The 50,334-nt window shown below is 72.3% G+C and carries 47 protein-coding genes and 2 pseudogenes; 38 read left to right on the forward strand and 11 right to left on the reverse strand.

The window, feature by feature from the left end; all coding sequences use genetic code 11:
• Window positions 1-57: 57 nt before the first annotated feature.
• Entirely contained in the window at window positions 58-1,398 is a 1,341-nt protein-coding gene (locus tag ACFUK0_RS21355; protein ID WP_380252481.1) for an ABC transporter substrate-binding protein, read from the reverse strand.
• A gap of 172 nt (window positions 1,399-1,570) precedes the next feature.
• Here ACFUK0_RS21355 and ACFUK0_RS21360 point away from each other — a divergent pair, with 172 nt between their 5' ends.
• Both ACFUK0_RS21360 and purU read left to right on the forward strand, forming a co-directional pair.
• Window positions 1,571-2,086, forward strand: a complete 516-nt coding sequence (locus ACFUK0_RS21360; protein ID WP_380252483.1) for a hypothetical protein — start codon at window positions 1,571-1,573, stop codon at window positions 2,084-2,086.
• A 117-nt stretch (window positions 2,087-2,203) separates the two neighbouring features.
• On the forward strand, window positions 2,204-3,070 hold the full coding sequence (gene purU, locus ACFUK0_RS21365; RefSeq protein ID WP_380252485.1) for a formyltetrahydrofolate deformylase: 867 nt from the start codon (window positions 2,204-2,206) through the stop codon (window positions 3,068-3,070).
• Between the two features lie 34 nt (window positions 3,071-3,104).
• Here purU and ACFUK0_RS21370 read toward each other — a convergent pair whose 3' ends face one another.
• Entirely contained in the window at window positions 3,105-4,343 is a 1,239-nt protein-coding gene (locus ACFUK0_RS21370) for a zf-HC2 domain-containing protein (RefSeq protein ID WP_380252487.1), read from the reverse strand.
• On the reverse strand, window positions 4,340-4,945 hold the full coding sequence (locus ACFUK0_RS21375) for a sigma-70 family RNA polymerase sigma factor (protein ID WP_380252489.1): 606 nt from the start codon (window positions 4,943-4,945) through the stop codon (window positions 4,340-4,342). The genes ACFUK0_RS21370 and ACFUK0_RS21375 overlap by 4 nt, the downstream gene beginning before the upstream one ends.
• Before the next feature lie 562 nt (window positions 4,946-5,507).
• On the opposite strand from ACFUK0_RS21375, the gene ACFUK0_RS21380 reads away from it, so the two are divergent.
• From ACFUK0_RS21380 to ACFUK0_RS21405, 6 genes are all read left to right on the forward strand, one after another.
• The gene (locus ACFUK0_RS21380; RefSeq protein ID WP_380252491.1) at window positions 5,508-6,032 is read left to right on the forward strand and encodes an ATP-binding protein; all 525 of its coding nucleotides are present in this window, start codon (window positions 5,508-5,510) and stop codon (window positions 6,030-6,032) included.
• A 612-nt stretch (window positions 6,033-6,644) separates the two neighbouring features.
• Window positions 6,645-7,952: an MFS transporter gene (locus ACFUK0_RS21385; protein ID WP_380252493.1), complete on the forward strand. Its 1,308-nt coding sequence runs from the start codon at window positions 6,645-6,647 to the stop codon at window positions 7,950-7,952.
• A gap of 148 nt (window positions 7,953-8,100) precedes the next feature.
• Window positions 8,101-9,453: an MFS transporter gene (locus tag ACFUK0_RS21390; protein WP_380252495.1), complete on the forward strand. Its 1,353-nt coding sequence runs from the start codon at window positions 8,101-8,103 to the stop codon at window positions 9,451-9,453.
• 44 nt (window positions 9,454-9,497) lie between these two features.
• Entirely contained in the window at window positions 9,498-10,025 is a 528-nt protein-coding gene (locus ACFUK0_RS21395; RefSeq protein ID WP_380252497.1) for a GNAT family N-acetyltransferase, read from the forward strand.
• A gap of 105 nt (window positions 10,026-10,130) precedes the next feature.
• Complete coding sequence (locus tag ACFUK0_RS21400; protein ID WP_380252499.1) at window positions 10,131-10,478, forward strand: DUF4229 domain-containing protein; 348 nt, start codon at window positions 10,131-10,133, stop codon at window positions 10,476-10,478.
• Window positions 10,479-10,559: 81 nt separating this feature from the next.
• A complete protein-coding gene (locus ACFUK0_RS21405; protein ID WP_380252566.1) occupies window positions 10,560-11,531 on the forward strand; it encodes a LacI family DNA-binding transcriptional regulator in 972 nt (323 codons plus the stop codon).
• A 16-nt stretch (window positions 11,532-11,547) separates the two neighbouring features.
• On the opposite strand, the gene ACFUK0_RS21410 is transcribed toward ACFUK0_RS21405, so the two are convergent.
• A complete protein-coding gene (locus tag ACFUK0_RS21410; protein ID WP_380252501.1) occupies window positions 11,548-12,753 on the reverse strand; it encodes an MFS transporter in 1,206 nt (401 codons plus the stop codon).
• A gap of 382 nt (window positions 12,754-13,135) precedes the next feature.
• Here ACFUK0_RS21410 and ACFUK0_RS21415 point away from each other — a divergent pair, with 382 nt between their 5' ends.
• Complete coding sequence (locus tag ACFUK0_RS21415; protein ID WP_380252503.1) at window positions 13,136-14,479, forward strand: dicarboxylate/amino acid:cation symporter; 1,344 nt, start codon at window positions 13,136-13,138, stop codon at window positions 14,477-14,479.
• A gap of 76 nt (window positions 14,480-14,555) precedes the next feature.
• Here the strand turns inward: ACFUK0_RS21415 and ACFUK0_RS21420 are convergent, their stop codons facing one another.
• The gene (locus ACFUK0_RS21420) at window positions 14,556-15,245 is read right to left on the reverse strand and encodes a hypothetical protein (protein WP_380252505.1); all 690 of its coding nucleotides are present in this window, start codon (window positions 15,243-15,245) and stop codon (window positions 14,556-14,558) included.
• Between the two features lie 269 nt (window positions 15,246-15,514).
• Here ACFUK0_RS21420 and ACFUK0_RS21425 point away from each other — a divergent pair, with 269 nt between their 5' ends.
• Together ACFUK0_RS21425 and ACFUK0_RS21430 are read left to right on the forward strand one after the other, a co-directional pair.
• Window positions 15,515-15,739, forward strand: coding sequence for a DUF2283 domain-containing protein (locus ACFUK0_RS21425; RefSeq protein WP_380252507.1), 225 nt, complete (start codon window positions 15,515-15,517; stop codon window positions 15,737-15,739).
• A 57-nt stretch (window positions 15,740-15,796) separates the two neighbouring features.
• Window positions 15,797-16,051, forward strand: a pseudogene (locus tag ACFUK0_RS21430) (Uma2 family endonuclease); the annotation flags it as partial.
• 135 nt (window positions 16,052-16,186) lie between these two features.
• Here ACFUK0_RS21430 and ACFUK0_RS21435 read toward each other — a convergent pair.
• A complete protein-coding gene (locus ACFUK0_RS21435; protein ID WP_380252509.1) occupies window positions 16,187-16,390 on the reverse strand; it encodes a cold-shock protein in 204 nt (67 codons plus the stop codon).
• A gap of 395 nt (window positions 16,391-16,785) precedes the next feature.
• On the opposite strand from ACFUK0_RS21435, the gene ACFUK0_RS21440 reads away from it, so the two are divergent.
• From ACFUK0_RS21440 to ACFUK0_RS21470, 7 genes are all read left to right on the forward strand, one after another.
• Entirely contained in the window at window positions 16,786-17,664 is an 879-nt protein-coding gene (locus tag ACFUK0_RS21440) for a menaquinone biosynthetic enzyme MqnA/MqnD family protein (protein WP_380252568.1), read from the forward strand.
• Window positions 17,665-17,732: 68 nt separating this feature from the next.
• Window positions 17,733-19,403 carry a serine/threonine-protein kinase gene (locus tag ACFUK0_RS21445; protein WP_380252511.1) on the forward strand — a complete coding sequence of 557 codons (1,671 nt, stop codon included), beginning with the start codon at window positions 17,733-17,735 and terminating at the stop codon, window positions 19,401-19,403.
• Between the two features lie 221 nt (window positions 19,404-19,624).
• A complete protein-coding gene (gene mqnC / locus ACFUK0_RS21450) occupies window positions 19,625-20,845 on the forward strand; it encodes a cyclic dehypoxanthinyl futalosine synthase (protein ID WP_380252513.1) in 1,221 nt (406 codons plus the stop codon).
• A gap of 35 nt (window positions 20,846-20,880) precedes the next feature.
• Window positions 20,881-21,525, forward strand: coding sequence for a hypothetical protein (locus ACFUK0_RS21455; protein WP_380252515.1), 645 nt, complete (start codon window positions 20,881-20,883; stop codon window positions 21,523-21,525).
• Window positions 21,526-21,875: 350 nt separating this feature from the next.
• Window positions 21,876-22,430, forward strand: a complete 555-nt coding sequence (locus ACFUK0_RS21460) for a hypothetical protein (RefSeq protein WP_380252517.1) — start codon at window positions 21,876-21,878, stop codon at window positions 22,428-22,430.
• Between the two features lie 65 nt (window positions 22,431-22,495).
• Window positions 22,496-23,290, forward strand: coding sequence for a demethylmenaquinone methyltransferase (locus tag ACFUK0_RS21465; RefSeq protein WP_380252518.1), 795 nt, complete (start codon window positions 22,496-22,498; stop codon window positions 23,288-23,290).
• A 73-nt stretch (window positions 23,291-23,363) separates the two neighbouring features.
• On the forward strand, window positions 23,364-24,674 hold the full coding sequence (locus ACFUK0_RS21470; RefSeq protein ID WP_380252519.1) for a geranylgeranyl reductase family protein: 1,311 nt from the start codon (window positions 23,364-23,366) through the stop codon (window positions 24,672-24,674).
• Between the two features lie 47 nt (window positions 24,675-24,721).
• Here the strand turns inward: ACFUK0_RS21470 and ACFUK0_RS21475 are convergent, their stop codons facing one another.
• The 3 genes from ACFUK0_RS21475 to ACFUK0_RS21485 all read right to left on the reverse strand — a co-directional run bounded on the left by ACFUK0_RS21475 (window position 24,722) and on the right by ACFUK0_RS21485 (window position 27,559).
• Complete coding sequence (locus ACFUK0_RS21475) at window positions 24,722-25,246, reverse strand: hypothetical protein (RefSeq protein WP_380252521.1); 525 nt, start codon at window positions 25,244-25,246, stop codon at window positions 24,722-24,724.
• Window positions 25,247-25,349: 103 nt separating this feature from the next.
• Window positions 25,350-25,889, reverse strand: coding sequence for a DUF6879 family protein (locus tag ACFUK0_RS21480; RefSeq protein ID WP_380252523.1), 540 nt, complete (start codon window positions 25,887-25,889; stop codon window positions 25,350-25,352).
• A gap of 140 nt (window positions 25,890-26,029) precedes the next feature.
• Window positions 26,030-27,559, reverse strand: a complete 1,530-nt coding sequence (locus tag ACFUK0_RS21485; RefSeq protein ID WP_380252525.1) for an MFS transporter — start codon at window positions 27,557-27,559, stop codon at window positions 26,030-26,032.
• Between the two features lie 139 nt (window positions 27,560-27,698).
• Here ACFUK0_RS21485 and ACFUK0_RS21490 point away from each other — a divergent pair, with 139 nt between their 5' ends.
• Window positions 27,699-28,703, forward strand: a complete 1,005-nt coding sequence (locus ACFUK0_RS21490) for an Lrp/AsnC family transcriptional regulator (RefSeq protein ID WP_380252527.1) — start codon at window positions 27,699-27,701, stop codon at window positions 28,701-28,703.
• 6 nt (window positions 28,704-28,709) lie between these two features.
• On the opposite strand, the gene ACFUK0_RS21495 is transcribed toward ACFUK0_RS21490, so the two are convergent.
• Complete coding sequence (locus tag ACFUK0_RS21495; RefSeq protein ID WP_380252529.1) at window positions 28,710-29,045, reverse strand: MazG-like family protein; 336 nt, start codon at window positions 29,043-29,045, stop codon at window positions 28,710-28,712.
• A 131-nt stretch (window positions 29,046-29,176) separates the two neighbouring features.
• On the opposite strand from ACFUK0_RS21495, the gene ACFUK0_RS21500 reads away from it, so the two are divergent.
• Window positions 29,177-29,488: a hypothetical protein gene (locus ACFUK0_RS21500; RefSeq protein ID WP_380252531.1), complete on the forward strand. Its 312-nt coding sequence runs from the start codon at window positions 29,177-29,179 to the stop codon at window positions 29,486-29,488.
• A 16-nt stretch (window positions 29,489-29,504) separates the two neighbouring features.
• Here ACFUK0_RS21500 and ACFUK0_RS21505 read toward each other — a convergent pair whose 3' ends face one another.
• The gene (locus ACFUK0_RS21505) at window positions 29,505-30,236 is read right to left on the reverse strand and encodes a DUF2278 family protein (RefSeq protein WP_380252533.1); all 732 of its coding nucleotides are present in this window, start codon (window positions 30,234-30,236) and stop codon (window positions 29,505-29,507) included.
• Window positions 30,237-30,504: 268 nt separating this feature from the next.
• On the opposite strand from ACFUK0_RS21505, the gene ACFUK0_RS21510 reads away from it, so the two are divergent.
• The 18 genes and pseudogenes from ACFUK0_RS21510 to ACFUK0_RS21595 all read left to right on the forward strand — a co-directional run.
• A complete protein-coding gene (locus ACFUK0_RS21510) occupies window positions 30,505-31,431 on the forward strand; it encodes a DMT family transporter (protein ID WP_380252535.1) in 927 nt (308 codons plus the stop codon).
• A 474-nt stretch (window positions 31,432-31,905) separates the two neighbouring features.
• Window positions 31,906-32,265, forward strand: a complete 360-nt coding sequence (locus tag ACFUK0_RS21515; RefSeq protein ID WP_014137597.1) for an NADH-quinone oxidoreductase subunit A — start codon at window positions 31,906-31,908, stop codon at window positions 32,263-32,265.
• Between the two features lie 57 nt (window positions 32,266-32,322).
• Window positions 32,323-32,877, forward strand: a complete 555-nt coding sequence (locus tag ACFUK0_RS21520; protein WP_380252537.1) for a NuoB/complex I 20 kDa subunit family protein — start codon at window positions 32,323-32,325, stop codon at window positions 32,875-32,877.
• On the forward strand, window positions 32,874-33,620 hold the full coding sequence (locus tag ACFUK0_RS21525) for an NADH-quinone oxidoreductase subunit C (RefSeq protein WP_380252539.1): 747 nt from the start codon (window positions 32,874-32,876) through the stop codon (window positions 33,618-33,620). Before ACFUK0_RS21520 ends, ACFUK0_RS21525 begins: the two co-directional genes overlap by 4 nt.
• Window positions 33,620-34,951, forward strand: coding sequence for an NADH-quinone oxidoreductase subunit D (locus ACFUK0_RS21530; protein ID WP_380252541.1), 1,332 nt, complete (start codon window positions 33,620-33,622; stop codon window positions 34,949-34,951). The genes ACFUK0_RS21525 and ACFUK0_RS21530 overlap by 1 nt, the downstream gene beginning before the upstream one ends.
• The gene (nuoE, locus tag ACFUK0_RS21535; RefSeq protein ID WP_380252543.1) at window positions 34,948-35,688 is read left to right on the forward strand and encodes an NADH-quinone oxidoreductase subunit NuoE; all 741 of its coding nucleotides are present in this window, start codon (window positions 34,948-34,950) and stop codon (window positions 35,686-35,688) included. The genes ACFUK0_RS21530 and nuoE overlap by 4 nt, the downstream gene beginning before the upstream one ends.
• Window positions 35,688-37,049, forward strand: a complete 1,362-nt coding sequence (nuoF, locus tag ACFUK0_RS21540) for an NADH-quinone oxidoreductase subunit NuoF (protein WP_380252545.1) — start codon at window positions 35,688-35,690, stop codon at window positions 37,047-37,049. Before nuoE ends, nuoF begins: the two co-directional genes overlap by 1 nt.
• Window positions 37,046-39,592, forward strand: coding sequence for an NADH-quinone oxidoreductase subunit G (locus ACFUK0_RS21545; protein ID WP_380252547.1), 2,547 nt, complete (start codon window positions 37,046-37,048; stop codon window positions 39,590-39,592). The genes nuoF and ACFUK0_RS21545 overlap by 4 nt, the downstream gene beginning before the upstream one ends.
• On the forward strand, window positions 39,589-40,917 hold the full coding sequence (gene nuoH, locus ACFUK0_RS21550; protein WP_380252549.1) for an NADH-quinone oxidoreductase subunit NuoH: 1,329 nt from the start codon (window positions 39,589-39,591) through the stop codon (window positions 40,915-40,917). Before ACFUK0_RS21545 ends, nuoH begins: the two co-directional genes overlap by 4 nt.
• 6 nt (window positions 40,918-40,923) lie before the next feature.
• Window positions 40,924-41,514: an NADH-quinone oxidoreductase subunit NuoI gene (gene nuoI / locus ACFUK0_RS21555; RefSeq protein ID WP_380252551.1), complete on the forward strand. Its 591-nt coding sequence runs from the start codon at window positions 40,924-40,926 to the stop codon at window positions 41,512-41,514.
• Entirely contained in the window at window positions 41,511-42,395 is an 885-nt protein-coding gene (locus ACFUK0_RS21560) for an NADH-quinone oxidoreductase subunit J (protein ID WP_380252553.1), read from the forward strand. Before nuoI ends, ACFUK0_RS21560 begins: the two co-directional genes overlap by 4 nt.
• Window positions 42,392-42,691, forward strand: coding sequence for an NADH-quinone oxidoreductase subunit NuoK (gene nuoK / locus ACFUK0_RS21565; protein ID WP_035798594.1), 300 nt, complete (start codon window positions 42,392-42,394; stop codon window positions 42,689-42,691). Before ACFUK0_RS21560 ends, nuoK begins: the two co-directional genes overlap by 4 nt.
• Window positions 42,692-42,706: 15 nt before the next feature.
• Window positions 42,707-44,602 (forward strand): NADH-quinone oxidoreductase subunit L, encoded by a 1,896-nt coding sequence (nuoL, locus tag ACFUK0_RS21570; protein ID WP_380252556.1) that lies wholly within the window; start codon window positions 42,707-42,709, stop codon window positions 44,600-44,602.
• A gap of 40 nt (window positions 44,603-44,642) precedes the next feature.
• The gene (locus tag ACFUK0_RS21575; RefSeq protein ID WP_380252558.1) at window positions 44,643-46,259 is read left to right on the forward strand and encodes an NADH-quinone oxidoreductase subunit M; all 1,617 of its coding nucleotides are present in this window, start codon (window positions 44,643-44,645) and stop codon (window positions 46,257-46,259) included.
• A complete protein-coding gene (nuoN, locus tag ACFUK0_RS21580) occupies window positions 46,259-47,890 on the forward strand; it encodes an NADH-quinone oxidoreductase subunit NuoN (protein WP_380252560.1) in 1,632 nt (543 codons plus the stop codon). Before ACFUK0_RS21575 ends, nuoN begins: the two co-directional genes overlap by 1 nt.
• 224 nt (window positions 47,891-48,114) lie before the next feature.
• Entirely contained in the window at window positions 48,115-49,125 is a 1,011-nt protein-coding gene (locus ACFUK0_RS21585; protein WP_380252562.1) for a polyprenyl synthetase family protein, read from the forward strand.
• Between the two features lie 78 nt (window positions 49,126-49,203).
• On the forward strand, window positions 49,204-49,866 hold the full coding sequence (locus tag ACFUK0_RS21590) for a LuxR C-terminal-related transcriptional regulator (RefSeq protein WP_380252564.1): 663 nt from the start codon (window positions 49,204-49,206) through the stop codon (window positions 49,864-49,866).
• A 235-nt stretch (window positions 49,867-50,101) separates the two neighbouring features.
• Window positions 50,102-50,334, forward strand: a pseudogene (locus ACFUK0_RS21595) (2-oxoglutarate ferredoxin oxidoreductase subunit alpha); the annotation flags it as partial.

The following is a 50,334-nucleotide window of genomic DNA, read 5'->3' on the forward strand; positions in this document are numbered from 1 at the left end:
GGCCCGGGACCATGCGGTCCCGGGCCCGCCCGCTTCGGATTTCCGTCCCGGTGCCGGTCAGGCGGGCTGGCGGCCGCCCGTGAGGACCCAGCGGACGTCCACGAAGCCGGGCTGCTGGAGCGCCAGGCGTCCGTTCTTGATCTGCTGGTACGTCACCCAGGTGTTGACCAGGCGGGGCGACTCGGCGCTGGCCAGCATGTTGGTGGTGCCCCAGGCCAGCGGCGGCGTCAGGCCGGAGCTGTCGATCGGGTCGCCGCTGTCCAGTACCGAGGACAGCGACTTCGCGGTGAGCGGCCGGCCGGCGGAGCCGAGCCGCTCGGCGGCCTGCCGCAGCACCTCGTAGGCGACCCAGGTGGTCTGGACGCCGGAGTCCGCCACGTCGATCTGCTTGCCGTCCGCGGCGTTCGCGTGGACGACGGCGCGCAGGGCGTCCCAGACCGGCGCGGACTCCGGCGGGTACCAGCCGGCCACGTAGGCGCCGGCCAGCGGGCCGTTGTCGCCGCCGGTGGAGTCGACCACCGACTGCTGGACGCTGCCGATGACCGAGGCGAGCCGGGTGTTCTTCGAGCCGAGCCGGCGGAACGAGTCGAGCAGGTTGCCGGTCGGCTCGGCGCCCAGGGCGACGGTGATGCAGTTGGCGGCCTCGTCCTTGCCGATGGCCTTGCGGGCGACGTCGGTGTAGTCCGTCGACTTCTCCGGCGCCTTGACGTCGAGCAGCTTGACCGCGGCCGGTTTCAGCGCGTTGGCGAGGTAGCCGAGCAGGGTGTCCCCGGAGGGCGTGTCGGGGCGGACGAGCGAGACGGTGCGGCAGCCGGAGTCGACCAGCTGCCGGCCGCTGCCCGCGATCAGCGCGGGCATGCCGCCGGCCACCGGGTAGGAGAGCGGGCTGGTGTACTCGGGGCCGGAGAGCCCGTAGCCGCCGAGGTACGGGATGCTGGCCCGCTCCAGGATGCTCATGAAGGCGTCGCCGTACTGGCTGTACGAGCCGACCACGGCGACCACCTTGGCGTCGACCGCCTGCTGGGCGCAGGCGGTCGCGGCGGCCGCGTCGTTGTGCTCGTTGCAGGTCAGCACCCGGACCTTGCGGCCGGCCAGGCCGCCCTTGGAGTTGATGTCGCGGCCGATCGCCTCGGCGAGCGTGGTCATGCCGGGCCGGTCGGTGGAGCCGGTGCCGGACGGCGCCCAGGTCATCACGGTGAGCTCGGCGCCGCCGGTGGAGGCGTCGGCCGGGCCGCCGCAGGCGGAGGCCGCGAACAGGGCGGGGAAGAGCGCGAGTGCGGCGGTGATGCCGGCGGCGGGCCGCCTGGTCCGGCTCCGGCGGCGGGGCCGTACGGCGGCGGAGTGCCGCTGCCCGGCGCTCGACGGGTGGTTCTCGGGCGTAGCTGTCTGCCTGAACATGGCCTTCCCTCCCTGGGCAACCGTGTTGCTCACCTGCCACAGCCAATCCGCCATGCCGCAAGCACAGAGGGCAGGTAGGCGAACGCCCGGCCAACGCGGAAGGAACTCCAGGTGGGATGCGTCGGGGACGCGTGTAGAACGCGAACGGTGGGGGAACGTACGATCTCTCCCCATGTCCGCCAGCACAGAATCTTCGTACCGGTCTGCCCGAAACCCTTCTCGTCCGGGCCACCGCTCCAGCACGATGGGCGGCATGCCGCTCAACGACCTGCCCTGGTGGCGCTGGCGAGCCCGACTCCGCTCGGCGCTGCACATGCTGTCCGACCCCCGCTTCCAGGAGGAGACCTGGCTGGCGGGCCGTGAAGGCTTCGGTGACGTGACCGACGCCGTCTACCGCCTGGTTGAGGACACCTGGCTGGACCGGTGGTCCGCCGAGAAGTACGTCGGCACGATCTTCCGCGACTCGGGGGAGGCCGCGCTGGTGGACGTGGCGGTGCTGCGGGTGGTCCGGATCCTGCACCAGGTCGGCGCCGACGCGCCCGTCTCCGAGTACCTGGCCCACCACGGCTGGCCGGAGGCCCTGCGGGCCTGCCGGGAGGCGCACGTACGGCTCGCGGCGAACGACGGGGACGACCCGGACGCCGCTCCGCGCTCGCTGGACGTGCTGCGCATCATGACCCAGGTCTGAACGGCCCGGCCTGCCCGGAGCGGGTGTTCCGCAGTTCGGGCACCGCCGCGGGCACTGTCCGGAATATGACAACCTTGACCGTCCACGCCGCACGACTTTTCAGGACAGGACTCCATCGTGGAAGAGCAGACCGCCAGCGCCCAGTACGTCCTCACGCTGTCCTGCCCGGACAAGCAGGGGATCGTGCACGCGGTCTCCAGTTACCTGTTCATGACCGGCTGCAACATCATCGACAGCCAGCAGTTCGGCGACGCGGACAGCGGGCTGTTCTTCATGCGGGTGCACTTCTCGGCCGAGGAGCCGGTCACGGTCGACAAGCTGCGGGCCAGCTTCGCCGCCATCGGGGCCTCGTTCCGGATGGACTGGCGCATCCACCCGAGCGCGGAGCGGATGCGGATCGTCCTGATGGTCAGCAAGTTCGGGCACTGCCTGAACGACCTGCTGTTCCGCACCAGCATCGGCGCCCTGCCGGTGGAGATCGCGGCCGTGGTCTCCAACCACACCGACTTCGAGGAGCTCACCGAGTCGTACGGCATCCCCTTCGTCCACATCCCGGTCACCCGGGACACCAAGGCCGAGGCCGAGCAGCAGCTGCTCGACCTGGTGGCGAAGGAGAACGTCGAACTGGTGGTGCTGGCCCGCTACATGCAGGTGCTCTCGGACGACCTGTGCAAGGCCCTCTCGGGACGGGTGATCAACATCCACCACTCGTTCCTGCCGAGCTTCAAGGGCGCCAAGCCGTACCACCAGGCGCACACCCGGGGCGTGAAGCTGATCGGCGCCACCGCGCACTACGTGACGGCGGACCTGGACGAGGGCCCGATCATCGAGCAGGAGGTGGCCCGGGTCACCCACGGCGTGACTCCGGACGAACTGGTCGCGCGCGGGCGGGACGTCGAGTGCCAGGCGCTGGCGCGGGCCGTCAAGTGGCACAGCGAGCACCGGGTGCTGCTGAACGGCACCCGCACCGTCGTCTTCACCTGAGCTGCTCGGCCCGCCCGGGACTGCTCTCCCCGGCTCAGGGCCGGGAGAGCAGCGGCGCGGCCCGCAGCACCTCGCGGATCGCGGCCCGGTCGCCGTGCTCGCCGACCGGCAGCCGGTCCGGGTCGCGGTGCGCGGCGGCGAGCTGGCAGAACTCCAGGCCGTCCAGCACCATCGCGGCCACCGGCTCGGCGCCGCCGTGCGCCGGGCCGCCGTCCAGCGGGATCAGCCACTCGCCGGCCGCCGGGCCGTCGATCACCAGCCTGAGCACCCGCCCCGGCCGCCCGCCGTCCGCGCCCGAGCCTGCGGCCGTACCGCCTGTCGCCGGGGCGCCCGGTTCGGCGCGGCGCAGTGCGGCCAGTGCCTCGGGAAGCATCCGGGCGGCCAGGTCGATCATCATCCGCAGGTGCTGCGGGGCCGGCGGGTTGTAGGGGTAGGCGACGGCGCGGGCCACGTCCTCGGCGTGCACGTAGCACTCGAAGGCGCGGTCCACGAAGGCGTCCCGCAGGGGCAGCGCCGCGAAGCCGTAGTCGACGGGGGTGTTGCCCCGGGGCGACAGCGCGGCCGTCCGGACCAGCGCGTGGGCCTGGCGCCGCCACACGGTGCGGACGGCGTCCGGCGGCTGGCCGTCCTGGGCGGCGGTGAGCCGCTCCGTGCGGTCGACGATGCCGGCCCACGGCGAGGGACCCTGCACCGGTACGCGCGGCGCCGGCCGCCCCGCCTGCACGGGTACCCGCGGCCCGCCGCCCGCACCGCCTCCCGCCGCGGTCGCCGGTGTGCTCCGCCCGGCGGCGGCCGGTACGAGGTCGGGGAGCCCGAGGGCCAGGGCCAGGTAGCCGTCCACCGCCGTCAGGTGGCTGAGCACCTCGGCCGGCCGGCGGTGGTCCGTCCCGCCGTACCAGGGGAGTTCGGCGACCTCCTGCCACTCCTCGGGGCCGAGGTCGCGCAGCAGGGCGTCGAGTTTGGCGGTCTCCGCCCCGTACGGCGCTCCCCAGGCGGGGACGGGCAGTTCGGCCGGCCGGCGGGCCAGGCACCAGTCGAGCACCTGCTGGCGCAGTGCGCCGGCCTGGTCGAGCGGCTCGTCGGCGGAGAGCCAGCCGGCCGCGTCCCGCAGGCGGGTGGCCTCCTCGGCGCACTCGGGACAGATCCGCAGGTGCCGTTCCAGCTCGGCCGCCTCGCGGCGCGGGCAGGCCCCGAGGGCCCAGGCGCCGAGGAGTGAGCGCAGGGCCTCGTGCTGCTGCTCGGTGAGCGTCCGGTGGCCGGCGTCCGGGTTCACGGTGCGCTCCTGTCGGCTGCCGCTCCCGGCGCGGCGGCCGGGCCGGGCAGCCCCGGGCCCTCGGCGAGTTCGGTGGCGAGCAGTTGCAGGCCGAGCCGCATCCGCTGTTTGGCGGCCTGTTCGCTGATGCCGAGCCGGCGGGCGGTCTCCTGGTACGTCCGGCCGTCGTAGTACGTCTCGGCGATGGTCTCGCGCAGCGGGTCGGGGAGGGTGGCGACCACGTACTGCACGTGGGCGGCGGTGGCCGCGGCGCGGATCGCCTCCTCCACGACGGCGGGTTGCGCGGCCCCCGGGGACGTTTCCTCGGGTGTGCCCCGGTCGAGTCGCAGCCGGTCGACCGCCCGGCGGTGGGTCAGTGCTCCCAGCCAGGAGCGCAGCGAGCCCTGGCCGGGGTCGAACGCCTCGGGGTGCGTCCAGAGATGGGCGAAGACCTCGCGGGTGAGCTGCTCGGCGGCGGCCTGGTCCGCGAGGATCCGGCCCGCCAGGCCGTGCACCAGCGGCGAGAGTTGGTCGTACAGCTCGCCGAGGGCGGTCTCCTCGCCCCGGGCCAGGCGTCGTTGCAGCTGGGCGTCCCAGTGCGGGGCTTGCCGGGGGGCGGTCATCGGCGCCACCCTTCCGTCCGGTCCGGCCGGTTGCGTCCGGTCTGTCGCCTCCACGCTATCCCGGCCGGTTTCCGGGCCGGGGGGAAATCGTTTGAATGGGGGAAAGGGAGTTTCCGATGGTCGGATGTATTGATCCGTCAGTGCCACGGGTGGATCACGGGTATGACTCCCGGAGATGTTGTTCGAGGGACTGTGGACATATGTAGGAAGGGTGGTTCCAGAGTGGCGCCCGTGGCGTCCGGGGCCCGGCCCGGTAGTTTCACTACCCTCGTTGAAGCAGGCCGCAGGGCCGTGGGCCGGGGCAGGCCGACCAGCGGTGCGAAGCTCGCCAGAGTGAGCGGGACAGTATGCACTGCCCTGTCCCCCGATCGCTGGAATATGCCTGAAGCGCTTGCTGCGGCCGGTCCGTCGGATCATCCTGAGGCGTATTCGTGCCGCAGCCGATGCGTGACGGACGAGGTTGCGAGACGGTCCGGTTCCAGGCGGACCGCCCGCACCGGTCGGCGAGACGAACCGGCCCGATCGAAACGATGGCCGAACTGCGAATGCGGGTGGTGGAGCGGTGCAGGTACTTCAGGTGCAGTTGGCGGTGCAGGCGGACCCTGCGGAGGTCGGCCGGGCCCGCAGGTGGGTCCGCTCACGGCTGCTGAACCAGGGGGTCGACCCTGACGCGCCGATCGCCGAGACGCTGGTGCTGGTCGTCTCCGAACTGGTCACCAACGCCGTGGTGCACACCGGCTGTCCGGCCGTCCTGAGACTGCTGATGCCGGTCGACGGACCGGAGGGCGAAGGGCCGGCCCGAAGCGCCGACGGTGTCCGCCCGCGCGCGGTGGCGATGGTCGGCCCGCTCCGGGTGGAGGTCGCCGACGCCAGCCAGGTGGCGCCCGCCCCCCGGCACGCGGGCGACGACGAGGATGCGACCAACGGCCGCGGCCTGGAACTCGTGGAACTGCTCTGCGACCGCTGGGGCTGGTACCCGGACGGCTCGGGCAAGCGGGTGTGGTGCGAGATCGACGCCGCCGCGGTGTGCGGTGGCGAGGCCGGCGGCCTGGACGAGTCCCGGGACCGGGTGACGGTGGCGCCCTGAGCACCACCGGCCGGCCGCGTGACCGGCCGGCCGCGCTGCCCGGGCAGGCGTGCTCACCGGGCAGCGGTGCTCACCGGGTGGCCGAAATGCCCCGGGGATCCGGCTTTCCCGCACCCGCTACGGCCGAAACACAGCGCAACCATTCCGAATTTCGGACAACCCATTGACGTGAAGTATCCAACTGATCACTCTTGGGTCCAGCTCTCCGTTGCGAGGGGACGCCGAGGAACCACCGAACGTCACCGCGGTACTGCTGTCCAGGGGGATACCCAGCAGGTGGTCCGCCCGGTGACGGTCGCGCGAAGGGGCCTCGGCGAGTGCGGAGAGCGTGGCGCGGGTCAGGGGCCGTGCGTCGCGGTGGGATGGCGGCCGGTCGTGCCGGGCTCGGGGTGGGCGCAGCCCGCCGCCATCCGAACCGCGAGCCCCTGAAGCCGTGCGCCGCGGGTCGTGGGCTTCGAGGCCGGTTGTCGCGGAGCCCTCGTCCGGTGCAGGCAGTCCGACGGAGGCTGTCCGGCGGGGGCCGTGTACCGGCCCCACCGGGCCCGCGATGCTGCCGGATCGTGATCGGCCGGCTCTGGCCCTGGCCAGTGGTCTACACCAAAACTGGCAACCGTGACCCATGCAGAGCAGGCCCCACCAGCACAGATCCGGCCACCCGAGCCCCCGTCCGACTCCTCGCCCCCGTCCCCGTCCCCGTCCCCGTCCCCGTCCCCGTCCGGACCGGACATCTGGTCCCGCAACTTCCGGCTGTACTTCACCGCCCGCAGCGGCGGACTGCTCGGCGACGCGATGCTCCCGGTCGCGGTCTCCGCCGGCCTGATCGGCTCCGGCCACGGCCTCGACACCGTCGGCTACGCGCTCGCCTGCTGGATGGGCGCCTTCGCGGCCCTGATCCTCTTCGGCGGCGTCCTCGCGGACCGGTTCACCGCCCGCCGGATGATGATCGGCGCGGACCTGGCCAACCTGGTCACCCGCGTCCTGATGGCCGTGCTGTTCTTCCGCGGCATCGACCAGGTCTGGCAGCTGTACGCGCTGCTGCTGGTGGCCGGCGCGGCCGGGGCGATGTTCCAGCCCGGCGCGGCCTCGACCATCCCGCTGGTGGCCCGGGACGTGCAGGGCGCCAACGGTGTGCTGCGGATCTCGGAGGCGCTCACCGCCCTGCTCGGCCCGGCCCTGGCCGGCACCCTGGTCGGGGCGGCCGAGACGGGCTGGGTGATGGTGATCGCCGCCTGCATGTTCGGCCTCAGCGCCGCCACCCTGCTCGCGCTGCGGCTGGGTCCGGTGCCCGCTCCGCCGGCCGGTGACAGCCTCTGGCGCAACCTGGTGGTGGGCTGGCACGAGTTCCGCTCCCGGAGCTGGATGTGGGGCGTCATCCTGATCTGGATGATCTTCAGCGTGCTGGCCTTCGGCCCGCTGACCCCGCTCGCGGCGGGACTGATCGTGCCCGAGCACGGCTCGCAGGTGTTCGGCCTGCTCAACGCCGTCTTCGGGGTGGGGACGGCCTGCGGCGGCCTGCTGGCGATCCGGATCAAGCCACGCCGTCCGCTCGCCGCCGGCGCCCTGGCGATGCTCGCGTTCCCGCTCTACCCGGTGGGTATCGCGGTGGGCCTGCCGGTGCCGCTGCTGGCGGTCGCGCTGCTGGTGGCGGGTGCCGGCTCGACCTTCTGGAGCGTCATGTGGGCGACCAGCGTGCAGACCCAGGTCCCCGGCGAGGTGCTGAACCGGATCCACGCGTACGAGGTGGCCGGATCGGTGTGCATGGCGCCGGTCGGGGCCGCCCTGGCCGGGCCGGCCGCCGAGGCGTTCGGGGCGCGGGCCGTGCTGCTCGCCGGGGGAGCGGTCGGGGTGCTGGTGGTGGCCGCGCTGCTGCTGGCCCGGCCGATCCGCGGGCTGGGCCGGGCGGCCGGGCCGGGCCACTGAACCGCGGGGAGCGCCTGCCGCCTGCCGTCTGCCGTCTGCCGCCTGATGTCGTGGGCGGTGCGAGTGGCGGATGCGGTGGCCAGATCTTGACGAAAGCTGACAGTCAGGCCACTCGTGGGCGGGGCGCCGGTTCGGGAGACTCGACTCCGTGAACGAACCGACCACCGCCGCCACTTCCGTCCCCACCGACTCTCCCGCTCCCGCTCCCGCCCCTGCCTCCGCCCCCGCCCCCGCCGCGCGCGCTTTCCGGCTGCACTACGCCTGGGTGGTCGCGGCGGTCGCGCTGCTCGTCCTGGTCGGCTCCGCCGGGTTCCGTTCCACCCCCGGCCTGATGATGGACGCCCTGAACAGCGAGTTCGGCTGGTCGCACGCGACGATCGCGAGCGCCGTCTCGGTCAACCTCACGCTGTACGGCCTGACGGCGCCGTTCGCCGCCGCCCTGATGGACCGTTTCGGCGTCCGGCTGGTGGTGGTCTGCGCACTGCTCACCATCTCGACCGGCGCGGGCCTGACCGTCCTGATGACGCAGAGCTGGCAGCTGATCCTGTGCTGGGGCGTCCTGGTCGGCCTCGGCAGCGGCTCGATGGCGGGGGCCTTCGCGACCACCGTCTCGGGCCGCTGGTTCAAGGCCCGGCAGGGCCTGGTCACCGGCGTGCTGACGGCCGGCGGCGCCGCGGGCAACCTGGTCTTCATGCCGCTGCTCGCCCGGCTGGTGGAGCAGCACGGCTGGCGTACGGCGGTGGTGGTGGTCTCGCTGGCGTCCACCGTCGTGGCCGTGCCCGTGCTGCTGCTGATGCGCGAGCGCCCCGCCGACCTCGGCCTGTTCCCGTACGGCGCCACCGAGGCGCCGCCCGCCCCGGTGACGGACGGCAGCGCGCTGGCCCGGTCGCTGCGGGTGCTGCGCGACGCCGCCCGGAGCCGGGCGTTCTGGCTGCTGGCGGGCTCGTTCGCGATCTGCGGCGCGACCACCGCCGGCCTGGTCGGCACGCACTTCATCCCGGCCGCGCACGACCACGGCATGCCGGTGACCACGGCGGCGAGCCTGCTCGCCCTGGTCGGCGTCTTCGACGTGGCGGGCACGATCGCCAGCGGCTGGTTCACCGACCGGTTCGACTCGCGGATGCTGCTGGTCGCCTACTACGCGCTGCGCGGGATCTCGCTGCTGTTCCTGCCGCAGCTGTTCGCGGGTTCGCTGAAGCCGCCGATCCTGGCCTTCGTGATCTTCTACGGCCTGGACTGGGTGGCCACCGTCCCGCCGACGGTGGCGCTCTGCCGCCAGCACTTCGGGGCGGACGCGCCGATCGTCTTCGGCTGGGTGCTGGCCGCCCACCAGATCGGTGCGGCGGTGGTGGCCGGGCTGGCCGGCCTGTCCCGCGACACCTTCGGCAACTACGACCTGGCCTGGTACGCGGCGGGCGGGCTGTGCGCGGTGGCGGTGCTGCTCTGCCTGGCCCTGCGGCGGCGCCCCACCGGGACGGCACCGGCGGCGGCCCTGGCGTGACCCGCGGGGCCGGGGGCCGGTGCGGGCTCCTAGGATGAACGATCATGACGCTGAGCTTCACCCTCGACCCCGTACTCACCCCCGACCTGCGTGCGGAGATCATCCAGCTCTGGGCGGACGTCACCAACGCGGGCGGCGCCGTCGGGTTCGTCCCCCCGGTGACCGTCGACGACATCCGGGGCACTGCCGACAAGCAGTACGCCGGGGCCGGGCCGGACGGGCCGGACCGGCTGCTGGTCGCCCGCGAGGCCGGGACCGGCCGGCTGGCCGGGGTGCTGTTCTTCGAGTCCATGCGCTTCGCGCTGATGGAGCACTGGCGGATGCTCAAGCGCGTCATGATCCACCCCGACTTCCAGGGCCGGGGCTACGGCGTCGGCCTGATGGCCGAGGCCGCCCGGATCGGGCGCGCGCAGGGCCTGGAGGGCCTGAAGCTGACGGCCCGCGGCGGGCTCGGCCTGGAGTCCTTCTACCGGCGCTGCGGCTACGTCGAGGTCGGGCGCGTCCCCGGCGCGATCCGGGTCGCCCCGGGCGACGACCGCGACGACATCTCGATGTGGCTCGACCTGCGCTGACCGGGCCCCGGCGGCCCAGGGCGGGCCCGTACCCGGTGCGGTCCGTGCGGCATGCTTCACTGGGATACCGGACCGGACCGAGACCGTGCAGTAAGGATGTCCCTCGTGAGCAGCCAGTCGCCGAGCAGCAAGTCGCACGCCACGCTCCGCTACACCTCCATGCGGGCCACCATCTTCCTCGCCTGCCTGCTGGTCGCCCTGCTGCTGGGGCACTTCGGCGTCATCCCGGTGGCCGGCACGACGGGCTACATCTTCCTGGTCGGGCTGGCGGCCCTGGTCTCCGCGCCGCTCAGCTACGTGCTGCTGAGCAAGCAGCGCGACGAGATGTCCGCGCAGATCGCCGACAGGGTGACCGGCCTGCGCAGCCGCACCGCCGACCGCATCTCCGCCCAGAACGCCGAGGAGGACGCCGCCGACGACGCGATGCGCGCGGCGTCCGCCCCGCAGAACTGACCCCCCGTGCCCCCTGCCGAGACCCCCGCGGGCGGGCGGCCCGCGCCGTCCGGGCCCGTCCGGCGGCCGACCGGGCGGGACGTGGCCAGGGTGGCCGGAGTGTCCCAGGCGACGGTGTCCCTGGTCTTCTCCGACCGGGAGGCCGGCCACCGGGTGTCCGAGGCGACCCGGGAGCGGGTACGGGAGGCCGCCCGGGGCCTCGGCTACCGGCCGCAGGCGGCGGGGCGTCAACTGAGGCTCGGCCGCAGCGGGATGATCCTGCTGGCCGTCCCCAACATCCTCGGCCCGTTCTTCGGCCGGGTGCTGGTCGGCGTCCACGAGGAGGCGGGCAGGCACGGCCTCGCCGTCGTGGTCAGCTCCGGCTGGGGCAGCGCGACCCTCGCCGAGGCCGCCACCACCAGCCGCTTCGACGGCCTGCTGATCTGCTCGCCGGACGACCGCCAGCTCGGCGACCTGCCGGCCGACACCCCGGCCGTCTTCCTGGACGCCGACCCGGCCACCGACCGCACCCGCCCGACCATCGAACTCGACGTCTCCGGCGGCATGCGCGAGGCCGTCGGCCACCTCGCCGCCCTCGGCCACCGGCGGATCGGCCACCTGCGCTCCACCGACTCCGCGTACACCTTCCGGGTCCGCCAGGCCGCCTTCGAGCAGGCCGTCCGCGAGCTGGGCCTGGACGTCACCGAACTCGGCGTCAGCATCAACGAGGGCCGGCCCGCCGCCCGCACCGCCGCGTACGAGCTGCTCAGCCGGCCCGGCCGGCCGCACGCGGTGATCTGCGACGACGACGTGGTGGCCTCCGGCGTCTACCAGGCCGCCGCCGAACTCGGCCTGCGGATCCCGGCGGACGTCTCCGTCGTCGGCATCGACAACATCCCGGTGGCCGGCCTGCTCGCCCCGCCCCTGACCACGGTCGACCTCCCCGGCGAGGCCCTCGGCCGGGTGGGCCTGGCCGCCCTGGCCGGCCTCCTGCAAGGCGAACCGGTCACCCCCACCACCCCGCTCGCCACCACCCTGGTCCACCGCGCCTCGACGGCACCCGCCGGGGCCTGACCGGCGGCCGAAGTGCTCAGCCCACCGGGACGGGCTCGGTGGCTTGCGGGGCCGGGGCCGGGTGGAAGGAGCTGCGGGCGGCGAGGAGCAGGAGGCCGCCGAGGCCGATGCCGGCCACCGCGCAGAGGGCGACGGCGGGCAGTGAGGTGTCGACCAGGGAGCCGGAGACGGCGTAGCCGAGGGCGTTGCCGGTGGCGAAGAGGGTGATCAGCCAGGCGAAGGCCTCGGTGACGGTGCCGGTCGGGGCGAGTTCGGCGATCAGGACGAAGGCGGCGGCCAGCAGCGGGGCGAGGCCGATGCCGGAGAGCAGGGCCAGCGCGCACATGGCGGCCGGGCCGGGGAGCAGCAGCAGCGGCAGGTAGGAGGCGGCCATGCCGAGGGCCATCACCCAGGTGCGGGTGGCGGTGCTGCTGCGCCATTTCACCGCGCCGTAGGCGAGGGCGCCGAGGAGGCCGCCGACGGCGGCGAGGGCGAGCAGGGTGCCGGCGCCGCCGGGGACGCCGTGGTGCTGTTCGGCGTAGGCGATGAAGAGGACGTTCTGCGCGCCGACCGTCCAGCCGGCGCCGGCCAGGCCGATCAGCAGCAGGACGAGGCCGGGGGAGCGGAGCGGGCCGAGCAGGCCGGCGGAGTGCTCGCGGGGCGGGGCCTGCCAGGCGCGGGCGGGTGCGGCGGTGGCGACGACGAGGGTGCCGGCGAGGCCGAGCCCGGCGGCCGTCCAGAGGGCGGTGACGGGGCTGAAGGCGGCGGCGATGCCGGCGACGGCGAGTGGTCCGGCGACGTAGAGGACCTGCTGGGCGGCGGAGTCGAAGGCGTACGCGGTGTCGAGCTGGTCCTCGTCGACGACGGCGGGCCACAGGGCGCGCAGGCAGGGTTCGAGCGGGGGCATCGCGAGTCCGGCGACGGCGGCGCCGACGGGGGCGGCGAGCGCGGAGCCGGGGGCGAGGGCGAGCAGGGCGTAGCCGAACCCGGCGACGGTGGCGGCGGCGAGCAGGACGCGGGGCTGGCCGGTGCGGTCGACGATGCGTCCGAGGACGGGCCCGCCGACGGCGGCGGCGATCGCGTAGGCGGCGGTGGCCAGGCCGATCCGGCTGTAGGGGGCGCCGGCGTCGCGCAGGGCGAGGGCGATGACCAGGGCGGTCATACCGGCGGGGAGGCGCCCGAGCAGGGTGCCGAGCAGGAGTCGGGTGACGTGCGGGGCACGGAGCAGGGCGAGGTAGCCCATGTGGGCGGTCTCCGATGGGCAGGGGGCGGTATGACAGTACTCAAAGTTATACGTATAACCGATGCCGGTCAATCCATTGGTGCAGGTGGGGGTGATGGGGCGTCAGATTTGTTCGTGCCCGCAACTCAAACAAGTACTTTGAACATCTCAAATCTTTACTGCTAACGTGTCGGTCATGAGCACCACAGGCGCACCCCGAATGCAGGGCCAGGGCACGATGCCCCCGGCCGGCATGCGCCTGTGCGGTGCTGCGGACAGCCCGCGCGCCTGTCGCGCCATCAGCTGTATCTAGGCGGCACCCCCGAGGTGTCAGGCCCCGCGCCGTGCCGCCTTCCTCGCCTCCCCCACCGTTCAGCCATTCCTCCCCCGGAGCCGCACAGCCATGTCCGCAGCGCCCGAGGCGACCCCGTCGCCCACCCTGCTCTCCCGCGTTCGGAAGACCCCGTTCTGGGTCCAGATCGTCGCCGGCCTCGTCCTCGGCGTCGTCCTGGGCTTCATCGCCCGGACCGCCGACATCTCCTGGCTCGCCACCACCCTGGAGACCATCGGCAAGACCTTCGTCCAGCTGCTCAAGCTGGCCGTGCCGCCGCTCGTCTTCACCGCGATCGTCGTGTCGGTCGCCAACCTCCGCAACGTCACCAACGCCGCCCGGCTGGCCGGCCGCACGCTGCTCTGGTTCCTCATCACCTCGCTGATCGCCGTCGCGATCGGCCTGGGCCTCGGTCTGCTGACCAACCCCGGTGAGGGCACCCACCTCTCCACCGAGGGCCTCAAGGCGCCGAAGTCCGCCGGCACCTGGGTCGACTTCCTGACCGGGATCATCCCGACCAACATCGTCACCTCCTTCACCGAGGTGAACGTCCTCCAGATCGTCTTCCTGGCGGTCGTGGTCGGCGCCGCGATCATCAAGCTCGGCGAGAAGGCCGCCCCGGTCCTCAAGCTCAACGAGACCGTCCTGGAGCTGACCCAGACCGCCCTGTGGTGGGTCATCCGGCTCTCGCCGCTCGGCACCCTCGGCCTGATCGGCAAGTCCGTCGCCAAGTACGGCTGGGACCTGCTGAAGCCGTTCGCCACCCTGACCGCCGACGTGTACATCGGCTGCGCCCTGGTGCTGTTCGTCGTCTACTCCCTGCTCCTGAAGTTCGTCGGCGGCCTCAACCCGCTCAACTTCTTCAAGGGCGCCTGGCCCGCCATCCAGCTGGCCTTCGTCTCCCGCTCCTCCGTCGGCACCCTGCCGGTCACCCGCCGCGTCACCGAGCGCCTCGGCGTCCCGAGCGACTACGCCAGCTTCGCCGTCCCGTTCGGGGCGACCACGAAGATGGACGGCTGCGCCGCGATCTACCCCTCGCTGGCCGCGATCTTCGTCGCCCAGGTGTACGGGATCGACCTCGGCATCGGTGACTACCTGCTGATCGCCTTCGTCTCGGTCATCGGCTCGGCCGCCACGGCGGGCCTCACCGGCGCCATCGTGATGCTGACCCTGACCCTCTCCACCCTGGGCCTGCCCCTGGAGGGCGTCGGCCTGCTGCTCGCCATCGACCCGATCCTCGACATGATCCGCACCGCCACCAACGTGGCCGGCCAGGCGGTCGTGCCGATCCTGGTCGCGGCCCGCGAGAAGACCCTCGACCTGGTCGCCTACAACAACCCGACCGGCGACCTGTACGACGAGACCCCGGTGAGCATCCCGGCCCAGTCCGCCGAGAAGGTCCCGGCCGCCGCCTGACCCCCGCCGCTCCGCGTCACGAGCCCCCTGCCGGTCGACCGGCAGGGGGCTCCGGCGTGTGCCGGGGCCCGGGGGCTCACAGACGGACGTTGCCTTGCCGGGCCGCTCGCGGGTGCGTGCGCGCGCGGGGGGCGGTCACTGTTTCTCCTGGCTCAGCCATCTCCGGTAGTTCCAGAACTACCGGACAGGAGGAACCCTGTCCGGGGACAGGGAGGGCTCCCGGTCCGTGGGGGGAGGGGCCCCGCTGTCCGGGGAGGGGGAGGTGCGGCCCGGCCTGTCGCCGGCCCTCCCTGTCCGGGGACGCCGGGGGCGGGATATCCGTGGCGGGCCCGTCGAGGCCGGCGAGGTCGGCGAGCAGGGCCTGGCGGGCGCGGTGGGCGCGCTGGCGGTCGCCGGTGCAGGCGGCGGAGAGCAGGAGGGCGATCTCGCAGCGCGGGGCCCCGGACGGCCAGGTGAGGACGTAGGTCGCGGGCGTGGACGTCCACGGGTCGTGGGCGGCGGTGCGGCGGAGGAGTCCGGCGGTCTCGAAGGCGTGGACGACCCTGGTGACGGTCTGCGGGGTGGAGTGGCAGGCGGCCGCGAGTGCGGTCATCGACCGGGTGAACCTGCCGTGCTCGTCGGAGAGCCTGCTGAGCATCTGTCCGACGTACCCGACGACGGAGGTCACGCCCGGGAGCCGGGACGCCGGGTCGAGGAAGAGTTCGGCCAGCCGGAGGCCGAACACGTGCGGCTTCACCCGCTCCGGGGTGGTCCCCTCGGGTGGCACGGGGGTGGGGTGCTCGGTGAGCAAACTGCGGCCTTCCCCGTCAACTCACCGCTATCGGATGTCCCGAGGGCCCCTGGGGGACGTAGACTCGGGAGATCGGAGCAGTCAGCAATGACCTTCGGTGTAGGCCGTCCGGGGGATATCGGCCAAGATAAAAGACCCGGACGGTCGTGGTGATCTGGTCCCCCCGAGCATACGCCCGGGGGGATCAACCATTTCACTTTCCGTGCATGATGACTGACTGATAGTCATGGAAACGGAGCCCCTGCATGCGCGTCACCTTCGACGCCGAGAACGACCTGGCGTACGTGTGCCTCGTCGATTCGATCGGCCCCGGCGAGGCGGTGCGGCAGGTCACCACCGACGACGGCGGCGCGGTGCTCGACTACGACTCCCACGGGCGGCTGCTCGGGATCGAACTGTTCGGAGCCCGCCGCCGGTTGCACCCCGACCTGCGCGAGCTCGCCGAGCGGCCTGAGGACGGCGCGCGGTAGTGCGCCCGGCCCGGGTGACGCGACGTCGGGGCCCGCTCCCCGCTCCGCTCCTGCTCGCCCGACCGGACGCTGCTCATCGTCGAGGTGACCTCCGAGTCGAACGGTGACACCGACCGCGTGGTCAGGCGCCGCCGCTACGCGGAGTACGGAGCACCGCTGTACCTGGTGGTGGACCGTCAGGGTCGCACCTGCACGCTGTTCTCCGAGCCGGGGTCGCTGGCTTACACGAAGGCCGAGGGCCCCTATCCGTTCGGTACGGCGGTGCACCTGCCGGAGCCCTTCGGTGTGGCACTGGACACCGGGAACTTCTGAGCAGAGGCAGGGGGCCCGCCGCGTCCAGGACGTGGCGAGCCCCCTTGGGTGCTGCTCTTGTGCTCATGGTGGCGGCAGTAAAGGCCACCGGTGGACCCAACGGGGGTCCCGAGCGATCAGATCATCAGAGGATGGTCAGATTGCGGTGACGTTCTCCGCCTGCGGGCCCTTCGGGCCCTGGGTGACGTCGAAGCTGACCGGCTGGTTCTCCTCCAGCGAGCGGAAACCGTTCGCGTTGATGGCGGAGTAGTGGACGAAGACGTCGGGGCCGCCGCCCTCCTGGGCGATGAAGCCGAAGCCCTTCTCAGCGTTGAACCACTTGACGGTTCCCTGAGCCATGCCGTTCTCCTTGCGAGGGACGTATAAGCGCCACACTGCGTGGCGCCCGGGTCCGCTGCGCTGATCGCCCCGCCTCCGGAGTGGGTCCGGAGTTTTTCGATATTGCTGAAAAACTACAAAAAGCCTGCGGTTACATGCTCCGCAGGCTTCAAGTACTGCAAGGGGAATCAAACTGCAACTGAGGGCAACGCTAGCACGCAGTCGCGGTCGCGACCAGGGGTGACTTACACCCCGGACGGGGTGTGTCGGGGCATGTGAACGGGGTGTGTCGGCGGGTGTCGTGAACCGCCGGAGCCCGGGCGCCGGGGGCGTGTCGGGCGGTCGGTGACGGCTCCCCGGAGCAGCGGGCATACCCTGCGGAGAGAGTACGAACAACAGAGGAGCCCGCAGTGGCAGTGCAGGACGGTAGTGCCCCGGCGACGCCGGTCAGGCCCCGGGTCGGACACATTCAGTTCCTGAACTGCGTGCCCCTCTACTGGGGCCTCGCCAGGACGGGCGCCCTGCTCGACCTCGACCTCACCAAGGACACCCCGGAGAAGCTCAGCGACCGGCTGGTGGACGGTTCGCTCGACATCGGCCCGATCACCTGCGTCGAGTACCTGCGGCACGCGGACGAGCTGGTCGTCCTCCCCGACATCGCGGTGGGCAGCGACGGGCCGGTGATGTCCTGCGTGATCGTGAGCAAGCTCCCGCTCTCCGAGCTGGACGGCCGCCGGGTCGCGCTCGGCTCCACCAGCCGCACCTCGGTCCGGCTCGCCCAGCTGCTGCTGGAGGAGCGCGAGGGCGTCCGGCCGGAGTACTTCAGCTGCCCGCCCGACCTGGACGCGATGCTCGCGCAGGCCGACGCTGCCGTACTGATCGGCGACCCGGCGCTGCGGGCCACGCTGGAGCAGGCCCCCTCCCGGGAGCTGGCGGTGCACGACCTCGGCGAGATGTGGAAGGACTGGACGGGCCTGCCCTTCGTCTTCGCCGTCTGGGCGGCCCGCCGCGAGTTCGTCGAGCGCCGGCCGGAGGCGGTCGCGGCCGTGCACCGGGCGTTCCTGGAGTCCCGCGACCTCTCGATCGCCTCGGCCGCCCAGGTCGCCGAGCAGGCCGCCCGCTGGGAGGCCTTCGACGCGGCGGTGCTGGAGAAGTACTTCAGCGAGGCCCTGGACTTCTCGCTCGGTGAGCGCCAGCTCGCGGGCATCGCCGAGTTCGCCCGCCGGGTCGGCCACGACAGCGGCTTCGCCCCGGACGTCGCCGTCCGGCTGCTGGAGCCCGTGGCGACGGGCTGAGACGCCCGCCCGCCGCTTCCCACCGGTAGCGTCGTGCCGCACAGGCGTCGGCGAGGGGAGCGCGGGGGATGGAACCACTGGGGTCCGACGATCCGGTACGGATCGGCGAGTACCGGCTGCTGCGGCGGCTCGGCGCCGGCGGCATGGGACGGGTCTACCTCGGGCGGACGGCCGGCGGCCGGACCGTCGCCGTCAAGGTGGTGCGCGGCGAGCTGGCGGAGGACCCGGAGTTCCGCGCCCGGTTCCGCCAGGAGGTCGAGGCGGCCCGGCTCGTCGGCGGTGACTGGACGGCGCCCGTGCTGGACGCCGACACCGAGAGCGCCCACCCCTGGGTCGCCACCGGCTACGTCGCGGGCCCGGCGCTCACCGCCGCCGTCCGGGACTTCGGCCCGCTGCCCGGGGCCGCCGTCCGCGCGATGGGCGCGGGCCTGGCCGGGGCGCTCGCGCACGTGCACGGCCTGGGGCTGGTGCACCGGGACGTCAAACCGTCGAACGTCCTGCTCACCCTGGACGGCCCGCGCCTGATCGACTTCGGCATCGCCCGGGCGCTGGACGCCGCGACCGCCCTGACCCGGTCCGGCTACGTGGTCGGCTCGCCCGGCTACATGTCGCCCGAGCAGGCGCAGGGCGTGACGGCCGGGCCGGCCAGCGACGTCTTCTCGCTCGGCGCGGTGCTCGCGTACGCGGCCACCGGCACGGCGCCCTTCGGCGACGGCGTGAGTGCGGCCGTCCTGCTCTACCGGGTGCTGCACGAGGAGCCGGACCTCTCCGGGCTCGACGGCGGCCTGCTCGCGGTCGTCCGCGACTGCCTGGCCAAGGACCCGGCCGCCCGGCCGCGCCCGGACGCGCTGCGCGGGCGGCTGCTCGCCGACGACGGCGCCGGCACCGTACGGCTGGGACAGGGCGGCTGGCTGCCGCCCGCGCTGGCGGCGGCCGTCGGGCGCAGCGCCGTGGAGCTGCTGGGCCTGGACCACGTACCGGCCCCCGAACGGCCGGCCCCGGTCGTGGTCTCGGACTACGTACCGACCTGGGCGCAGCCTGCCGCCCCCGCAGCTCCGGCCGCTGCGATGCCGTCGTCGCCGCCCGGGCCGCCGCCCGTCGCGCGGCGCCCGCGCAGCGTGGCGCTCACGGTGGCGCTCGTGCTGCTGGGTGTGTCGGCGGCCTCGCTCGTCGGCCTGAAGCTCTACCAGGCGCAGGCCGGCGGGGCGCCGACCGACGACCGCAGCACCTCTTCCAGCACCGTCTCGTTCACCGCCTCCGCCACCAGGTCCACGTCCACGTCCACGTCCACGTCGACGTCGTCGACGACGGTCGTGGCGCCGCCGCCCACGACGGGAGCGCCGAGCAGCGGGGCGGGCGGCCCGGCCGGGCCGAGCGTCGTGCCGGCGGCCTTCGTCGGGGCCTGGCGCGGCGACATGACGTCCACCCACACCGGCCTGCCGGCCGGCACCACCACCGTCACCGTCCGGGCCGCCGCGCTCGGGGCGGAGACCACCACCAGCGTCAACGGCCTCGACGGCCTGATCACGGTCAGCTGCGAGGGGGCCTGGACGCTCACCTCGGCCTCCGACAAGGAGCTCGTCTTCACCTCGCGCCTCGTCCGCTCCAACCCGCCGGGGCTCTGCACCGGCGGCTCGTCGAAGGAGACGCTCACGCTCCAGGCGGACGGCAGCATCCGGTTCACCTCGCTCGACCCGGGCGCCGGGAGCCCCAGCGGCGTCCTGCGGAAGGTGGGCTGAGACCGGCCCGGCGGGCTTCCCGGCCGGTTCCCGTCCTGAGCCCGTCCTGTTCCCGGTGCGCTCCCGGCGCGAGCGGATCGGGGACGAAGCGGGGACGAAGCGGGGCGACGCGGGCGCGCCGAAGCGCTGGCGTAGGCTGTTTCTGCCGCGTGGCCCCGACCCCGAGAGCCGCGCCGGGCAGCGTTCCACCGCAGTTCCACCGAGAGAGAGAAGGCCGCCAGGTGTCCGAGCTCGCAGCGATCCTCGATGCGCCCAGCACCGACCTGCAGGCCGTCCTCGACCGGGCGGCCGCCGGCGGCAGGATCAGCCCCGAGGAGGCCCTGGAGCTGTACCGCTCCGCTCCGCTGCACGCGCTCGGTTCGGCCGCCGACGCCGTCCGCCGCCGCCGCTACGCGGGTACCGAGCACATCGCGACGTACATCATCGAGCGGAACATCAACTACACCAACGTCTGTGTGACGGCCTGCAAGTTCTGCGCGTTCTACGTGGCGCCGAAGAGCGACAAGGGCTGGTCCCGCGACCTCGACGAGATCCTGCGCCGCTGCGCGGAGACGGTCGAGCTGGGCGGCACCCAGATCATGTTCCAGGGCGGCCACCACCCGGACTACGGCGTCGAGTACTACGAGCGCGCGTTCTCCGCGATCAAGGCGGACTTCCCGCAGCTGGTGATCCACTCGCTCGGTGCCTCCGAGGTCGAGCACATGGCCCGGCTCTCGAAGGTCTCCGTGGAGGAGGCCATCACCCGCATCCACAAGGCCGGCCTGGACTCCTTCGCCGGCGCCGGCGCCGAGCTGCTGCCCGAGCGGCCGCGCAAGGCGATCGCCCCGCTCAAGGAGTCGGGCGAGCGCTGGCTGGAGATCATGGAGACCTCGCACGGCCTGGGCGTCGAGTCGACCTCCACCATGCTGATGGGCACCGGCGAGACCAACGCCGAGCGGATCGAGCACCTGCGCATGATCCGCGACGTTCAGGACCGTACGGGCGGCTTCCGCGCCTTCATCCCGTACACCTACCAGCCGCAGAACAACCACCTCAAGGGCTCCACCCAGGCGACCGTCTTCGAGTACCTGCGGATCATCGCCATCGCCCGGCTCTTCCTCGACAACGTCGCCCACATCCAGGGTTCCTGGCTGACCACCGGGAAGGAGGCCGGCCAGCTGTCGCTGCACTACGGCGCCGACGACCTGGGCTCGGTCATGCTGGAGGAGAACGTCGTCTCGGCGGCCGGTGCCAAGCACCGCTCCAACCTCACCGAGCTGATCCACCTGATCCGGGCCGCCGACCGCACCCCGGCGCAGCGCTCCACCACCTACGAGCACCTGCGGGTGCTGGACGACCCGGCGAACGACCCGGTCGACCCGCGCGTCGCCTCGCACATCGCGTCCACCGCGATCGAGGGCGGCACCGCGCACCCCGAGCTGAAGATCCTCTCCACCAACTAGAGCGACCGGAGCCGCGAGCCGACGGGCACCGACCGATGCTGACCCTGCACCGGGCCGCCGTGCTGCTGCCCGCCCCCGCCGATCCCACCGCGCCGTCGATCACCGACGGTGCGGTGGTGGTGCAGGGCGACCGGATCGCCGGGCTCGGGCCGTACGGGGAGCTGGCGGCGGCGTTCCCCGGCGCCCGGACCAGGGAGTGGGACGGGCTGCTGACGCCCGGTCTGCTCAACCGGCACGGCCACTGGCTGCTGGAGTGCGCCTACCACCCAGACCCGCGCGAGGAGATCGGCGCCGAGCCGCTGCACGGCCCGGCGCTGGACGCCCTGGGCCCCGGTCCGGACGAGGCACGCTGGGGCGGCAGCGCCCGGCGCGGTCTCCAGCGGATGCTCGCCCAGGGTGTGACCGCCGTGGCCGGCCCGTTCGAGCGCCCGTCGGTCCGGACGGCGGTGGTCCGCTCCGGCCTGCTCGCCGTCCCCGGCGACGGCTCCCCGGGCCCGCTCGACCCGCTGGCCGGCGGGTCCCTCGCCCGGGCCGCCCACGGCGCCCTGACGGTCGGCGGCCGGGCCGACTTCGCGGTCTTCGCCGTCACCGTCACCGACATCGCCGACGGCAGCTCCGGAGCGCCCGGCGACTGCCTCGCCACCGCCCTGGCCGGCCGGCTGCTGTACCGCCGCCGCTGAGCGGGGCACCCTGCGGGACCGGCAGTGCACGGCCCGCCCCGAATGCACACAAGAACCCTGCGCGAACCTCCGAGAACCTCCGCATCCGGGGCCGGATCGCAGGACGTGTCCGAACTACCCTGGCAGTGAATCTCCCTGATTGCCCCTTCGCCGTGACCTGAGGGCCCGCCAGCGGATACGATCCCGGACAGCTCAACCCGTACGCTCCGTACCCTCACCACTTCGCCCGCCCGCGGGCGGCAGGGGCCCGTCCCAGGCCCCGTCAGCAAGCCAGGACAGGAACCATGCGATCCGCGACCGTCCCTCCGCCGCGATCCCCGCGGTTGGGCCGTGGTTGGTACCTCGCCGCCGTGCTCAGCGCTGTGCTGGCCGTCGGCATGTGCCTGCTCGGCTGGCGCCAGGCCGAACAGGCCGACCGGATCGGAGCGCACCCCGTCCAGGTCCAGGGCACCGTCACCCAGCTCTCCACCGGCAGCGGCTCCTACAGCTCCGTCACGTACCGCGTCGACGGCCAGCAGCACACCGCCGCCGCCCTGCCGCTCGCGGACAGCGCCCAGGTCGGCGAATCGGTCTGCCTGGAGCACGCCGCCGACGAACCCTCCGCCGTCCGCCTCTGCGGCGACGTCTACCCGCAGCCCGCCGGCATCGGGCTGGCCCGCACCAGCGTGCCCATCGCGGTGGTGCTCTTCCTGCTCTGCGTGCTGCGCATCGTCCGCCACCGCCGGGCCCAGGCGGCCGAGGCCGACCGGGCGGCGCAGGAGGAGCGGGAGGCCCGGACCGGCCGCGGCAAGGTCCGGACCACCGTCGTGTTCGCGACCGAGGCGCTCGCCGACGGCATGCCCGCGATAACGAGCGGCAAGCGCTCCCGGCGCCGCCGCAAGGGCGGCCGGCGGGCCCTGCACTGAACCGGCGCGCCGCCGCACGGTGCCCCGTGGACCGGCCTGTCCGTAGGAGGGTGAAGAATGGGTCCGTGACCCGAGCCTCCCTGGACAAGCAGCCGCACGAAGTCGCCGCCATGTTCGACGACGTCGCGGCCAAGTACGACCGTACGAACGACGTGCTCTCCCTCGGCCAGGCCCGCGCCTGGCGGCGCGCGGTGGCCGAGGCGGTCGACGCCCGGCCCGGCGAACTCGTCCTCGACCTCGGGGCCGGCACCGGCACCTCCTCCCTGCCGTTCCAGGAGGCCGGGGCCCGGGTCGTCCCCTGCGACTTCTCCGTGGGCATGCTGGGCGAGGGCAAGCGCCGCCACCCCGAGCTGGCGCTCACCGCCGGCGACGCGACCCGGCTGCCGTTCGCGGACGACTCCTTCGACGCGGTGACGATCTCCTTCGCGCTGCGCAACGTGCACGACACCGTCGCCGCACTGCGCGAGATGCAGCGGGTCGCCAAGCCCGGCGGCAAGATCGTCATCTGCGAGTTCTCCACCCCGACCTGGACGCCCTTCCGGACGGTCTACACCGAGTACCTGATGCGCGCCCTCCCGCCGGTCGCCACCGCCGTCAGCAGCAACCCGGACGCGTACGTCTACCTCGCCGAGTCCATCCGCGCCTGGCCCGACCAGCCGGGCCTGGCCGCCCTGCTCCAGGAGGCCGGCTGGTCCAAGGTCGCCTGGCGCAACCTCACCGGCGGCATCGTCGCCCTGCACCGCGCGTTCAAGGACCTGCCGGCCGCACCGGCCGTACCGGCCGTGCCCGGGGCACCGGCCGCGCCGGAGGCACCTGACGCACCGGCCGCTCCCGACGCTGCCGTGGCTCCGGAGAGCTGAGCCGCACAGCTCGTAGACTCGTCCGCACCCGAAGACCAGACCAGCCGACCCGTAGTGCAGGAGTGTGCCCACCGTGTCCGAGACCGCAGTTGACCTGAGCGCCATCGGCGAGAGCGTGGAGAGCACGGCTGACGTCATCGTGGTCGGCGCCGGCCCGGCAGGCTCCACCACCGCCTACTACCTCGCCCAGGCGGGGCTCGACGTCCTGCTGCTGGAGAAGACCGAGTTCCCGCGCGAGAAGGTCTGCGGGGACGGCCTCACCCCCCGCGCCACCAAGCAGCTCGTCGACATGGGCATCGACGTCTCCACCGACAACGGCTGGCTGCACAACAGGGGCCTGCGGATCATCGGCGGCGGCGTCCGGCTGGAGCTGGACTGGCCCGAGCTGTCCGCCTTCCCCGACTACGGACTCGTCCGCAAGCGCGCCGACTTCGACGAACTGCTGGCCCGTCAGGCCCAGAAGGCCGGCGCCCGGCTGTACGAGCGCTGCAACGTCAGCGGCCCCGTCCTGGACGACCGCACCGGCCGGATCGTCGGCGTCACCGCCAAGCTCGGCGAGGAGAAGCGGGCCGTCACCTTCCGCGCCCCGCTCGTCGTCGCCGCCGACGGCAACTCCACCCGGCTCTCCCTCGCGATGGGCCTGCACCGCCGCGAGGACCGCCCGATGGGCGTCGCCTACCGGACGTACTTCACCTCGCCGCGCTCCGACGACGACTACCTGGAGTCCTGGCTCGAACTCTGGGACACCCGCAACGGCGGCAAGCAGCAACTCCCCGGCTACGGCTGGGTCTTCGGCATGGGCGACGGCACCTCCAACGTCGGCCTCGGCATCCTCAACTCCTCCCCGGCCTTCGGTGAGCTCGACTGGCGCGAGGTCCTCAAGGCCTGGTGCGCCGGCATGCCCGAGGAGTGGGGCTACACCCCCGAGAACATGACCGACCCGATCCGCGGCGCCGCCCTCCCGATGGCCTTCAACCGCCAGCCGCACTACACCCGCGGCCTGCTGCTGGTCGGCGACGCCGGCGGCATGGTCAACCCGTTCAACGGCGAGGGAATCGCCTACGCGATGGAGTCCGGCCAGCTCGCGGCCGGCGTCATCGTCCAGGCCAACGCCCGGATCACCGACGCCGGTCGCGAACGCGCCCTGGAGGGCTACCCGCGCGTCCTCAAGGACGTCTACGGCGGCTACTACACACTCGGCCGCGCCTTCGTGAAGCTGATCGGCAACCCCAAGGTCATGCAGCTCGCCACCCAGCGCGGCCTGACCCACCCGATGCTGATGAAGTTCACCCTCAAGATGCTCGCCAACCTGACGGACCCCCAGGGCGGCGACGCCATGGACCGCATCATCAACGGCCTCACCAAGGTGGCCCCGAACGCCTGACCACGGGACGCCTTGACGAGTCCGCGGCCCGGCGGGCGGCCCGGCTGCTACGGATGCAGGGCCGTGCGCGCGGTGGTGGCGAAGGCGGTGACGGCGTCCCAGAACGTGATGATGGCGCGGTGGAGTTCGTCCGCCCGTGCGGGGGCGTGGAGGGCGCCGTCCAGCAGCTTGAACACCTCCGTGGACGTGTGCTGGACCCGTGAGGCGGCGGCCGCCACGGCCTCGGGACCCTCCAGGCCGACGGTGTGCAGGGCCGGCAGGAGCTGGCGGTGGTAGTTGTCGCGGATCTGTATCCGCAGCCCCCGCAGTTCGGCTGCCTGCTCCTCGGACGGCTGCGCGACCGCCGCCGTGTGCCACTGGCGGTAGAAGCCGCCGGCCGTGTGCATGTGCTCGACCAGTGCCAGGTAGGCCGAGCGGCGCGCGTCCCGCTGCCGCTCGGCCTGCTGGGCGGCCGCCGTCGCCTGCGCCTGCTGGAGCGCGGCGCGAGAACTCCCCCGGCCGGTGACCCAGCTGGCGAGGATCGCCGTCGCCCCGGTGACGGCGGCGATCCAGAGTGTGTTGGTGTCCCCCATGCACCGGATTCTGGCCGGGCCCGGGCCGGACGGCAATGCCGCAGCCGGCGGCCCGCTCCGCCCGCCCCGCCCCGCCCGGGCCGGTGGGACCGGGTGCCCGGGGTCAGACGCGGGACGGCACCTGCTGCGCGAACTCCGCGAGGGGCACGGCGTGGTGCCAGGCGGCGTCGCGGACCTGGACGACCTCCAGGATGACCTCCGGGTCCTCGACCAGCTGGGCACCGAGGTAGACGTCGTCCTCGTCGAAGTGCAGCAGCAGGACGACCCGGGAGTCGAACAGCCAGAAGTCCCGGGGCGGGAGCTGGAGCCCGTCCGCGACGGCGCGCGGGAGGTGGCGGACGTCCTCGCCGGCGGCCACGTTCGTCCGCCCGACGTCGACGAGGTAGGCCTGCCCGGGGGTGATCGGCTCGTCCGCGACGCGTACCCGCTCGATCCGCTTGCCCTGGGCGACCTGGGCGCGGACGTTCTCGCACCAGGGGCGGGTCGGGTCCGCCTGCGGGTCCTCGCCGCGCAGGAAGCGCTGGTAGCTCTCGCCGCGGCGGTCGGAGGCGTAGGCGCGGCGCGTCTCCAGCCGCCAGGCGGTGTGCAGGAATCCGTCGGAGAAGAAGTGGTCGAACTGCTCGTCCGTGATGAACTGCGGCACTGCGGCTGCTCCTCGGGTGCGAAAGGCGTGGGCAACCAGGATGCGCGCAGACGTGCGGGCCCGGAGGCCGTTTTCGCAAAGATGATCGTGCGGGAGGGGCGCGGGCCGCAGCCCGCGCCCCTCCGGTGTGCCTACGGGGCTCAGACCTGCGCGCGGTCCCGCGCCTGCGCCGGGACGCCGGCCGGTGCGCCGGCCTCCGCCGCGGCCGGCGCCGCTGCGGGCCGCACCAGCAGCAGGACGGCCAGGCCGCCCAGCAGGCCCAGCACGCCCGACACCAGGAAGGTGTCCCGCAGGCCCGAGGCGAACGCTTGGTGCACCACGTGCGCGGCCTCCGGGGCGCGGGCGATCACCGCGCCGGCCGCGCCGCCGGTCAGGGCGTCGGCGGTCTGCTGCGGGTCGGCCACGGCGGAGGAGGAGCGGAGCGAGTCCAGCACCCCGGCCTGGAAGACGGCGCCGAGCACCGCGATGCCCAGCGCGTTGCCCAGCTGACGGGCGGTGTTCAGCGCCCCGCCGGCCATTCCGGCCCGGGCCTGCGGCACGGCCGCCATCACGGTCGAGGCCATCGCGGGCGTGGCCAGCCCGACGCCCGCGCCGGTCACCGCGAGACCGGCCGCCAGTGTGGCCCAGTCCGAGTCGGCGCCGATCACGGTCTGCAGCAGTGCTCCGACGCCGATCAGCAGCAGCCCGCCGCCGACGGTGAGCCGGGGCGGCGCCCCGTGCAGCTTCTTGCCCGCGACGGCGGCGGCCACGAAGGCCACGATGCTCATCGGCAGCATCGCCAGGCCGGCCGTCACCGGGCCCATCCCGCGCACCGACTGCAGCCAGAGCGAGGAGTACACCAGGTACGAGAAGGCGGCGACGGAGAGCAGCAGGCCGCCGATCATGATGCCGACGAAGGCCGGGCTGCGGAACAGTCCGAGGTCCAGCATCGGGCGGCTGCTGCGCCGTTCGATCAGGACGAAGGCAAGCAGCGACAGCGCGCTCAGCGCGAACAGGCCGAGCGTGGTGGTGGACGTCCAGCCGTTCTCGCCGACCCGGATCAGCGCGTACGTGAGGGCGCCGGCGAAGAGCGTGAAGGTCAGCATGCCGGGCACGTCCACCCCGCTCGCCTGCGGGTTGCGGGACTCCTTGACCACCCGCAGGGTGACCACCACCGCGAGCACGCTGACCGGCAGGTTGACGAAGAAGATCCAGCGCCAGTCGAGGTGCTCGGTCAGCAGGCCGCCGAGGACCGGCCCGGCCGCCGCCGCGGCGCCGTTCACCGCGCCCCAGACGCCGAACGCGATGCCCCGGTCCCGGCCCTGGTAGGCGCCGCTGAGCAGCGCCATCGTGGTGGCGAACATCGCCGCGCCGCCGACGCCCTGGAGGCCGCGGAAGGCGATCAGCATGCCCGGCCCGGTGGCGAGGCCGCAGGCGAGCGAGGCGAGGGCGAACAGGCCGAGCCCGGCGACGTACAGCCTGCGCCGCCCGATCCGGTCGGCGAGCGACCCCGCTCCCAGCAGCAGCGCCGCCAGCGCGAGGGCGTAGATGTCCATCACCCACTGCAGGTCGGCGAAGGTGGTGTGCAGGCTGGTGGCCATGTCGGGCAGCGCGACGGTCACGATGGTGACGTCCACCAGCAGCATGAACGCGCCCAGGCACACCGCGGTCAGCGGTAGCCACTTACGCATGGGAGTCTCTCCTCGGTCGGACACGCCGGGCAGCCCCTGCCCGGCCTGCACCGACGATGGCAGGGGCTGACCGGATCGATCCATCCAGCCCCGTCCCGGTGGCGGAAACCGATGTTTCCGGTCCTGCGATGATGGAATCATGGCCACCGAACCGCAGACGGAACTGGACGAGCTGGACCGTGCGCTCGTACAGGCCCTGATGATCGACGGCCGGGCCGCGTTCAGCCGCCTGGCGGACGTCCTCGACGTCTCCGACCAGACGGTGATCCGCCGCTACCGGCGGCTGCGCACCGCCGGCCTGGCCCGGGTGGTCGGCCTGCCGCTCGGCCACCGGGTCGGCCTGTTCGAGTCCTGGCTGCGCGTGCAGTGCACCCCGGACGCGGCGGTGGCCGTGGCGGGTGCGCTGGCCCGGCGGCCCGACATCGCCTGGGTCTCGCTGAACTCCGGCGGCACCGAGATCCACTGCGTCACCCGGGCCCGCAACAAACAGGACCAGGACGTCCTGCTGCTCCAGCAACTGCCGGGCACCCGCCGGGTCACCGGCGTCTCCGCGCACAGCATCCTGCGGGTCTACCGGGGCGGGCCCAGGCGCTGGCGCGGACTGGACGTGCTGACCGCCGGGCAGGTCACGGCGCTGGAGCGGCCGGTCACGGCCGTGCCCGGCGAACGGGTCCGGCTGGACGACCCCGAACTCGCCATGCTCGCCGTGCTGGCCCGCGACGGCCGGGCCGGCTACCCCGAACTCGCCCGCGCCACCGGCCTCTCCGAGTCGACCGTCCGCCGCCGCCTGGACCAGCTCCGGGACAGCGGCGCCGTCTACCTGGACGTCGAGGTCGATCCGCTGCTGCTCGGCTTCGAGACCCAGGCGGTCCTGCTCGCGACCGTCGCCCCCGGTGAGCTCGCCGCCGTCGGCGCCGCGCTCGGCGCTCACCCCGAGGTGCCGTTCGCCGCCGCCATCACCGGCTCGGCGAACCTCCTCGCGGTGGTGATCTGCCGCGACACCGACGCCCTGTACGAGTACCTCACCGAACGGATCGGCGCGCTGAAGGCGGTGCGGCACGTCGAGGTCGTCCCGCTGATCCGCACGGTGAAGCGGGCCGGGCTGCTCACCGACGGCACCAGGCTGGTCGACCCGCCCGGCTGAGCCCGGTCAGCGGCCGTCGCCCTCCCGGGAGTCCAGGGAGCGCCGCTCCACGTGGGCCAGCCGCTCCGCGAACACGTCGCGGGCGTCCGGGGTCAGCGTGCGGAGCGCGACCAGCGCGGTGAACACCACGTCGCAGAGCTCGTGCTGGACGTCCTCCCAGCTGTGCGTGACGCCCTTGCGCGGGTTCTGGCCGGTGGCGCCGATCACGGCCTCGCCGACCTCGCCGACCTCCTCCGACAGCTTGATGATCCGCAGCAGGCGCTCCGCGTCGGCGCCCAGCCTGCTCTCCCCGTCCAGCCAGGCCACCAGCCGGTCGACGCTGTCCCAGATGGTGCTGTCCATGCGCGTGGTGCTCCCGGGTGTCCGTCGTGGGTCGGACGGCCACCGTACCCGGCCCGGGGAGCGGCCCGCCGTGCCGGAGGCCGGGTCGAACTCCTTGGACAGGAACGGGCCTGGCCTGGTCGGATGGTCCGATGAGCTCCTGCTGGACCGGGAGCCTGGTCCGCCTGCGCGGCGTGGAACCCGGGGCCTGGCAGACCTTCAAGCAGTTCGACGAGCACACCGAGCACCAGCGGTCGGTGGATGTCCTCCGTCCGCCGCGATCGGCCGAGGGCTACCGGGTCCGGGCCGCCGGCCGCGCCACGGCCGAGCCGGTCGGCGACCGCTTCACCGAGGAGGGGCGGCTGCGCGACCACGAGTTCTTCTCCGGCCGCCACCACGATCTGGTGGTGATGGGGATGACCGCCCTGGAGTTCAGCGGGCGGCACCCCTTCGAGGAGCTCTGACTGCCGCGTCGGCCCGTCAGGGCAGCCGGGGGTTCCCGTGGTCGTCGGTCGAGAGCGTCTGGGTGTTGAACTTGAGCTGCCAGACGATGAACCGGCCGTCCGGGTGCTCGCAGATCACCGCGCCGTCCTGCCAGATCCCGTTGCCGGCGTAGTGGTCGCCGGGCGGGTCGCCCTGGTTCTGGTGGACGTCGTGGACGCCGAGCCCGGTGTCGAAGGCCTGGCCGAACACGTAGATCCGGCTCGCCGAGCGCAGGTGCGGCTCCAGGACGTCCAGCGCGTTGTCGCCGTTGCTGGCCGTCCACGGGAAGAACCGGATGCCGAGACGGCCCAGCCACCCGCCGACCAGGTCGACCAGGTCCGGCCCGAAGGCCGGTGCGCCGATCGGGGGCCGCTGGAGCGTGCGGGAGAGGGCCCGCCCGGCCGTCCGTGCCCGGTCCACCCAGATCCGGTTGCGCAGCAGCGGACTTCGGGCGTAGTCCAGCGCCCCGGACACCGGCGTGGACGCCAGCTCGTGGAACCCGTCCGGCAGCGCCCGGACCGTCGCCAGGTCGGCGGCGGTGAGGTCGTCCACCACCCGGTAGCTCACCCCGGTGACGGCCGGGGCGTCCACGTCGAGTGCCGCCTCGTACACCCCTTGAGGGGTGTCGAGCCGGACGTGGCCGTGGTACCAGTGCCCGTACTGGTGCGTCGGGTCCCGGTGGAACTCGTTGAACGTCCCGATGGCCACGCCGTAGTGGGCAAGCGGCATGTCTCTCCTCCTCGGCAGCCGAGATGATCACAGCAGCCCCAGGCTTCCGCTCCCCGGCCCGCACCGCCAGCCACCGAACGGGTGCTGTGCCGCCGGTCTACCCGGCGACCCGGCGACCCGGCGGCCGGGCGGACCGGCTGCGGAAAGCTGTTGATCGTACGCGTCGAGGTGCGCGAGGATGGCACGCTCCACTCCTCGCGCACGAGATCCGTCCGACGCCGCACGGGACCATCCTGCCGATCCGTACGTCCCGGAGGGAAACCCACCCATGCGCGCGTCCGCACCGATCGTCCGAGACCTGCCCGTCCTGCTCGTGGCCGTGGTCTGGGGGTCCAGCTTCCTCGCGGTGAACCGGATCACGACGGGTGACACCGTGCTCGCCATGCTGGTGCTCCGCTTCGGGCTGGTGCTGCCGCTGCTCGGGTTCGCCGCCCGGCGGGCGCTGCGCGGGCTCGGGTGGCGGGAGTGGCTGGGCGGGTCGCTGCTCGGGCTGATCCTCGGCGGGATCTTCCTGCTGGAGACGTACGGCGCGGTGTTCACCTCGGTCACCAACGCCGGGCTGATCATCAGCCTCACCATGGTCCTCACCCCGCTCGCCGAGAGCGCCGTGAGCCGCACCCGGCTGCCGCGCGCCTTCGCGCTCGCGGCCGTCCTCTCGGTGCTCGGCGTCGCCCTGCTCACCGGCGAGGGGGGCTTCAAGGCGCCGAACGGGGGCGACCTGCTGATCTTCGGCGCCGCCATGACGCGGACCGTCCACGTCCTGGTGATGTCCCGTACGCGGGCCACCCGCACGACCGACTCGCTCGCGCTCACCTGGGTGCAACTGGCCTCCGCCGCCGTGGTGTTCGCCGTGGGCGCGGCCGTCACCGGCTCCTCGCCGCTGGCCCTGGCGGCCACCTACGGGCCGGCCGAGTGGGCGTGGCTGCTGCATCTCGCGCTGCTCTGCACGCTGTTCGCGTTCTTCGTCCAGATGTGGGCGGTGCGGGCCACCTCGCCGTCCCGGGTCAGCCTGCTGCTCGGCACCGAGCCGGTCTGGGCGGCCGCCTCGGGGATCGCGGTCGCCGGTGAGCGGCCGGGCGCGCTCGGACTGTTCGGCGTGCTGCTGATCCTGGCCGGCACCGAGTGGGGCCGCCGTACGGTCGCACCGGCCGCGCTGCCCGCCGCAGTGCCGGAGCGCGAGCCCGCCGCGGTCTGAACGTCGTCCCGTCGCCGCTCCGCCGCCGTCCCGTTCCGTGCCGTTCGCGCGCTTGTGAACGAAAGGTCAATCGGGTGTTCGGGGCCTGCCACCCGAGAGGGTGAGTTCATATAACACGTCAACATGAGGCCTCGAAATTTGCGGTGAGCGGCGCATAGTTGATATAGGTCCGCAGCTCTGACCAGCCAGTTCATAGACGAATGCGACTGGTTGTGACCATTTGACTGCTTTGGGTCGATGAATAGCGACTTGGTGCCATTCGACAGCATTCGACAGGTGGCGCAGATCACAAAGATCGTCCCGAACTGCGTGTCGCAGATCACAAGCCGACGGGCATAGGATGCGCTCGATCCTGGCTTTGTGAACTGCCTCACATGAGGTGGATCTCAGGAGTTGGATCACGGGTCCACCTCAGAGTGACCCGTTGGTTCCGATCTGCAGTCAACGACGACTGGACGGAGGGAGCGGGGGCTTATGAATGCCTACGCGCCGATCCTCGTACTCGGTGCCATCGCGGCGGCGTTCGCGGTCGGCTCCGTCGTGATGGCCTCACTGACCGGCCCGAAGCGCTACAACCGGGCCAAGTTGGAGGCGTACGAGTGCGGCATCGAACCGACCCCGCAGCCCGTGGGCGGCGGCCGGTTCCCGATCAAGTACTACCTGACGGCGATGCTCTTCATCGTCTTCGACATCGAGATCGTCTTCCTCTACCCCTGGGCGGTCAGCTTCGACGCCCTGGGGATCTTCGGGCTGGTCGAGATGCTCCTGTTCATCGCCACCGTCTTCGTCGCGTACGCCTACGTATGGCGCCGCGGCGGTCTGGAGTGGGACTGACCTCTGCTTGTGAACGCGGGGACAAACCACCGGACTTGAGAGGCTGAGAGGGATCTGATGGGAATCGAGGAGAAGCTGCCGAGCGGCTTTCTGCTCACCAGCGTGGAGACCGCCGCGGGGTGGGTGCGCAAGTCGTCGCTCTTCCCGGCCACCTTCGGGCTCGCCTGCTGCGCGATCGAGATGATGACCACCGGTGCCGGCCGCTACGACCTGGCCCGGTTCGGCATGGAGGTCTTCCGGGGCTCGCCCCGGCAGGCCGATCTGATGATCGTGGCGGGGCGGGTGAGCCAGAAGATGGCACCGGTGCTGCGCCAGGTGTACGACCAGATGGCCAACCCGAAGTGGGTCATCTCGATGGGCGTCTGCGCCTCGTCGGGCGGCATGTTCAACAACTACGCGATCGTGCAGGGCGTGGACCACATCGTGCCGGTCGACATCTACCTGCCGGGCTGTCCGCCCCGCCCGGAGATGCTGATGGACGCGATCCTGAAGCTCCACGACAAGATCCAGCACGAGCCGCTCGGAGTGAACAAGCGCCGCGCCGAGGAGCTGGGCGAGGCCCTCGCCCTGCAGGCCACCCCGGTCAGCGAGATCCGGGGGCTGCTGCGATGACGGACAGCAACGGCGCCCCGAACGGGTCGCAGAACGGGGCCGCGAACGGTGCGGCCGTCCCGGCCACCCGCCGGGAGATCCCGGTCGAGGTGGTCGGCAAGCGGCAGGGGATGTTCGGCGCCAAGGGCACCGGCGACACCTCCGGCTTCGGCGGCCTGGCCGCCCCGATCGCCCTGCCGCCCGCGAGCGTCCGCCCCTACGGCGGCTGGTTCGACGAGGTCGCGGACGAACTGGAGGGCGCCCTGGAGGAGCAGGGCCTCGACCCGTTCGACGTGGTCGAGAAGACCGTCGTCGACCGCGGCGAGCTGACCTTCCACATCGCCCGCGAGCACCTGCTGCGTACGGCCCGCACGCTGCGCGACGACCCGGCGCTGCGCTTCGAGCTCTGTCTCGGCGTGAGCGGCGTGCACTACCCCGGCGACACCGGCCGGGAGCTGCACGCGGTCTACCACCTGCGGTCGGTCACCCACGGCCGGCTGATCCGGGTGGAGGTCACCGCACCGGACGCCGACCCGCACGTGCCGTCCGTGGTCAGCGTCTACCCGACCAACGACTGGCACGAGCGCGAGGCGTACGACTTCTTCGGGCTCGTCTTCGACGGGCACCCGGGGCTCACCCGGATCATGATGCCCGACGACTGGCTGGGGCACCCGCAGCGCAAGGACTACCCGCTCGGCGGCATCCCCGTCGAGTACAAGGGCGCCCAGATCCCGGCGCCCGACCAGCGGAGGTCGTACTCCTGATGACCACTCATCACTATGAAGAAGCAGGGGCCCGCGAGACCACCGAAGGGCGGGTCTTCACCGTCACCGGCGGCGACTGGGGCGAGGTGGTGGAAGCCGTCGGCCGGGCCGACGACGAACGCATCATCGTCAACATGGGCCCCCAGCACCCGTCCACCCACGGAGTGCTGCGGCTGATCCTGGAGATCGACGGCGAGACGGTCACCGAGGCCCGCTGCGGCATCGGCTACCTGCACACCGGCATCGAGAAGAACATGGAGTTCAGGAACTGGGTCCAGGGCACCACCTTCGTGACCCGGATGGACTACCTGACCCCGCTGTTCAACGAGACCGCCTACTGCCTGGCCGTCGAGAAGCTGCTCGGCGTCACCGAGCAGATCCCCGACCGGGCCAGCGTCGTCCGGGTCCTGATGATGGAGCTCAACCGGATCTCCTCGCACCTGGTGTGCCTCGCCACCGGCGGCATGGAGATCGGCTCCACCACCCTGATGATCTACGGCTTCCGGGACCGCGAGATCATCCTGGACATCTTCGAGCTGGTCACCGGCCTGCGGATGAACCACGCGTACGTCCGCCCCGGCGGCCTGGCCCAGGACCTCCCGCCCGGCGCCGTCGACCAGGTCCGCGAAGGCGTCAAGCTGCTCCGCTCCCGGATGCACGAGTACGACAAGCTGGCGACCGGCAACCCGGTGTTCAAGGCCCGGCTGGTCGACGTCGGCCACCTCGACCTGGCCGGCTGCCTGGCACTCGGCGCCACCGGCCCGATCCTGCGCGCCACCGGCCTGCCGAACGACCTGCGCAAGTCCGACCCGTACTGCGGGTACGAGGACTACGACTTCGAGGTCGCGGTGGCGGACACCAGCGACTCCTTCGGCCGGTTCCTGATCCGGCTGGAGGAGATGAAGCAGTCGCTGCGCATCGTCGAGCAGTGCCTGGACCGGCTGAAGCCCGGCCCGGTCATGGTCGCCGACAAGAAGATCGCCTGGCCGGCCCAACTGGCCGTCGGCCCGGACGGGATGGGCAACTCGCTCGACCACATCCGGAAGATCATGGGCACCTCGATGGAGGCCCTGATCCACCACTTCAAGCTGGTCACCGAGGGCTTCCGGGTCCCGGCGGGGCAGGCGTACGCGGCGGTCGAGTCGCCCAAGGGCGAACTAGGGGTGCACGTGGTCAGCGACGGCGGCACGCGGCCCTACCGCGTCCACTTCCGCGACCCCTCGTTCACCAACCTGCAGTCGATGGCGGCGATGTGCGAGGGCGGCCAGGTCGCCGACGTGATCGTCGCGGTGGCCGGGATCGACCCGGTGATGGGAGGCGTGGACCGTTGAGCAACGTCGAACTGGGCCTGCCGGCACTGCCGGCCAAGCCGTACCCGGCGGACGTCCGGGCCAGGCTGGACGCGGACGCGCGCGAGCTGATCGGCCGCTACCCCGTGGCCCGCTCCGCCCTGCTGCCCCTGCTGCACCTGGTGCAGGCCGAGGAGGGCTGCGTCACGCCCACCGGAATCCGTTTCTGCGCCGAGCAGTTGGAGCTGACCACCGCCGAGGTCACCGCGGTCGCCACCTTCTACACCATGTACCGGCGCAGGCCCGCCGGTACGTACCACGTGGGCGTCTGCACCAACACGCTCTGCGCGGTGCTCGGCGGCGACCAGATCTTCGACGAGCTCCAGCAGCACCTCGGGATCAAGAACAACGAGACCACCGCCGACGGTGAGATCTCGATCGAGCACATCGAGTGCAACGCGGCCTGCGACTACGCGCCCGTGGTGATGGTCAACTGGGAGTTCTTCGACAACCAGACGCCCGAGAGCGCCAGGCAGCTGGTCGACGACCTGCGCGCGGGCGTTCCGGCGGTACCCACCCGTGGCGCCAAGCTGTGCTCCTTCAAGGAGAGTTCGCGGATCCTGGCCGGCTTCCCCGACGAGCGCCCCGGCGCCGTCGACGAGTCCGGTGCGGGTGGCGCACCCTCCCTGGCGGGCCTGCGGCTGGCCAAGGGCGAGGCACTTCCCGGTACGGCGGGGACGAAGGTCGTCTCGCCCCGGCACGAAGGGACGGAAGCGTGATGACCTCCGCCGAGCCGGCCGAGAAGCTGCTCACCCCCGTACTGTCCGCCTCCTGGGACGACGACCGCCCCTGGACGCTGGCCACCTACCGCACCCACGCCGGCTACGAGGGCCTGCGCGCCGCCCTCGCGATGGCACCGGACGACGTGATCGCCCTGGTCAAGGACGCCGGTCTGCGCGGCCGCGGCGGCGCGGGCTTCCCGACCGGCCTGAAGTGGCAGTTCATCCCGCAGAACGACGGCAAGCCGCACTACCTGGTGGTCAACGCGGACGAGTCCGAGCCGGGCACCTGCAAGGACATCCCGCTGCTGTTCGCGAACCCGCACGCGCTGATCGAGGGCATGATCATCGCGTCCTACGCGATCCGCTGCGACCACGCGTTCATCTACCTGCGCGGCGAGGTCGTCCCGGTGCTGCGCCGGCTCCAGGCCGCCGTCGCCGAGGCGTACGAGGCCGGGCTGCTCGGCAAGGACATCCTCGGCTCGGGCATCGACCTGGACATCACCGTCCACGCCGGCGCCGGCGCGTACATCTGCGGCGAGGAGACGGCGCTGCTCGACTCGCTGGAGGGCCGTCGCGGCCAGCCCCGGCTGCGCCCGCCGTTCCCCGCCATCGCCGGCCTCTACGCCTGCCCGACGGTGGTCAACAACGTCGAGTCGATCGCCTCGGTGCCGCCGATCCTGGCCCGCGGCAAGGAGTGGTTCAAGTCGCTGGGGACGGAGAAGTCCCCCGGCTTCACGCTCTACTCGCTCTCCGGCCACGTCACCAACCCCGGCCAGTACGAGGCGCCGCTCGGCGTCACGCTGCGCCAGCTGCTGGACATCAGCGGCGGCGTCCGGTCCGGGCACCGGCTCAAGTTCTGGACCCCGGGCGGCTCCTCCACCCCGATGTTCACCGACGAGCACCTCGACGTACCGCTCGACTACGAGGGCGTCGGCGCGGCCGGCTCGATGCTCGGCACCAAGGCCCTCCAGGTCTTCGACGAGACCACCTGCGTCGTCCGCGCGGTGACCAGGTGGACGGAGTTCTACGCCCACGAGTCCTGCGGCAAGTGCACCCCGTGCCGCGAAGGGACGTACTGGCTCGTCCAGTTGCTCCGCCGGATCGAGGCGGGGCAGGGCTCCGCCGGCGACCTGGAGAAGCTGCTCGACATCGCCGACAACATCAACGGCAAATCCTTCTGCGCGCTCGGCGACGGTGCTGCCAGCCCGATCGTCTCCTCGCTCCAGCACTTCCGGGCCGAGTACGAGCAGCACCTGACCGAGCGCCGCTGCCCGTTCGACCCGGCGGCCTCCACCGTCTGGGCCGACACCCACCGCACCGGCCACCAGCCCGCCACCGAAAGGGAGGTGCACGCATGACCATCACCGAGCCGACCGCCTCCCAGACGGCGGTGGAACTGGTCACGCTCACCATCGACGGCACCGAGGTCCAGGTCCCCAAGGGGACACTGGTGATCCGCGCCGCCGAGCAGATCGGCACCCAGATCCCGCGCTTCTGCGACCACCCGCTGCTCGCCCCGGCCGGGGCCTGCCGGCAGTGCATCGTCGAGGTCGAGGGCCAGCGCAAGCCGGTCGCCTCCTGCACCATCCCGGTGACCGAGGGCATGGTGGTCCGCACCCAGGTCAGCTCGCCGGTCGCCGAGAAGGCGCAGCGCGGCGTGATGGAGCTGCTGCTGATCAACCACCCGCTGGACTGTCCGGTCTGCGACAAGGGCGGCGAGTGCCCGCTGCAGAACCAGGCGATGTCCACCGGCGGCGCCGACTCCCGCTTCGAGGGCGCCAAGCGGACGTACCAGAAGCCGGTGCCGATCAGCAGCCAGGTGCTGCTGGACCGCGAGCGCTGCGTGCTCTGCGCCCGCTGCACCCGCTTCTCGCAGGAGATCGCCGGCGACCCGTTCATCGACCTGGTCGAGCGCGGCGCGCTCCAGCAGGTCGGCGTCGGCGAGGGCGACGACTTCCACTCGTACTACTCCGGCAACACCATCCAGATCTGCCCGGTCGGCGCGCTCACCTCGGCGGCCTACCGGTTCCGCTCGCGGCCGTTCGACCTGGTCTCCTCGCCCAGCGTCTGCGAGCACTGCTCCTCGGGCTGCGCGCAGCGCACCGACCACCGGCGCGGCAAGGTCATGCGCCGCCTGGCCGGCGACGAGCCGCAGGTGAACGAGGAGTGGAACTGCGACAAGGGCCGGTTCGCGTTCCGCTACGCGCAGCAGCGCGACCGGATCACCACCCCCCTCGTCCGGGACGCCGCCACCGGTGAACTCGTGCCCGCCTCCTGGCCCGAGGCGCTGGCCGCCGCGGCCGCCGGCCTCACCGGCGCGCGGACGGCCGTGCTGGCCGGCGGCCGGGTGACGGTCGAGGACGCGTACGGCTACGGCAAGTTCGCCCGGGTCGTGCTCGGCACCAACGACGTCGACTTCCGGGCCCGCCCGCACAGCGGCGAGGAGGCGGACTTCCTGGCCGCCGCCGTCGCCGGACACGGCGTGGACCTTGGGGGCACCTCCCGCCCGGAGGGTGGGGGAGGCGAAGGGACCTCGTACCAGCAGCTGGAGGCCGCACCGGCCGTGCTGCTCGCGGGTTTCGAGCCCGAGGAGGAGTCGCCGATCGTCTTCCTGCGGCTGCGCAAGGCCAACCGGGCCGCCGGCCTCAAGGTCTTCTCGATCGCCGACCACGCCTCGCGCGGCCTCGCCAAGCTGCACGGCGCGCTGCTGCCCGCCGCCCCCGGCACCGAGGCCGAGTGGCTGTCGGCGCTGGCCGCCGACGAGGCGCTCGGCGACGACGCGGGCCGCGCGGCGCTGCTGCTGCGCGAGCCCGGCGCGGTGATCCTGGTCGGCGAGCGGCTGGCCGCCGTGCCCGGCGCGCTCACTGCCGCCCTGCGCCTGGCGCACACCACCGGCGCCCGGCTCGCGTGGATCCCGCGCCGCGCCGGGGAGCGCGGCGCCGTCGAGGCAGGCGCCCTGCCCGGGCTGCTGCCCGGTGCCCGGCCGGCCTCGGACCCGGCCGCCCGCGCCGAGACCGCCGCCGTCTGGGGCGTCGCCGACCTGCCCGCCCGGCTCGGCCGCGACACCGACCAGATCCTGGCGGCCGCCGCCAACGGCGACCTCGACGCGCTGGTCGTCGGCGGCGTCGACCCGGGCGACCTCGCCGACCCGGCGCTCGCCGACGAGGCACTGGCCCGGGTGCCGTTCGTGGTCTCCCTCGAACTGCGCCCCTCGGCCGTCACCGCGCACGCGGACGTCGTCCTGCCGGTGGCCGCCGTGGTGGAGAAGGCCGGCACCTTCCTGGACTGGGAGGGTCGGGTCAGGCTCTTCGAGGCGGCGCTCAAGCCGGACCAGCAGATGGGCCGCCACCTGCACTCGGACGTCCGGGTGCTGAGCATGCTCGCCGACGCCCTCGGGCACCGGCTCGGCCTGCCCGACATCCGCGCCGCCCGGCTGGAGCTGGACCGCTTCACCCCGTGGACGGGTGACCGCCCGGCGGCCCCCGCCACCCACCCCGCTCCGCTGCCGCGGCCGGCCACCGGCCAGGCGGTACTCGCGGGCTGGCGCCAACTGCTCGACAACGGCTCGCTCCAGGACGGCGACGCCAACCTGGCCGGTACCCGGCACCCCGCCGTCGCCCGGCTCTCGCCGGTCACCGCCGAGGAGATCGGCGCCACCACGGCGCTGCGCCTCACCGGCCCGGCCGGCTCGCTGGTGCTGCCGCTGGAGATCACCAAGGAGATCCCCGACCGCACGGTGTGGATCCCGCTCAACTCCACCCCCGGCGGCGCCCACCGGGCGCTCGGCACCACGGTCGGCCGCCTGGTCACCATCGCCCCGGCCGCCCCCGAGGCCGCCGGAGCCGTCGCCGGTACCGACTCCGGGGCCGTCGCCGGAACCGAGACGGAGGAGGCCCGATGAACCACCTCGCCGCATACGAGACGCTGGGCTTCTTCGGCCGCGACCCCTGGTGGCTGGTCCTGCTCAAGGCCGTCTTCGTCTTCGCCTTCCTCCTCGTCACGGTGCTGTTCTCGATCGTCTGGGAGCGCAAGGTGGTGGCCTGGATGCAGCTGCGCATCGGGCCCAACCGGCACGGCCCCTGGGGCATGCTGCAGTCCCTCGCGGACGGCGTGAAGCTGGCCCTCAAGGAGGACCTGGTCGTCTCCGGGGCCGACAAGGTGGTCTACATCCTGGCCCCGATCGTCTGCGCCATCCCGGCGTTCATGGCCTTCGCGGTGATCCCGTTCGGCCCGGCCGGCAACGAGATCTCGATCTTCGGCACCCGGACCCCGATGCAGCTCACCGACTTCCCGGTGGCCCTGCTCTACATCCTGGCGACGGCGTCGATCGGGATCTACGGCATCGTGCTGGCCGGCTGGTCCTCCGGGTCGACGTACCCGCTGCTCGGCGGCATCCGCTCGGCCGCGCAGATGGTCAGCTACGAGATCGCGATGGGCCTGTCCTTCGCCGCGGTGTTCATCTACTCGGGGTCGATGTCGACCTCGGAGATCGTCTCCGCCCAGCAGCCGACCTGGTTCGCGGCGCTGCTGCCGGTCTCCTTCATCGTCTACGTCATCGCGATGGTCGGCGAGACCAACCGCGCGCCGTTCGACCTCCCGGAGGCCGAGGGCGAGCTGGTCGGCGGCTTCAACACCGAGTACAGCTCGCTGAAGTTCGCGATGTTCATGCTCGCCGAGTACGTCAACATGGTGACCGTCTCGGCGGTCGCGGCGACCCTCTTCCTCGGCGGCTGGCGGGCCCCCTGGCCGGTCTCGACCTTCTGGGAGGGCGCCAACCACGGCTGGTGGCCGCTGCTGTGGATCGTGCTGAAGATCCAGCTGCTGCTGTTCTTCTTCATCTGGCTGCGCGGCACCCTGCCCCGGCTGCGCTACGACCAGTTCATGAAGCTCGGGTGGAAGGTCCTGATCCCGGTCTCGCTGGTCTGGCTGGTGATGGTGGCCAGCGTCCGCGCCCTGCGCAACGAGGGCTACGGCTTCGGCGAGGTGGTGCTGTACGTCGGCGCCCCGATCGGCGCCCTGCTGCTGCTCGCCCTGCTGCGGGACGTGCTGCGCCGCAAGCCGGAGCCCGAAGTGACACTGCCGCCGAAGGAGTTCGACCCGATGGCCGGCGGCTACCCGGTGCCGCCGCTGCCCGGCCAGGAACTGCCTCCCGTACCGCGCCGGCGCAGCCGGGCCCCGCAACTCCAGGACGCCCTCAACGGCGCCGACCATTCCGAAGGGAGCTGAACCGAGATGTCGGACGATACCGAGAAGTCATCGATCCTGGGCCCGGCCGCAGGCTTCGGCGTGACCTTCCAGGCCATGTTCAAGAAGCGGCTCACCGAGCAGTACCCGGAGCAGAAGAAGCCCACCGCTCCGCGCTTCCACGGCCGCCACCAGCTCAACCGGCACCCGGACGGCCTGGAGAAGTGCGTCGGCTGCGAGCTGTGCGCCTGGGCCTGCCCGGCCGACGCCATCTACGTCGAGGGCGCCGACAACACCGACGAGGAGCGCTACTCGCCCGGTGAGCGCTACGGCGCGGTCTACCAGATCAACTACGCCCGCTGCATCCTCTGCGGGCTCTGCATCGAGGCGTGCCCGACCAGGGCGCTGACCATGACGAACGAGTACGAGCTGGCCGACTCCTCCCGCCGGGACCTGATCTTCACCAAGGAGCAGCTGCTGGTGGGGCTCACCGAGGGCATGGTCGACTCGCCGCACGAGATCTACCCGGGCACCGACGAGGGCGCGTACTACCGGGGCGAGATCACCGCTGCCGCGCCCGGTACGGAGCGCCAGGTGCCCGCATCGCGCCAGAAGCTCGACGAGGAGGTGTCCGGGTGAACGCCCTTGCCCTGACCGGGGCCACCTCCACCGGTGAGGCCGTGCAGTTCTGGGTCCTCGCCGTGATCGCGGTGGCCGGCGCACTCGGCATGCTGCTGATGCGCCGGGCCGTGCACAGCGCGCTCTGCCTGGCCGCCACGATGATCGCGCTGGCGATCTGTTACATGGCCCAGGGCGCGGTCTTCCTGGGCGTCGTGCAGATCGTCGTCTACACCGGCGCGATCATGATGCTCTTCCTGTTCGTGATGATGCTGGTCGGCGTCACCTCCGAGGACTCCCTCAAGGAGCAGCTCAAGGGCCAGCGGTTCGCCGCCGTGTTCTGCGGCCTCGGCTTCGGGGTGCTGCTGATCGCGGGCATCGTGAACGCGAAGCTCGACCACTTCACCGGCCTCTCCGAGGCCAACGCCGAGGGCAACGTGCAGGGCCTGGCCCGGCTGATCTTCACCAAGTACGTCTGGGCCTTCGAGGTCACCGGCGCACTGCTGATCACGGCCGCGATCGGCGCCATGGTGCTCACCCACCGCGAGCACGTGAAGGCCCCGGCCACCCAGCGCGAGCTGGCCGCCCAGCGGGTGCGGGACAACATCCAGGTGCCGCCGATGCCGGCCCCCGGCGTGTACGCGCGGCACAACGCGGTCGACATCCCCGGCCTGCTGCCCGACGGCTCCATCGCCGAGGACTCGGTGATGGCCACCCTGCGCGAGCGCGGCCAGATCCGCGACGTCAGCCAGGAGATGCTCCAGCGGATGGCCGAACTGGAGGACACCACGGCCGACTGGCTCGGCCGGGCGTCGTCCGCCCGTCCGCCGGTGCCGTCGCCCGCGAAGCCCGTCCAGCCGGCCCTGGAGAAGGTCCCGAACCACGAGGGGGACTCGGCGTGAACCCCGTCAACTACCTCTACCTGGCGGCCCTGCTGTTCACCATCGGTGCCAGCGGAGTGCTGATCCGGCGCAATGCGATCGTGCTGTTCATGTGCGTGGAGCTGATGCTCAACGCCTCGAACCTGGCGCTGGTCACCTTCTCCCGGCTGCACGGCAACCTGGACGGCCAGATCATCGCGTTCTTCACCATGGTGGTCGCGGCGGCCGAGGTCGTGGTCGGCCTCGCCATCATCGTGTCCATCTTCCGGACCAGGCACTCGGCTTCGGTCGATGACAGCAACCTGATGAAGCTGTAGGCGGAGGGCCTCACGGTGAACTCTCTCATTCCGCTGCTCGTGGCGGCCCCGCTGGCAGGCGCTGCCCTGCTGCTGCTCGGCGGGCGCCGGCTCGACCGCTTCGGCCACTGGCTGGGGACGGCCTTCGCCGCCCTCTCGTTCGGCTTCGGGCTGGCGCTGTTCGCGTCCATGCTGGGCCGCGACGTCGAGCAACGCCCGGTCGGCGTGCACCTGTACAGCTGGATCCCGGTGAACGGCTTCCAGGCCGACGTCGGCTTCCGGCTCGACCAGCTGTCGATCACCTTCGTCCTGCTGATCACCGGCGTCGGCACGCTGATCCACCTGTACTCGGTGGGCTACATGGCGCACGACGAGCGCCGGCGCCGCTTCTTCGCCTACCTGAACCTCTTCCTGGCGGCCATGCTGCTGCTGGTGGTCGCGGACAACTACCTGCTGCTGTACGTCGGCTGGGAGGGGGTCGGGCTCGCCTCGTACCTGCTCATCGGCTTCTGGCAGCACAAGCCCAGCGCCGCGACGGCCGCGAAGAAGGCCTTCCTGGTCAACCGGGTCGGCGACGTGGGCCTGTCGATCGCGATCATGCTGATGTTCACCGAGTTCGGCAGTTTCGCCTTCGAGCCCGTCTTCGGCGCGGCGTCGCAGGCGAGCGAGGGCAAGCTGACCGCGATCGGCCTGATGCTGCTGCTCGCCGCCTGCGGCAAGTCCGCGCAGGTGCCGCTGCAGTCCTGGCTCGGGGACGCGATGGAGGGCCCGACCCCGGTCTCGGCCCTGATCCACGCGGCCACCATGGTGACCGCCGGCGTCTACCTGATCACCCGCTCGGCCGCGATCTTCAACCTGGCGCCGGACGCCCAGACCGCGGTGGTGGTGGTCGGCGCCGTCACGCTGATCTTCGGTGCGATCGTCGGTTGCGCCAAGGACGACATCAAGAAGGCGCTGGCCGGCTCGACCATGTCGCAGATCGGCTACATGATCCTCGCGGCCGGCCTCGGCCCGATCGGCTACGCCTTCGCGATCATGCACCTGGTCACCCACGGCTTCTTCAAGGCCGGGCTGTTCCTCGGCGCCGGGTCGGTCATGCACGGCATGAACGACGAGGTGAACATGCGTCACTACGGCGGCCTGCGCAAGTACATGCCGGTCACCTTCGTCACCTTCGGCCTCGGCTACCTGGCGATCATCGGGTTCCCCGGCCTGTCCGGCTTCTTCTCCAAGGACAAGATCATCGAGGCGGCGTTCGCCAAGGGCGGCACCGAGGGCTGGATCCTCGGCCTCTGCACTCTGGTCGGCGCGGCCGTCACCGCGTTCTACATGACCCGGGTGATGATCCTGACCTTCTTCGGCGAGAAGCGCTGGCAGCCGGACGCCGAGGGCAACGAGCCGCACCCGCACGAGTCCCCGAAGATCATGACGCTCCCGATGGTCGTGCTCGCCTTCGGCTCGGTCTTCGCCGGCGGCCTGTTCACCCTGAACAGCTCCTTCCTCACCTGGCTGGAGCCGATCACCGGCCACGCGGAGGGCGACTCCCCGCTGTCCGCGGTCACCGTCACGGCGCTCACCACGCTCTGCATGCTGGCCGGTGTCGGGGTGTCCTACCTGATGTACGGCCGGGCCCCGGTGCCCGTCGTGCCGCCGGTCGGCTCGCCGCTCACCCGGGCGGCCCGCCGCGACCTGCTCCAGGACGACTTCAACCACGCCGTCCTGGTCCGCCCCGGCTCGGCACTGGCGGCGGCGCTCGTCTACTTCGACAGCAAGGGCCTGGACGGCTTCGTCAACGGCCTCGCCGCCACCATCGGCGGGGTCTCCAGCCGGCTGCGCCGCATCCAGAACGGCTACGTCCGCTCGTACGCGCTCTCCATGTTCGGCGGCACGCTGGTGCTGGTCGCCACCACTCTCCTGATGAGGTCGGTCTGATGATGGGTCGCCACAACCACCAACGTCAGGAGGCCAGGCCATGAGCTACCTGCTGACCGCCACCTGCGCCGTCCCGGCGGCCGGCGCGGTGCTCACCGCCGCACTGCCCGCGGGGTCGGACGAGAGCCGCCGGCGCCTCGCCAAGTCCGCGGCGCTGGGCGTCTCGCTCGCCACGCTCGTCCTCGCGGCCGTCGTCGCGGTGAGGTTCGAGCCGGGCGGGGCCCGGTACCAGCTCACCGAGTCGTACAGCTGGATCAGGTCGTTCGGGATCAGCTTCTCGCTCGGCGCGGACGGCATCGGCACCGTGCTGGTGCTGCTGACGGCGGTGCTCGTCCCGGTGGTGATGCTCGCCTCCTGGCACGACGCCGACCCGGCGCCGGCGCCCGGGGGCAGCTTCGAGGCGAAGCGCCGCACCCAGGGCTTCTTCGCGCTGATCCTGGCCGTCGAGGCGATGGTCGTCGTGTCCTTCCTGGCGACCGACGTCTTCGTGTTCTACGTCTTCTTCGAAGCCATGCTGATCCCGATGTACTTCCTCATCGGCGGCTTCGGCGACCGCGCGGGCGGCCCCGAGTCGGCCCGCCAGCGCTCCTACGCGGCCGTGAAGTTCCTGCTGTACAACCTGCTCGGCGGGCTGGTCATGCTGGCCGCCGTGATCGGGATGTACGTGATCGCGCAGCAGCAGGGCTTCGCCACCTTCGACCTGCCGACGCTCACCTCCGCGATCGCCGACGGCAAGCTGGTCTTCAGCGGCACCGCCGAGAAGGCGCTCTTCCTGGGCTTCTTCTTCGCCTTCGCGGTCAAGGCGCCGCTGTGGCCGCTGCACACCTGGCTGCCCAACGCGATGGGGGAGTCGACCGCCGGAACGGCCGTCCTGATCACGGCCGTCGTCGACAAGGTCGGCACCTTCGCGATGCTCCGCTTCTGCCTCGGCCTGTTCCCGGACGCCTCGAAGACCTTCGCCCCCGCGATCCTCGTGCTCGCGGTGGTCGGCATCATCTACGGCGCGCTGCTGGCCGTCGGGCAGAAGGACATCAAGCGGCTGATCGCGTACGCCTCGATCTCGCACTTCGGCTTCATCATCATGGGCATCTTCGCGATGACCAGCCAGGGCCAGAGCGGCGCGACCCTCTACATGGTCAACCACGGCATCTCGACGGCCGCGCTGATGCTGGTGGCCGGGTTCCTGATCTCGCGGCGCGGTTCGCGCCTGATCGCCGACTACGGCGGCGTGCAGAAGGTCGCCCCGGTGCTCGCCGGGACGTTCCTGATCGGCGGCCTGGCCACTCTCTCGCTGCCGGGGCTGGCCCCGTTCGTGAGCGAGTTCCTCGTCCTGGTCGGGACGTTCAGCCGCTACCCGGCGCTCGGCATCGTCGCCACCTTCGGCATCGTGCTCGCCGCGCTGTACGTCCTGGTGCTCTACCAGCGCACGATGACCGGCCCGGTCAAGGACTCCGTGCGCGGGATGCCGGACCTCAAGGTCCGCGAACTGGCCGTGGTGGCACCGCTGGTGGCGCTGACCATCCTGCTCGGCGTGTACCCGAAGCCGCTCACCGACATCGTCAACCCGGCGGTGGACGACACCCTCTCCCAGGTCCACCGGACCGACCCGGCGCCGGCCCACCCGGTGGCCGCCACCCCCGGAGGTGAGCAGAAGTGATGAGCCAATGGCTCGCCGCCGCCGGCGGCAACAGCCCCAGCATCCCCGCGCCGCACGTCGAGTACGGGCAGCTCTCCCCGATGCTGGTGGTGTTCGGCGCCGCCGTCGCCGGCATCCTGGCCGAGGCGTTCCTGCCCCGCCGGGCCCGCTACTGGGCGCAGATCGCGATCGCGCTGCTCGGCCTCGCCGGCGCCTTCACGGCCGTGATCGTGCTCGCCTCGCAGGGGTACGGCAGCACCAAGGTGGACCTGCTCGCGATGGGCTCGGTCGCCCTCGACGGGCCCGCGCTGTTCCTGCAGGGCGTCATCCTGCTGGTCGCCGTCGTCGCCGTGCTCACCTACGCGGAGCGGCGGCTGGAGCCGAGCGTCGGCGGCGTGCCGGTGGACGCCTTCGCCCCGCAGGCCGCCGCCACCCCCGGCGGGGAGCACGAGCGCACCGCCACCCGGGCCGGCTTCGCCAGCACCGAGGTGTTCCCGCTCACCATGTTCGCCGTCGGCGGCATGCTGCTCTTCCCCGCGGCCAACGACCTGCTGACGATGTTCGTGGCGCTGGAGGTCTTCTCCCTCCCGCTCTACCTGCTCTGCGCACTGGCCCGGCGCCGCCGGCTGCTCTCCCAGGAGGCGGCCGTCAAGTACTTCCTGCTGGGGGCGTTCGCCTCGGCGTTCTTCCTGTTCGGCACCGCCCTGCTGTACGGCTACGCGGGCAGCGTCCGGCTCGGCGACATCGCCGACGTCATCTCCGGCGAGGCACCGGCCACCCAGGCCCTGCTGAGCACCACCCAGAACGACGCCCTGCTGCTGATCGGCCTGGCGCTGCTCTCGGTCGGCCTGCTGTTCAAGGTCGGCGCGGTGCCGTTCCACTCCTGGACCCCGGACGTCTACCAGGGCGCCCCGACGCCGGTCACCGGCTTCATGGCCGCCGCGACCAAGGTGGCCGCCTTCGGCGCCTTCATGCGGCTGTTCTACGTGGCCTTCCCCGGCCTGCGCTGGGACTGGCGGCCGGTGATGTGGGGCGTGGCGATCCTGACCATGGTGGTCGGCGCCGTGCTGGCCGTCACCCAGCAGGACGTCAAGCGCCTGCTCGCGTACTCCTCGATCGCGCACGCCGGCTTCATCCTCACCGGGGTGATCGCCACCAACAAGCAGGGCCTGGGCGCGGTGCTCTTCTACCTGCTGGCGTACTCCTTCGTGACGCTCGGGGCGTTCGCGGTGGTCACCCTGGTCCGCGACTCCAAGGGCGAGGCCACCCACCTCTCCAGCTGGGCCGGCCTCGGCCGGCGCTCCCCGCTGCTGGCGGCCGTCTTCGCGCTGTTCCTGCTGGCCTTCGCGGGCATTCCGCTCACCTCCGGCTTCACCGGCAAGTTCGCGGTCTTCCAGGCCGCCGCGGCGGGCGGCGCGACGCCGCTGGTCATCGTCGGTGTGCTGAGTTCCGCGGTGGCGGCGTTCTTCTACATCCGGGTGATCGTGCTGATGTTCTTCTCCGAGCCGCAGCCCGGCGGCCCCACGGTGGCGATCCCCAGCGCGTTCACGGCGACCGCCATCGGCGTCGGCGTGCTGGTCACCCTCGGTCTGGGACTGCTCCCGCAGTACTTCCTGGACCTGGCCTCGAAGGTGTCGCCGTTCGTCCGCTGAACCGAGGGTCGGAGCAGGTCCGGGTCACGCCGCAGGGCGCGGCCCGGACCTCCGCCGTGAACGCCCGCCCCGCGCAGGGGTGTGACCAGGCCCATCCGTCCCGCCCATGACAGACCCGCACGCCCGTGCAGTGATCCACTCCTGACCGGATACCCTGCCTGTATGGCCAGCGGCGGCACTCAGGGACCGGGCCGCTAGATCGACCAGGGACAGGAGTGGTCTTCGTGACCGTCGTGGGACCCTTCGGGCTCAGCGTGCAGGACCGCGATCTGACCCGCGACGTCCAGGCCGGCATGGACGCGGTGGAAACCGCCCTCGCCGAGACCGTGAAGAGCGACGTCTCCTTCATCACCATCACCGCGAGCCACCTCATCGAGGCCGGCGGCAAGCGCTTCCGCCCGCTGCTGGTGATGCTCGCCGCGCAGTTCGGCGACCCGTACGCGCCCGGTGTCGTCCCCGCGGCCGTGGTGGTCGAGCTGACCCACCTCGCGACGCTCTACCACGACGACGTGATGGACGAGGCGCCCGTGCGGCGCGGCGCCCCCAGCGCCAACTCCCGCTGGGACAACTCGGTCGCCATCCTCACCGGGGACTTCCTGTTCTCCCGCGCCTCCCAGGTGCTCGCCGACCTCGGCCCGGAGGCCGTCCGCCTCCAGGCCGACGCATTCGAGCGGCTGGTCACCGGCCAGATCCTGGAGACCGCCGGGCCCGGGCCGGACGACGACCCGCTGCGGCACTACCTGGACGTGCTCGCGGGCAAGACCGGCTCGCTGGTCGCCGTCTCCTGTCGCTTCGGCTCCCTGATGTCCGGTGCCGAGCCGTGGGTGGTCGACATCCTGACCCAGTACGGCGAGCGGATGGGCATGGCCTTCCAGCTGGCCGACGACGTGCTCGACATCGCCAGCGACGGCCACGAGTCCGGCAAGACCCCCGGCACCGACCTGCGCGAGGGCGTCCCCACGCTGCCGATCCTGCTGCTCCAGCAGATGCCGGCGGACGACTCCGACCCGGCGGACGCCCGCCTGCGCGAGCTGCTCCAGCTCGACCTGGCCGACGACGAGCTGCACGCCGAGGCGCTGCGCCTGCTGCGCAAGCACCCCGCGCTGGAGCACGCCCGCCGCGAGACCCTGCGCTACGCCGAGGAGGCCCGCTCGCTGCTCGCCCCGCTGCCGGAGTGCCCGGCGAAGGCGGCCCTGCAGGGGCTCTGCGACGCGGTGGCCATCCGTACGATGTGATCGTCCGGACCGTCCCGTCCCGGCTCCGCGGATAGGGGAGACTGACCCCGTCAGCTCCGCCCAGCCCGGAAGGCCGCCATGCTTCGCGTCGTCATCGCCGAGGACTCCGTACTGCTCCGGGAGGGCCTGACCCGGCTGCTCACCGACCGCGGCCTGGAGGTCGTCGCGGGCGTCGGGGACGGCGAGGCGCTGCTGCGGACGATCCACGAGCTCGCCGCCGCCGACGCCCTGCCGGACGTGGTGGTCGCCGACGTCCGGATGCCTCCCACGCACACCGACGAGGGCGTCCGCGCCTGTGTCACGCTGCGCGGTCTGTACCCGTCGCTGGGCGTGCTCGTGCTCTCGCAGTACGTCGAGGAGCGCTACGCCTCCGAGCTGCTGGCCGGCTCCACCCGCGGCGTCGGGTACCTGCTCAAGGACCGGGTCGCCGAGGTCCGAGAGTTCGCCGACGCGGTCGTCCGGGTCGCGGCCGGCGGGACGGCGCTGGACCCGGAGGTGGTGCAGCAGCTGCTCAGCCGGAGCCGCCGCAGCGACGTCCTGGAGGGGCTCACCCCGCGCGAGCGGGAGGTGCTGGGGCTGATGGCCGAGGGCCGGACGAACACCGCCGTGGCGAAGCAGCTGGTCGTCTCCGACGGCGCGGTGGAGAAGCACGTCAGCAACATCTTCGCCAAGCTCGGCCTGGCCCAGAGCCCCGAGGACCACCGCCGGGTGCTCGCGGTGCTCACCTACCTGAATTCCTGAGACGCCCGGCGCGGAATGCGGTGAACGCCGGGGGGCCCGGTATGGCCGGGCGGCCCTCCGGTGTTGAAACCACTGGACGGGTGGTGCGGAAAGAGACACCGAAGAGGCACTTTCCGCCGCACAGCGAAGTTCCGTCCCCTGGATTCCTCTCACGCATAAGATGCGGAAGGTGCACCACGCGGACGGGGCACACGGCTCACGCCCGCGGCTGATGCCCACGAGGAGGTCCGCGGCAGTGACCAGTCAGGTCGATCAGTCGGAAGCAGTGGACGGCTCGGACGGGAACGAGGGCCGATCGGGCCCCGTCCCCCCGGAAGGCTCACGGCCCAGGCCCGTCAAGCCGGTGAAACGGCTGGACCGGGTGATCATCCGATTCGCCGGGGACTCCGGTGACGGGATGCAGCTGACGGGTGACCGGTTCACCTCGGAGACGGCGTCCTTCGGGAACGACCTGTCGACGCTGCCGAA

The organism is Kitasatospora sp. NPDC057223, from assembly GCF_042669755.1.
In the GTDB taxonomy this organism is placed as follows: domain Bacteria; phylum Actinomycetota; class Actinomycetes; order Streptomycetales; family Streptomycetaceae; genus Kitasatospora.

Excerpts from the sequence above, each read along its gene's own strand:
- ACFUK0_RS21410 (WP_380252501.1), bottom strand. The coding sequence starts at position 12,753 with ATGGGCTACCTCGCCCTGCTCCGTGCCCCGCACGTCACCCGACTCCTG.
- ACFUK0_RS21495 (WP_380252529.1), bottom strand. The coding sequence starts at position 29,045 with ATGGACAGCACCATCTGGGACAGCGTCGACCGGCTGGTGGCCTGGCTG.
- ACFUK0_RS21455 (WP_380252515.1), top strand. The coding sequence starts at position 20,881 with ATGCTGACCCTGCACCGGGCCGCCGTGCTGCTGCCCGCCCCCGCCGAT.
- ACFUK0_RS21445 (WP_380252511.1), top strand. The coding sequence starts at position 17,733 with ATGGAACCACTGGGGTCCGACGATCCGGTACGGATCGGCGAGTACCGG.
- ACFUK0_RS21425 (WP_380252507.1), top strand. The coding sequence starts at position 15,515 with ATGCGCGTCACCTTCGACGCCGAGAACGACCTGGCGTACGTGTGCCTC.
- ACFUK0_RS21510 (WP_380252535.1), top strand. The coding sequence starts at position 30,505 with ATGCGCGCGTCCGCACCGATCGTCCGAGACCTGCCCGTCCTGCTCGTG.
- ACFUK0_RS21545 (WP_380252547.1), top strand. The coding sequence starts at position 37,046 with ATGACCATCACCGAGCCGACCGCCTCCCAGACGGCGGTGGAACTGGTC.
- ACFUK0_RS21490 (WP_380252527.1), top strand. The coding sequence starts at position 27,699 with ATGGCCACCGAACCGCAGACGGAACTGGACGAGCTGGACCGTGCGCTC.
- ACFUK0_RS21415 (WP_380252503.1), top strand. The coding sequence starts at position 13,136 with ATGTCCGCAGCGCCCGAGGCGACCCCGTCGCCCACCCTGCTCTCCCGC.
- nuoH (WP_380252549.1), top strand. The coding sequence starts at position 39,589 with ATGAACCACCTCGCCGCATACGAGACGCTGGGCTTCTTCGGCCGCGAC.
- ACFUK0_RS21575 (WP_380252558.1), top strand. The coding sequence starts at position 44,643 with ATGAGCTACCTGCTGACCGCCACCTGCGCCGTCCCGGCGGCCGGCGCG.
- ACFUK0_RS21375 (WP_380252489.1), bottom strand. The coding sequence starts at position 4,945 with ATGACCGCCCCCCGGCAAGCCCCGCACTGGGACGCCCAGCTGCAACGA.
- ACFUK0_RS21485 (WP_380252525.1), bottom strand. The coding sequence starts at position 27,559 with ATGCGTAAGTGGCTACCGCTGACCGCGGTGTGCCTGGGCGCGTTCATG.
- ACFUK0_RS21360 (WP_380252483.1), top strand. The coding sequence starts at position 1,571 with ATGTCCGCCAGCACAGAATCTTCGTACCGGTCTGCCCGAAACCCTTCT.
- ACFUK0_RS21435 (WP_380252509.1), bottom strand. The coding sequence starts at position 16,390 with ATGGCTCAGGGAACCGTCAAGTGGTTCAACGCTGAGAAGGGCTTCGGC.
- nuoN (WP_380252560.1), top strand. The coding sequence starts at position 46,259 with ATGAGCCAATGGCTCGCCGCCGCCGGCGGCAACAGCCCCAGCATCCCC.
- ACFUK0_RS21505 (WP_380252533.1), bottom strand. The coding sequence starts at position 30,236 with ATGCCGCTTGCCCACTACGGCGTGGCCATCGGGACGTTCAACGAGTTC.
- nuoF (WP_380252545.1), top strand. The coding sequence starts at position 35,688 with ATGACCTCCGCCGAGCCGGCCGAGAAGCTGCTCACCCCCGTACTGTCC.
- ACFUK0_RS21500 (WP_380252531.1), top strand. The coding sequence starts at position 29,177 with ATGAGCTCCTGCTGGACCGGGAGCCTGGTCCGCCTGCGCGGCGTGGAA.
- ACFUK0_RS21530 (WP_380252541.1), top strand. The coding sequence starts at position 33,620 with ATGACCACTCATCACTATGAAGAAGCAGGGGCCCGCGAGACCACCGAA.
- ACFUK0_RS21525 (WP_380252539.1), top strand. The coding sequence starts at position 32,874 with ATGACGGACAGCAACGGCGCCCCGAACGGGTCGCAGAACGGGGCCGCG.
- ACFUK0_RS21520 (WP_380252537.1), top strand. The coding sequence starts at position 32,323 with ATGGGAATCGAGGAGAAGCTGCCGAGCGGCTTTCTGCTCACCAGCGTG.
- nuoI (WP_380252551.1), top strand. The coding sequence starts at position 40,924 with ATGTCGGACGATACCGAGAAGTCATCGATCCTGGGCCCGGCCGCAGGC.
- ACFUK0_RS21515 (WP_014137597.1), top strand. The coding sequence starts at position 31,906 with ATGAATGCCTACGCGCCGATCCTCGTACTCGGTGCCATCGCGGCGGCG.
- ACFUK0_RS21590 (WP_380252564.1), top strand. The coding sequence starts at position 49,204 with ATGCTTCGCGTCGTCATCGCCGAGGACTCCGTACTGCTCCGGGAGGGC.
- ACFUK0_RS21395 (WP_380252497.1), top strand. The coding sequence starts at position 9,498 with ATGACGCTGAGCTTCACCCTCGACCCCGTACTCACCCCCGACCTGCGT.
- ACFUK0_RS21355 (WP_380252481.1), bottom strand. The coding sequence starts at position 1,398 with ATGTTCAGGCAGACAGCTACGCCCGAGAACCACCCGTCGAGCGCCGGG.
- ACFUK0_RS21475 (WP_380252521.1), bottom strand. The coding sequence starts at position 25,246 with ATGGGGGACACCAACACACTCTGGATCGCCGCCGTCACCGGGGCGACG.